The sequence below is a fragment of the Bombella apis genome, from assembly GCF_018221685.1.
Lineage (GTDB): Bacteria > Pseudomonadota > Alphaproteobacteria > Acetobacterales > Acetobacteraceae > Bombella > Bombella apis.
Genome location: NZ_JAGJTM010000001.1, coordinates 55,560 through 113,230, shown reverse-complemented (window position 1 = coordinate 113,230; position 57,671 = coordinate 55,560). Strand labels below are relative to the sequence as shown.

The following is a 57,671-nucleotide window of genomic DNA, read 5'->3' as shown; positions in this document are numbered from 1 at the left end:
GGTGTGAAGCGCTTCTTCAGCTGGGGGTTTGCCCATGGGGCAGAGATCAATGCCCGGCTGGGCTATGTGGGGCTGCCAACCTCGGTCAGTGATGCCGTTTTGCGTGGCTGGCCTTCGAGCGCAGCAGGGAAGTAAGCAGGGAGACCTGCCCTTCATGCCGCAGGCCATGCCAGCTGAGGAGCGTATCGGCCAGAAAGGCCAGCAGGGCTGCCACGGTGCAGCCCAGTGCAGTGCCGAAGAGGGCCAGCAGCCAGAGTGATGTCGTGGCATCTCCCAGTGAGCCGACAAAGAGGGCGATGGCCGCACCGCAGGTCATGGCCCCGCCCAGCCCGTTGAGGATAATGGCAAGGTCCAGCACGACAATGCGGCGTGTCAGGCGTTTCTGGCGGGTTTTCAGCCGTTGCGGCGTGTCGTAGCTGTACTGGTGGTCCTGTTCGGAAGGAGGGGCGGCCAGCAGACGGTTGACATTGTCCAGATGGTCCGAGACACGGGCCAGCCTTGTATTGAAGATGTTGATCAGCGTGCCGATGCCGGAGAGCATGAAGACGGGGGTCAGGGCCATCTGGATGATGTGGGCGGCGTCGTCGATATTGTTCATCTGGGTAAGAAAGGGCAGGGTGTTCAGCAGGGGCACGGTCATGACGGTTCTGGTGGTTGTACGCCGGGACAGTATGCCGGATGAAGTCCGCTCAGGCCATGGGCTTGTGCAGGACCCGTATCCGGAACACCGGGGCCATGGGGGTGGGGTGATAATGCACAAGGGGCGCTGGATGAGCAACAGAACTGTGAAGGTGGTGGCCGGGTATCCGTGCTGGCCCCGGCTGCGACCGCTGGTCCTGCTGGCCTGCCTGGCCGGGCTGGTGGCTCCGGCCATGGCAGAAGAGCTGGAGGGGGTGTCTCCGGCCTGTCCGCCTGCGGTCCGGCAGGTGGAGCTGGCCTGCCAGAGCTGGACGGAGATTGACGCCGGCCTTAAAGCCGGGACCAGAACGGTCATTATCCCGGTTGGTGGTACGGAGCAGAGCGGGCCTTACATGGCAGTGGGCAAGCATGATGTGCGGGCCCGTGTTCTGGCGGACAGGATTGCCCGCAGGGTAGGGCAAACCCTGGTGGCCCCCGTGCTGGCCTATGTGCCGGAAGGCTCGACCCGGCCCCGCACAGGCCACATGCGGTTTGCCGGGACACTCTCCATTCCACCAGCCGTTTTTGCCGGGCTGGTGGAAGGAGCGGCGGAAAGCCTGAGGGCGCAGGGCTTCACCACCATTGTGCTGCTGGGGGACCATGGTGGTTATCAGGCTCAGCTGGCTGCTCTGGCACAAAGGCTGAACAGGCGCTGGGCTGGTGAAGGGGCGGCAAGGGTGCTGTATGTCGGAGCTTATTATGATGTCGTGGCCGGACAGTACGCAGATTACCTGCGCCGACAGGGCCATGGTGTGGCTTTGGGGAAACATGCCGACATAAGCGATACATCCCTCATGTTGGCCGTGGATCCGTCCCTTGTGCGGGAGGGGCTTCTGAGGCAGGCTGGAAAACCGGATTCTGCCGATGGTGTCTATGGTGGTGACCCGCGGCAGGCAACGGCTGAACTTGGCCGGGTCGGCACAGCCATGCAGGTGCAGGCCGCCGTTGAGGCCATTTCGTCTTTCAACAGGAGACACCCATGAGGCTCAAAATTTCGTTTCTGGCAATGGGGGCATTACTGGCTGCGGGGGCAGCGCAGGCCCAGCAGACAGCCAACCATCCTGACCCGCAGGATGAACCGATTGCTGCCGATTCGCCAAAGCCTTTTCCGGATGGTGATCCATCCGCCACGGCAAAGGCACCACCTGCACCATCTGGTGCCGTGACGGAGCAGGCGCTGGTCGTACAGACCATTCCGGGCATGCCGCCCGTGCCGGACATTCACAACATTTACAGTGAAGCCAGCGGCCCGGACAAACTGTCCCCCGTCGTGGCGCATGATCTGGAGCGGATCTATGTGCCCAACCTGCGTGGCAACAGTGTCTCCGTGATCGACCCGAAGACCTACAAGGTCGTGGATACGTTCCCGGTGGGGCGGTCCCCCCAGCACGTCGTCCCCTCATGGGACCTGCGGACCCTGTGGGTGACCAACAACAGCGAGGGCCACACGGATGGCTCCCTGACACCGATCGACCCGCTGACAGGCAAGCCCGGCAAGGCCATTGCCGTGGATGACCCCTACAATATGTATTTCACACCGGACGGGCAGAATGCCATCGTTGTGGCAGAAGCCCATCGCCGTCTGGATTTCCGTGATCCGCACAGCATGGTGCTGAAAGGGTCTGTCGAGGCTCCGCTCTGTGAGGGCATCAATCATGCTGCCTTCTCGGCAGATGGGCGTTATGCGATCTTCACCTGCGAATTCGGGCGCTATCTGGCCAAGGTGGATACGGTCAACCGTACCCTTCTGGGGATGCTGAAACTCTCCAAGGGGGGGATGCCGCAGGATGTTCTCGCCGCACCGGATGGGCATAAATTCTATGTGGCCGACATGCATGCTGATGGCGTGTTCATCATTGATGGCGACAGCTTCAGGGAGACGGGTTTCATTCCCACGGGGCTGGGAACGCATGGGCTGTATCCGAGCCGTGATGCAAAGCTGCTTTATGTTGCCAACCGTGGGTCCCACATGGTGCATGGGCCACGCCACAGCAAGGGCAGTGTGTCCGTCGTGGATATGGCAACGGACAAGGTGTTGAAGACCTGGCCCATTCCCGGTGGTGGCAGCCCGGACATGGGCAATGTCAGTGCGGATGGCAGAACACTCTGGCTCTCCGGCCGTTTTGATGATGTCGTCTATGCCATTGATACGGAAAGCGGTGCCATGAAACAGATTCCTGTCGGGGCAGAACCGCATGGTCTGACAGTCTGGCCCCAGCCGGGTCGCTACAGCATTGGCCATACGGGCATCATGCGCTGAGAAACCAGACAGGGGTTACTCCCTCTCATGGGGCTTTTTCAGGAAAAGGAGGCTTTGGCCTCCTTTTTTTGTGTCTGGCTGCGGAGGGGGAGGAGAAAATGGTTTCCGTAAATTTAATATATTGTTAAAATAAGAAGGGACGCATTGCGTCCAGTCATTATGGGATGCTCATCCCGACAGATGGTCTGCATGATTGTGTTTTCCTGACGGAAACGAAAGGAAGTGCCGTGCGTTTTCTCCTGCTGGTTCCCCTGCTGGTAACGCTGGCCTATTATGCGTTTCTCTCGCCAGTTCTTTACAGAACACAGACCGTCCTTGTCGTGGAGAAGCCCGATAGCAGGGGGAGTGGCGGGGGAGTTTTTACAGGCCCGGATGGCCGGAATGAGGGGAATTATCTCTTCCAGGCTTTCGTGCTGTCCTATGAGGAATTCAGGGCCCTCAGGGCGAACGTGAATCTTGCAGAGGCGTATGATTTCACAGATCCCGTCCAGAGTTTCGGGGGCGTTCTGTCGCTGTTTTCGCACGATGATCATGCTCTCTACCGCTATTATGACCGTTACATCGTGGATATTGATGTCGGGAAGAAGAATGGCCTCGTACAATTTACCCTCCGGGCCCCTTCTGCGGCTCTCGCCGAACGTCTGACAGGGCAGATACTTGGCGATGCCCGGGCCCGGCTGGCTCACCTGAATGTCGAGCAGGATGATCTGTTGCTGCATGAGCATGAGGCCTCCATCAACAGGATCAGGCAGGTCATGGCTCATGATGAGCAGGTGATTGCCGACAATATCCTGTCTTCCGGCATTTATGAGGGCAGCGGCTTTTACGATACGGTGTTGAAGACGCAGTTCCGGCTGATGGCGGACCAGGCAGCCCTGAAGGGCAGGCAGGCGGCCCTTCAGGAGGATGTGGACCATGCCGCACAAGCCATGCACAGGGAGGTGATGGCCTATGAGGGCGAGCAGGAGGTTCTGCGCCAACGGAGCGTGACACCACGGCATGTCATCCTGGAAAATGATCGTCTGATTCGTGAGGTCAGGTCCCTTTCCAGTATCCTGGATGCCGAAATGGCCGCCTGTGAGACTGTCAGGACAAATGCCATCATGGGGCATTACTTCCTGAAAACCGTCAGCGGGCCTGTTGTGGAGGACACGCCTCTCAGACCGGCCTTCTGGTGGAGTAGCGCCATTGCGCTGGTCGCAGGGCTGGTCCTGTATGTTGCTCTGGCTTGATGATGAGGGGCCCGTTTTTCTGTTCTCTGGCGTTCATGGCCCTGCTGGTGCCGGTTCTGGCAGGGTGTGACCTGCCCAGTGGCGGCCCAGGCGTGAAGGAGCTGACAGCCCAGCCCCAGAGGCAGGACAGCAGGCGGCTTTTTTCTGGCCTTGTGATGCAGGACATTACCCTGAGAGAGGCCACGATCATGGCCGGGCAGATGCGGGAGGCAGAAAAGCTGCGGGTCCGGCAGGCCATATGGGCCATTGATGCAGGGCACAGCACCCGGGATCCAGTCATCCATGTGGGGGATGATCTCAGCGTGTCCATTCTTTCTTTTGCTGGAGGGGGAGACACGCCAGCCATCATGAAGCTGGGGCATTTCCCCGTATTGCGGGATGGCATGGTCACCCTGCCTTATGTGGGGGCTGTCCGGGTGGTGTCCCTGACCTATGCCAGCATCCAGCAGAAGCTGTCCCGCCTTTATGCGGCACAGCGTGTGTTCAGCCATCCGTCAGTCATCGTGCAGGAGGAAGCACCGGATGGCCGGTGGGAAGCTGATTCCGTACTTGTACTGGGTGAAGTGAAGACACCCGGGGAGGTGCGGTGGCAGCCTGGTGGGCTGATGTTGGCCCATGTTCTGGCGGAAGCCATGGGGGGAGGGCCGCCTGCGCCCGCCGGAGGGCCCAGTGATGGGCAGCCTGTGTCTGTTCGGCCTGAAACTGTGGTGTCTGTTGTCAGACATGGGCAGGTGGTTGGAGCCCTGCCGCTGGATGATGGGCTGGTGAATGACATTCATCTGGCCCCACATGACCGGGTGATCGTGAAGAAGGAGGCCTCCATCAGGATTCCGGTTCTGGGTGGGGGAGCATCACGGCCGGGTATCTATTCTTTCGGAACATGTCCGACACTGGCGGACATTCTGGCCATATCAGGCGGCCTGCAACGGGACGCCGCCTCCAGCCGGGCCATCTTCGTGCTGCGACGGGATCATGACACGCCTCATCTGTTGAAAATCCGTTTTGACCGGACCTACGGCCTGTTTGTCGCACAGAGTTTCCTGCTGGAGGATGGTGATGTCGTCTATGTCGCCGAGTCATCATGGGTGCCTTATTTCAAGGTTTTTTCCCTCATGCTTCAGGCGGGGGTTCTGGCCTCCATTGCCCGATGAACGGGCAGGAGGAAGAAGGGGCGATACCGTTTGATTTTTCTCCCTACAGGGACATTCTGGGAGGCGTGGATGGGGAGATCACGTCATTCGAGACCCTCAACCGGTTTCTGGAGCGGGAGGAAACTGATGGCGGTGCATCGGGCGATGGATTCAGACGGCTGCCTCTCCAGATCATGCGGTTTGATACGGACTGGAAGAAGATCATCCGCCATCTGGTCTGGCAGGCATGTCCCAAAGGGGGGCAGAGACAGCCGGGTTGGGTAAGAATCATGGCCCGACGGCGGCGGAAAATGCTGCTTGTCTCCCTGCTGGTGGCCGGTTTCATGTTCAGCCTGGCCAGTGGGACCCTGTTTCCCGATCTGGACGACCATGAAATCCTGCCATGCCTTTATGCGGCCCTGTATCTGCTGTTCACCTTTCTTGCGACATATGCCTTCGTGAAGATGGTTGTCGGTTACCGGCTGGCCCGCCGGGGTGCGGCGGGGAATCCTTGCCATCCGGCACACAGGGCCAGGGAGCCGGGGCCGGAAGAGCGCTGTGCCATTCTGTACCCCGTCCATCATGAGGAGATGCACCGGGTCGGGGCTGGCATGGCATCCCTGATCGAGACACTCAGCCAGGATGTGCCAGAGAAGCTCCATCATTATGACCTGTATCTGCTGTCGGACAGTACGGACGTACGACATGTCCTGACCGAACAGGCCACCCTCTATCATTTGAGGCAGCGTTATCCGGGTGTGACAGTCCGGTACCGGCGCAGGGCACATAACGCCAATGCCAAACTGGGTAACGTCACGGACTTTCTTCGCCGGTGGGGACGGGATTATGCCTGTTTCTACGTGATGGATGCTGATTCCATCGTGTCGGGGGCCTGTGTCCATCAGTGTCTGGAAATGATGGCAGGCAACCCGCATGTCGGCATCATCCAGACCAGCCCGCTGCCTGTCCTGCGGCAATCCTTTTTCGGGCGGCTCATGCAGTTCAGCAGCCACCTCCAGGGAGCTGTCTTTCCCCAGGCGGTGGAGGCTCTTTCCATGGGGCATGGCAGCTATATCGGGCACAATGCCATCATACGGACGGATGCCTTCATCAAGCATTGCCTGTTGCCGGATTTTCCGGGGGAAAGGCCATGGGGCGGCAGGCCGCTCTCACATGATACTGCCGAGGCCGCCATGATGGGGCGGGCAGGCCATGAAGTCTGGTTTCTTGCGGATGTCAGGGGCAGTTATGAGGAGCTCCCGGCCAATCTTTCGGGCTTTCTGGCCCGTGAGAACAGATGGATGCAGGGCAATTTCCAGAATGTCCGCTTTCTGTCGGCAGACAGGGTTCAGGGGGTGCACAGGGAAACCCTGCTGATGGGGGCACTGGCCTATTTCATGGCGCCGCTCAGTGTTCTGTTCATGGTGTCATCCGTTTATACACTGGCCCATCTGGAGGCGGGCATGGGGGCAGAGGGAACGGGGGAGCTGGAGAGTGTGAGGCTGGCCTTTGCCGGACTGTTCGTGCTGGCCATGATCTTCCTGCTGTCGCCAAGGCTGATTGCCCTGGCCGTTGCCATGCGGCGTCCTGTGGCCAGGCAGTATGGTGGTCGTGGCAGATTATTGCTCAGTTTCCTGCTGGAGATGCTGTTTGCCTTTCTGCTCAATCCGGTTCTCATGTGCTTCATCGTGAAGTTCCTGCTGGCCTGTTTCAGGCGGTCATCCGTCCGCTGGGCAGGGCAGCAGAGAGATGATGCCCCACTGACATTCCGGAGTTGCCTGCAGGATTACGGATGGTGTTCTGCCCTTGGTCTGGCGGGGGCCTTGGGGCTGGTGCAGGTGCTGGAGAAGCAGTTTGCTTACGGCGCTACCCTGCTGGATCATCTTTCAGAGGGAGTTCTGTCAGGGGAGGCGCTACTGGTCTGGTTTCTGCCGGTGATTGCCGGTCTCGTTCTGGCGCCTTTCACAGCATACCTGACCAGCCGGACATCAGCACTGGTCAATCGTTGCAGGTGGTTCCTCATCCCGGAAGAAGAGTCGGAACCCGCTGTCATCCGCTGCCTGAAGGCAGCTCTCGTGTGGCTTGGGAGCTGCTTTCCACCAGCGGATGGTGCCATCCTTCGCCATGCCTTGGAGAGTCCCCTGTTCTATGTGTCCCATTATCGGCAGATCCGTCATCGGCGGGCCGTGGCGGAAAGGCTTCTGCCAGCCATCAGGGCCGGGCATGAGCTGGACAGGCGCAGCCTGCTGCTTGCCCTGAATGAACGGGCGTGTTTCGTGGCGCTGGTGAAAGCCCATTTCCAGGCCCAGGGCTATTATGGCCTGTAGTCTTTCAGGGAGTGGCCGGTTTCTGCAGGGATGCGGGCGTCACGGTGCTGATGTTGTTCAGAATGGACGGGAAGAGCAGGTTTCCAATCATGGTGAGCGGGATTGAGACCAGAAACCACAGGATGGTGATTGTGACCGTGCGGGCGACGCTACTTTTCAGGGAGCGGACGACCGTGCCCATTTCTTCGTCCCAGAAAGTCGTTCCGGTGCGTCTGTAGCGTATGTAATGCATGAGGCCTGCCAGCGGTGACAGGACATCCATGCCCCCCATATAGGCGGCAACATAGATGAGATAGTTGCGTTTCAGGCAGGTGGAAAGATCGAGGGGGCGGCCATTGGTACGGTAGGGTTTGATGCCGAGGAGGTGCTTGCCCAGCGTATTGCCGAACCAGGCGCAGACAAGGGCATCCAGCACCATGGAGAGGGGAAAGATGAGCAGCAGGCTGGCGATGAGGGTATCCCAGCGTGGCATCATGGGGCTGAAGGATGCACTGCCGATTGTCTGCAATGTGGGAAATATGTCTTCCAGCTGGTGGATGGAACCATAGACTGGCAGCATGAGAAGGCTTCCGTAGATGTCCAGATCAATGCTGCGGGCTATCAGGCGGTTCCACGGGCCTGCTTTGGGATGGTCGGATGGGGCGGGATGTGTGGTCATGGCTTATCATGGTCTGTGAAAGAGTGAACTGGGGACGGTAGGCAGCAATTATGTCTTTAAGACGGATATGGGCCAATGCTATGGGCCAGTGCTGCCTGCCCGGGGTACGGGGACAGGTTCCGGGGCTGTCTGGTAATCATGAAAGGGAGGGTAAGCGGATGGCGCGGCATATTGGCAGGATGATGATGGCTGTGTTTGCCATGGTGAGCGGGATGGTCTTTCTGGCCTCTCCTGTTCGGGCGGCGGAGAGCACACCGGTCGTGACCAGCCATACAACGGCTACTCTTGTCAGTGCGGTGGATGCTGTTGGGCAGGAGGAGAGTCAGGCTGACGGGGGCACGCTGCGGGTCGGGCTGAGGCTCCAGCTGAAGCCCGGTTGGCACACATACTGGCAGAATCCCGGTGATGCCGGTGAGGCGCCGCATGTCCATGTCATGGTGAGTGGCAGCCGGTCCGGCGGGACGGACACGGTCGCATGGCCCGTGCCGGAGCGCATTCCAGAGGGCGGGTTGATGGCCTATGCTTACCAGGGGGATGTGCTGCTGCCTGTGCGGGTTCCCCTCCAGGTGCGGGGGGCAGGTGCGGTGCAGGTCACGGCCCGTGCAGACTGGCTGGTCTGTGCGGATGTCTGCGTGCCCGAAAAAGGCGTCTTTTCCCTTGCATTGCCTGCTGTTGCCTCGGATGTCGTGCCGGATGCTGCCGAGGCAGCCCTGTTCCGTCGGGCCGATGCGGCCATGCCCCAGCCTTCCCCCTTTGAGGCCCGTCTTGGCCCCGATGGTCTGCTGACCCTGCATGGAGCTGGCCTTTCGCCCGATACGGTGCGGCAGGCCTGGTTTCTGCCACAGGAGGGCGGCGTGATCGCCCAGAATGCGCCGCAGCCCCTGTCTGTCCAGACCGGGCAGCTGGCTTTGACACTGAAGCCGGATTCCTACGCCCATCCGCCTTTCTGGCAGAAACCGCTGGCTGGTGTTGTCGTGCTGGTGGATGCTGCTGGCAGCCGGTCGGCCCTTCAGGTAACGGCGGTTCCAGTGTCTGGCGCCAGTCCGGCTGTTCCCGTCGTGGCTGCCACCGGGAACAGGGAACGGCCCGTCTGGAGCAGCCTGCTCTCGGCTTTTCTGGGGGGTGTCATTCTCAATCTCATGCCTTGCGTGTTTCCCGTGCTGGCCATGAAGATCCTCTCCTTTGCCCATATGGGGGGAGCTGGCTGGCGGACACGCTGGCGGAGTGCAGCCTTTTACACTCTGGGCATCATGGGCTGCTTTGCCCTTCTTGGTGCCCTGATGATGGCCCTGCGTTATGGAGGCTCTTCCGTGGGGTGGGGGTTCCAGTTCCAGTCTTCCGCTTTTGTTGTGGGGGTTGGCTGGCTGCTGTTTGTCATGGCGCTCAATCTGCTGGGTGTGTTCCAGATAACGGGGGGGCGCTTGGCCGGGCGGGCCGGGCAGATGGCCGCAGGGCATGGTCCGGCCAGTGATCTTCTGGCGGGCCTGTTGGCGGTGATCGTGGCCACGCCCTGTACGGCACCTTTCATGGGGGTCGCCATTGCTGTAGCACTGGGTGGGCCGATCTGGTCTGGCCTGCTGATCTTTCTCTCCATGGGGCTGGGGCTGGCAGCACCTTATGGCGTGTTGGCACTTGTGCCGGGACTGGCCCAGCGTCTGCCACGTCCCGGTGGCTGGATGGAACGTCTGAAACAGCTGCTGGCTTTTCCTTTGCTGGCCAGTTGCGTGTGGCTGCTCTGGGTGGCGGTGCTTCAGCGTGGGGGAGATGCAGTACTGCTGATGGCCGGAGGGGCCGTGCTTCTGGGGCTGGGGAGCTGGCTGTACGGGCTGGCGCAGCAGCGGGCCATGCTGGGGCAGGCACCCCGTTTCGTGCTGGGCTGCCGCCTGCTTGCCTTGCTGTGCCTGCTGGTCTGTCTTGCCGGGCTGGGGCGCAGTGTGGTGATGGATGATGAGTCTGGCTCTCCCGTCGCAGCCACCGGAAAGACCGGAGCAGCGATACAGGGACAGGATGGCCCTGCCATTGAACCGTTTTCGGCAGAGCGTCTGGCTGCTCTGAGGGCCGCAGGACAGCCAGTTTTTGTGGACATGACAGCCTCCTGGTGTGTGACCTGCATGGTCAATGAGCACGTGGCGCTGGATGTTCCGTCTGTCCGGCAGGCATTCCGGCAGCATGGCGTGACCATCCTGCGGGGCGACTGGACCCGCCGGGACGAGCGGATCACGGCGTTTCTTAGGGCCCATGATCGTGATGGGGTACCGCTATACCTGTATTATCCTTCTGGGGGAGCGGAGCAGGTGTTGCCACAGATTCTTACACCCGGCCTTGTATTGGATGTGCTTTCACCTGCCGGGAAGCGTGGAAAGGAGGAATGATTCCAGAGGTATGATATTTACTTTTTATTAGTAAATTGTAAATATTCCAGTCATTCTCTACCCGTAGTGGGCAGGGTGCAGTGGTGGGCTGGGAGATTGACTGGTGGCGGGGCGAATCATTTTTCTGAACTGCTTCCCACGGGATCTCGTTTCTGGCGGCATCAAGACAGTCTACCGCCACGCTTTCCTGCTCCGTCAGGCGGGATTTCAGGCGCAGGTCCTGCAGTCCGAAGGCTTGCCGTCATGGTTGGGGCAGGAGATGCTGCCGCTGGTCTGCAGGGATGTGAAGGACCTTGCAGAAGAGGATATGGTCGTTTTTCCCGAAGTGCTGGATGGATGGTATGCGGACATGATCCGCCAGCCCATGGCCGGGAAGAAGATCATCTTCTGTCAGAATCCCTATTATTTCTTCACATACAGGCCATCAGTTGAAAAATTGAGGGACTGGGGCGTGACGCAGGTTCTGGCTCCGGGGATGGAGGCAGCGCATCTGATCCAGCGGGTGCTGGGACTGGAGGCTGTTCCTGTCACATCGCCCGTGGTGGATGGAGCTGTGTTCAGGCCACGGCAGAAAAAACTCCAGATCCTTTGTGCTGAGTGGAAATGGCCCCATCAGGGAGGGATACCAGCCTATGTCTGCCTGTTCCGTGACATGCTGTCGTTGAAGTATCCCCAGTTTTCCAACGATCCGTGGATCCCTCTGAAAAAGAGGGGTGAGGCGGAGGTGGCGGCCCTCATGGGTGAGTCCGCTGTCTGTCTTGCTCTGGGACGGATGGAGGCTCTTGGCATCACGGCGTTGGAGGCCATGGCGGCAGGCTGCCTTGTCGTGGGGTATCATGGTGGTGGTGGGCGTGAGTACGCCACGCCGCAGAACGGGTTCTGGCATTCCCCGGAGGATATGGAAGGCATCGTGGACTCCCTGGCCATGGCGCTGGAGGGATATGTTTCCGGCAGTTCCGCTCTGCTGAAGATGGTGGAACAGGGGCGGTGTACGGCCCGGGCCTATGCGCCAGAGAGGGTCAGTGCGCAGATACGGCAGGTCTATGGATGTCTCTGCGGATGAGACTGCTGCCGGGGGCAGGAAAAAGCTGTACGGCAGGGATGTTTTCGTCACTCGTTAACGATATAAAAGACATTCATTAATCAATGGCGTCTTCTGGTTGTCAGAGAGACATGGATGGCGGCGGGTTTTCCGACAGGCCGCATGGGAGGGTGAGACGATGCTGGACCGCTTTGTAGCTTACAATGCCCGGATGACAGGAGACGAGGTGGCGTTTGGCAGCCTGTCCCGGAAGCGGTCCTATGCCCTGCTGGAGGCAACGGTCAGCCGTCTGGCCCATGCGCTGGAGGGGCTGCGCTCCCTCAATCTTCATCGTGTGGCCGTGCAGTGCCCCGATACATGGCGGCACTGGGCACTGACCCTGGCGCTTGGCCGGCTGGGGCTTGTATCTGCTTCCCTGTCCAATGGGGATGTTTCGGAGGAGGAGCTGGCCACCCTGCGCCCGGACCTCATCATCCTCCACGGTCCGGGCGGCCTGCTTCCCGGTGAGGGGCGTCTGGCTCTCGGTGAGGACTGGTTCAGCCGTGCCCTCGCCAATGTGGAGGATGATGATGCGTCCTGTTACTACCCGCCTGTCCCTGTGGAGCGGTCGGCCCCATGCCGTGCTGCCCTGGCCAGCGGGACAGGCCGGGAGCCACATCTGCTGGAGCTGAGCTTCGGTGAGGTGGAGGAGCAGCTGCACCGGATCATCTATCATGACATGGTGGAGTATTTTACCCGCATGGGCAGGGGCCAGAGCCGTATGGTGGGCAAGCCACAGCTGCTCTGCACGGTTGGCCCGCAATCCTTGAGCGGGTTTCTCATGATGGGGGCCGCCCTTGCAGGTGGCACCACGCTGCGGAGCAGCGATGCCCAGAATATCGGGACGGAAGTCATGCAGGCGCCTGCCCTCATGATCGTCATGACGCCGGTTCATCTCAGGCATCTTCTGCGTGCCCTGCCACCACAGGGGCGTCCCATGAGCCATATCTATCTCAGCATCGTGGGGGGCAGGCTGTCCGACAGTCTTCTGAAGGAGGCCACAGAACGTTTCACGCCGCATGTTCAGGTCGTGTACGGGACGGATGAAAGCGGCCTGGTGGCGGCCATGCCTGCCGATCAGCGCAGGAGTGAGGATGATGTCGGTGCTCCCCTGCCGTGGGTGGATGTCGAGATCGTGGATGCCGGGGGCAACAGGGTACCGGCAGGAGAGGTGGGTGAGATCCGCATCCGTGGCGGTGGTGTTGTCCGGGGCTATGTGGATGACAACCCGGCGGCGGAACAGCGCTTCCGGGATGGCTGGTTTTACCCGGGAGACCGGGGCTTCATGTCAGCCAGAGGTGGGTTGCATCTGCGGGGGCGAATGGATGCGCTGGTAAATGCCGGTGGCGCCAAGTTCGACCTGGAGGTGGTGGAAGACATCCTGCGCTCCGAAACACGGATCAGGGACGTGGGTGTTTTCATGATGACGGACGGGCAGGGGCAGGAACGGTTTTATGCGGCCATCGTGTCTCATGAGTCGTTTGATGAGCAGGCCCTGTCTGCCCGCCTGCGGAAGCGTTACCCTGCACTGCCGCCGGTCGTCATGATCTGGGTGCCGGAAATCCCACGCACACAGGAGGGCCACGTGGACAGACGCAGGCTGGAAGCGACGCTGAAGGACTATATCCAGCGTGGGCTGCATAGAGGGCAGGCCTGACCTTTTCATGATGCAGGATAGCTGCTGGACCAACCGGGAACAGGAAACAGATCATTCATGAGCCAGACATACACTTCCGATGAAATCGCCATCATTGGTGTTGGCTGTATTCTGCCAGCCGGGCTGGGGGACAGGGATGCCCTCTGGCAGTTTCTGCTGGAGCGTCGGGATGGCTGCGTGCCTGTTCCTGATGACCGCTGGGGGCGCAGACGGTTCTATGACCCGGTTGACCAGACCCCGGGCAAGACGACCATGCAGTATGGTCATTTCGTAAGGCCGGAAGACCATCAGTTCGAGCCCCTGTTTTTTGGCATTTCTCCCCGTGAGGGGATGGTGATGGACATCCAGCAGCGTGTTCTGCTCGATGTGAGCTGGCGTGCCATGGAGAATGCCGGTGTGATTCCCCGTACGCTCGAGGGCAGCAGGACGGGTGTTTTCATGGGCAGCTTCACACAGGACCAGCTCGTCCAGTGTGGCAGCCCTTTCATGCAGTCGCAGATTCGTGACCAGTTTGCGGCGGTGTCTTCCTGCATGACCATGTATGCGGCCCGTCTTGCCCATGTGTTCGGGTTGCAGGGGCCAGCCATTGCCATGGATACAGCCTGTTCATCCTCGCTGGTGGCCATGCATCAGGCCTGCAACAGTCTGCGTCTTGGTGAGTGTGACGTGGCTCTGGCAGGTGGCGTGAACTTCATGGTGATCCCGCAGACGGCCATGCTCATGACCAAGGGCCATTTTCTGGCCAAGGATGGCCTGTCAAAATCTTTTGCGGCAGATGCGGATGGCTATGGGCGTGGTGAGGGCTGCGTGGTCCTCATGCTCAAGCGCCTGAAGGATGCCATGCGGGATGGGGATGACATACGGGGTGTCGTGTGCAGCTCCGGTGTGAACCAGGATGGCCGGACTCCGGTTCTGACCATGCCGGATGCCGGGGCGCAGGAAGCGTTGATCCGGGATGTGCTGCGTCGGGCGAATGTGGCAGCGCGGGATGTGGCCTATGTCGAGGCACATGGCACGGGGACGCCTGTTGGCGATCCGATCGAGGCCAAGGCCATTGCACGGGCCATCGGGCAGTACCAGCCGGAGGGAAGCAGCATTCTCGTTGGCTCGGTAAAGGCCAATCTGGGGCATATGGAAGCGGCAGCTGGTGCTGTGGCTGTTCTCAAGACCATGCTGTGTCTGGAACATGGCATGGTGCCCGGACAGGCGAACCTGAAGGAGCTGAACCCTGCCATTCCGTTCGAGGAGTATCGCGTACAGGTGGCGCAGGGAGAGGCCACGGCTCTGCCTGAGCGGGAAAAGCTGTATGCGGTTGTCAATTCCTTCGGTTATGGCGGGACGAATGCCGTGGCCCTGCTGCGCCGCCCGACCGAGGCGGAGCGGAAGGTGGCCCAGCGTCGGGCCGTGCGGGATCATCGGCTGAAAGGCGTTCGTCCGGCGGGTTTCATGCAGCGTGTGCCGCTGCTGCTCAGTACGTTTGCGGAGCCCTCGCTGGGCTATATGGCCAAAGCGTATGCCGAACGGCTGGAAGGTGGGCAGGCCGGGCATGGCCTGTGGGAGGCTCTCTGCTTCTCGGCAGCCCGGTACAGGGCACGGTTCCGGCAGCGGGCGGTGATCCTCCCGGCCCGGGGAGAGGATGAGATCCCCCAGGCCCGTGAGGCCTTGCAGGCTTTGGCCGAAGGGCGGACCCATCCGGCCCTGTTCACGGGCAAGGCTGTTGTGGATGAGGCTGTAAAGCCGGTTTTCCTTTTTTCTGGTATGGGGCCGCAATGGTGGGGGATGGGCCGCTATCTCCTGCGCAAGGGGCCGCCGGAGGTCCGTGCGCTGGCCCGGCGCTGTGATGAACTGTTCATGAAGATGGCAGGGTGGTCCCTGCGGGCTGAACTGCTGAAGCCGGAACAGAAATCCCGTATTCAGGAGACGGAAGTTGCCCAGCCTGCCATTTTCCTTGTGCAGATATGTCTGGCAGCTTTCTTTGCCCGGCATGGCGTAACGCCGGGCGCCATTGTCGGCCATAGCGTGGGAGAGGTGGCAGCGGCGCATGTCAGTGGGGCACTGACGCTGGAAGACGCCGTGACAGTCATTTATCACCGCAGCCGCCTTCAGGCGACGTTGGCAGGCCGGGGCACCATGCTGGCTGTCGGCATGGGCCGCAGCCTGCTGGAAGAACGGCTGGAGGCCTTCGGTGGCAGGCTCTCTGTGGCTGCCATTAATAGCAGTGAGTCCTGCACGGTGGCTGGCCTCCGTGATGACCTTGCCGTGCTGGAGGCAGACTGCCAGAGGGAAGGCGTGCTTGCCCGGTTCCTGAAGGTGGATGTGCCCTATCACAGTCCTGACATGGCTGCGATCGAGGCAGAGATGTTGTCCTCACTGGCCCATCTCCAGCCCGGTGCTCCAGCGATTCCGCTCTATTCCACCGTTACGGGCAGGTTGTGGGACGATGGGGCGCTGCATGATGGTGCCTACTGGTACGCCAATGCCCGGGAGCCGGTCCTGTTCCATGAGGCCATACGGGCTCTGCTGCATGATGGTCACGTCATTTTCCTTGAGCTTGCGGCCCACCCGGTGCTGGGGGCATCCGTGACAGGCTGTGCTGGGGAGGGACGTCACGAGGTGGCTGTCATTCCGACATTGCGGCGCATGCAGGATGATGCAGAAGGGCTGTTGCGGGCCCTTGTCCGCCTGACACTCAGCGGGGCAGAGCCGGACTGGCGACATGTCCTGCGGCCGGAGCGGATGGAGCTGCCCTTCTACCGGTGGGAAGAAGGGGGAAAAATGTGGCTGGAGACCGAGGCCTCCCGCCGTGACCGCCTGGATACGCAGGTCCACCCCGTTCTCGGCGCGCCCAGTCTGCTGGAAAGCCGTGCCTGGAGGGCTGATATCGGCGTGGCCTCCATGGAATGGCTGATGGACCACAAGGTCCACGGTATGGCGCTCTTCCCGGCGGCTGCTTATGTCGAGGCTGCTCTTGCGGCTCATGCCCAGCTGGAGGCCAAAGCTCCGGCCGTGATCGAGGACATCACGATCAGCACACCGCTGGTCGTGCAGGAGGGGCAGGCGCCGGTTGTCATGTGGCGGTTTGACATGGCGACCCGCCGTCTCGTTTTTGACAGCGAGACCGTGGCCTGGAATGGGGACTGGCAGACACATGGGCAGGCCACCATCCTTCAGGCGGCTCCATGGGGTGCAGCATCGGAAAAGAACAGGAATTTTGATTTCGCAGCCCTGTGTGCGGGAACGGCCCATTTTGAAGGGAAAGAGGTTTACGAGGCTTTTGCCGCCATGGGGCTGGATTATGGACCAACCTTCCAGACCCTGCGGCACCTGTATCGTGGTGAAGGGTATTCCGTGGCGGAGATTGCCCTTGAGGATGGGCAGGCCGCCACGCTGGAGGAGTATCATCTGCACCCGGCACTGCTGGATGGTGCCATGCATGCTCTCATCGGGGCTTTCCCGTTTGAGGAGCAGAAGGACGTGTACGTTCCGGCGTCCATCGAGCGTATCAGCTATATGGGGCAGAAGGTCTCCCGGGCCCATGTGATGGTGACGCCAACCCTGCGGACCTGCCGCAAGATCGTGGCCGATCTGCGGCTTTTCACACCGGAGGGTGAGCTGCTCTGCGAGGTGATGGGCCTGTGCTGTCGCCGTGTGGCCCGTGGCGGGCATGAGGCGTCATCTGCGGCACGGCTGGTCTATGCGCCAAACTGGATGAGTGCGGAGCGACAGGTGTTGCTGAGCGAACCGCTGGCCATCACTCTGCTGGGTGAAGGTGATGGGCTGGTAGCCGGATTGGCAGACCTGCTGGAGGATAATGGTGCCGAGCTGACCGTCAGTTCCCGTCTGGATGGGGCTGATCTGGCGGAGCAGCTGGATCAGGAACCGTTCCTCGCCAGACAGCGGGCGTTGGTGCTGTTCCCGCATGGCGGGGATGATTACCAGCAGTGCCTTGATGATATGGCCGCCTGCGTGGCGCTGTTCCAGCGTGTGCCGACACGGGCACGCAAGCGGCGCCTGCCGGTCATCATCGTGACCCGTGGCGCTTATGGCAGGGATGGGCAGGCGCAGGCGCTCCAGCGGGCCTTCCATGGTCTGTTTCGTGGTGCTGCTGCTGAGCGTGTTCTGGACCTCGCCGTACGGTGTGTTGATGTTCCTGCCGAGGGCACAGAGGCCTTTCTGGAGGATATTGCGGCCGAACTCGTTCTTGAGGACACATCGGAGGATACGGTCTGGCTGCGTCAGGCTGATGGCGGGGCTGGCCATGGGGCGGCTCCAGCCGGGGAGATGGTGGAACGCATGGTCCAGCGGCTGGTATCTCCGCCACTGGAGCCCGATCCCCAGCCTGTTCTGCTGGAGCAGATCATGGGGGGACAGGATGATGGTACCGTCGGTGTCCGCCTCGAGGCCAGCCGGTCTGGGACACTGGATGGTGTCACATGGCAGGCTTTTGCCGTGCCGGAGCCGGGTCCGGGCGAAGTCAGGCTCCGTACCCGCATGGCCAGCCTCAACTTCAAGGATGTGCTGAAAGCCATGTCTCTCCTGCCAGAGAGCGTGACGGAAGGGACCTTCAGCGGCGATGCTCTCGGGCTGGAATGTGTGGTTGAGGTCGAGGCGGTTGGAGATGGGGTTGAGGACATGAAGCCGGGCGACATGCTCGCACTTGTCTATCCCGACAGTTTTGCATCCCGCCGCATCGTGAAGGCCAGTGAACTGGCCTATTGTGCCCTGCCCCTGTCGGAAGAGGCCCTGCCGTTCTCGCTGGAGCAGATTGCCGGTCTGCCGCTGGTGTTCGTGACAGCCTATTATACGCTGGTCCACCTGGCCCAGCTCCAGGAAGGGGAGAGTGTTCTCATCCATGCCGGGGCTGGTGGCGTGGGGCAGGCCGCCATCCAGATTGCCCAGCTGAAAAAGGCGGTGATCTATAGCACGGCAGGCAGCCAGGAGAAGCGGGATTATCTGCGTCAGCAGGGCTGTGCGGGTGTCTGGGACTCCCGGACGCTGGAATTCGTGGATGGCATCCGTGAGGCCACCAATGGCCGGGGTGTCGACGTGGTGCTGAATTCCCTGCCCGGTGAGGCGATGATCCACAGCCTGCGGCTCGTGGCGCCGATGGGGCGTTTTCTGGAGATCGGCAAGCGGGACATCGTGGAGCATCGGGTGTTGGAGCTGATGCCTTTCAATGAAAATCTGGCCTATTTCTCCTTCGACATGGATCGGATGATGCCGCACAGGAAACTGTATGGCGTCATGGACGAAATCCTGCTGCTGGCCCGTCAGGGGAAATTCTCCTTCCCGCAGACACGCATCTTCCCGGCCGCAGAAGCGTCCGAGGCCTTCCGCTATCTCATGTCATCCCGGCACATAGGCAAGATCATGCTCTCCTATGAGGACATGAGCGGCCTCAAGGCCCGCCCGCTGCCGCGGGTTCAGCCGGGATTCAGCCGCAGGGGGGCGTATCTGATCACTGGTGGCATGGGCGGATTTGGCCTCAAGACAGCAGAATATCTTCTGTCCCAGGGGGCAGGGGTGCTGCATCTGGCAGGGCGGTCCCTGCCGAAAGACCCGGAGCGTAAACAGGCCATCGCAATGCTGAAGAAGCTGGCCGAAAGTGTTGGCAGTGCGGTGGTGACCCATCGTCTGGATGTGACGGATCAGGAGGCTGTGCGTCGTCTGGTCAAGAAGCTGGCCCGGGATGATGTGCCGCTGCGGGGTGTCTTCCATGCCGCCGGTGTGGTGGATGACCAGCTTCTCAGCAGGATGGATGCGGCGAATGTCGCCCATGTCATGGCACCCAAGGTATTGGGGGCCCAGGCGCTGGATGATGCCACCCGTGGGCTGGAGCTGGATCATTTCGTGCTGTACTCCTCCTTTACGGCAGAGATCGGCAATCTGGGGCAGAGCAGCTACATGGCGGCCAACAGCTACCTCAATGCCCTGGCTGAAAACCGGCGCCAGCAGGGGTTGCCCGCCATGGCGGTGGGCTGGGGAGCCATTGGGGATGTGGGGATGTTGACCGAGAGTGATGCTGCCGGTCGCATGTTTGATGTCGCTGGCATCAGAACCATGATGGCGGCGGACTCTCTGGCGTATCTGCCGGTGCTCTATGGCGTGGACCGCAGTGACGTGTCTCTGGTGGACCTCAACTGGGCGCAGGTGTTCGGGGCGCTGGCCTGGCTGAAAACTTCGGCACGCTTTACGCTGTTGCAGCAGGAAAGCCTCAAGGGAGGCATGTCGGGCTCGGTCCAGCTGCTGATGAGCATGCCGGAAAATGAGCGTCTGGATTATGTCCTGTTCCGTCTGAAACAGCAGCTTGGCTCCGTGTTGCAGGTTGAGCCGGAGACGATCGAGGACAGTGCCCGCCTTTCCGAGCTGGGGATTGACTCCCTCGCCGGCGTGGAACTTCAGACAGCCATCCGGTCGGAGTTTGGGGTGGATGTGTCCCTCGTGCTGCTGGCCCGTAACGAAACCATTCTCGAAATGGCCCGCAGCCTGCTGCGTCAGGCGGTAGTGATGGCCCAGCAGGGGGGCACGGTTGCTCTGGAAGGGGCACAGGCCGTCGGAGGGGAAGCATGATCCCCTGGACATGCCATATTGTCCGCCAGTCCGGTTATGTGGTCGAGTATTACGACAATGGGTTCAGCATACTGGACAGGTACGAAAGCAGACTGGATGAGATGCTGAGCTTCCGGGCGGAGGAGCGGCCTGATGAGCTTCAGTGCGTTGCACTGGACCAGACGCTGGAGGTTGCTGCGTCCCTGACATTCCGGCAGGCGCATGAGTGGGCATGCCGGGTGGCGGGACTGGTGAGCCGTTTCGTGCCGGAGCGGGGGCTGGTCCTGCTCTGTTTTGAGAATGAGGCGGCAGTTGTGGCGGGGTTTTTTGGCTGTGTTTATGCCAATACCGTGCCTGTGCTGGGTGTGTATCCCAGCATGGTGGGCAGTGTGGACCGCCTGTTTGACATTCTGGAGGATTCCGGTGCGGTCGCCGTTCTGGGGCCACGGGAGACCCTGATGGGGTTTCGGCGGCAGGCGGCAGGCCGTGCCCGCAAGGTGAAGTGGATTCCCGTTGAAGGAGCTGAAAGTGCCGAGCCGCTCCAGCGCCGCCATGCGGCAGGCCTGGATGATACGGCGCTTGTGCAATATACGTCCGGCTCCATAGGGCGGCCTCGTGGTGTGAAGGTCACGCACCGCAATCTGGGGACGAACCTGCACCTTCTGGCCATCCGCAGTGACTTCTGGCTCAGTCGGCGTGGGCTGGTCTGGCTGCCTCTGTCGCACGATATGGGATTGGTAAGTCTCATGTTCGGTGTGGCGATGGGAGGCACGACGTGGCTGATGAAACCGGAGCATTTCATCACCCGTCCGGAGCGCTGGGTGCAGGCGATTGACCGGTACCGTCTCAATTTCTCCATCGGTCCCAACTTTGCCTATGAGCTTCTGGCCCGGCATGTCCCGGATTCCGCCTTGGAAGGGCTGGACCTTTCCTGCTGGACACAGTCCGTCATCGGTGCGGAGATGATCGAACGGGGAACGGTGGAGCGGTTCTTCAGCCGGTATGGGCCGCTCGGGGTGAAGCCGTCCATTCTGCGGCCGGGTTATGGCATGGCTGAGACAACCCTCATGATCACCGGTGACAGCCGGGACGGTGAGGGCGTGTCTTTTGCCACGTTTTCCCGTGCCGGGCTGGCAGAAGGGCGGGTCGGCCCGCCCCGTGATGAGCATGACGAGCGTGTTCTCGCAGATTGTGGCCGTGTGATTGAGGAACACGCCGTTCTTGTCGTGGACCCGGAGACGGGAGACAGCCTGCCGGATGGTCAGGTGGGCGAGCTATGGCTGAGTGGCCCCTGCGTGACACCGGGGTATCTGAACCGGGAGCAGGAAAACAGGGAACGTTTCGTCACGGGGGCGGATGGTCGCATCTGGTTCCGCAGCCGGGATTCAGGCTTTCTCGTGAAGGGGCATCTGTTCGTGACAGGTCGCATGGAGAACAGCCTCCCTATTGGTGACCACCGCTATGACCCGGATGATCTGGCACAGGCTGTCCGGCAGGCCTGTCCTGTCTTTACCAGCCGGAGTGTGGCGGTTTTCCGGCATGAGGGCGTGTTGTGCGTCATGGGGGAGCTGTCCCTGGCACAGGCAAGGCAGGTGGCAGGGTACGAGAGGCTTCTGGCCGACATGGCCCAGGCCATAGGGCGGGTCTGCCCGGTCCGGCAGCTGCGCTGTGTTCTGGTGCGGCAGGGCGGCGTGTTTCGCACGCCAAGTGGCAAGATACGTCTTGCGGCTACAGCCGGGGCTTTTGCAGCGGGGCGCCTGCCCATCGTGGCAGAGCAGCTTTTTGGTCAGGAGGCACTGGAGAGGGTCGAGATTCTGGCCTGGGGAAAGATGCCGCTGTGATTGGTTATGATGGTGACGGGTGGAGAGGCGCCCGGGGGAGAAGGAAAGGCATGTATGCGAGTGTGTGGCCATGAGTGATAATGACAGGGTCGTTCTGACACAGGTTGGCCCCGAGGGCATCCGGTATGATTTCATGGATGGCTGTCGTGTCTGGGTGCCGGAGGGGGCCCGCTGGACGGTTAGCCTGCGTGATGTGGATACGGATACTGTCCTGTTCTTTCAGGAGATCAACGGGTCCGGCATGGTGCAGAGCCTCAAGCGTTACTATGTCCGGTTCGAGATCACCGTCTGCAAGGATGGCAGCGAGGTCTTTACCCATGTCTGCGACCTGAAGGACCGTGAAGTGCTCATCGTGATGCAGCTGGGCGGGCTGGGAGACCATATTGCCTGGGTAGGACAGGCCGCCGCCTTTGTGGAGGAGCATGGCTGCCGGGCAAGCTTTCTTGTGAACGGGGCTCTGATTTCCCTTTTTGAGGATGCTTATCCCCATATCCGCTTCATTGATGAAGAGGACGTGGGCGACAGGCAATATTACGCACGGTATAGGGTTCTGGTTTTCTTCGGGGACAGGGAATTCACCTGTCAGCCCAACGATTATCGGCAGACGGGTCTTTCCCATATGGGGGCTTACATTCTGGGACTGCCACCGCAGGACAGGAAACCACGTATTGTGGTGGATCCGGGCGGGCGCCCGATGGAGGAGCCCTATGTCTGCATCGGGGCGCAGGCCTCGGGTCTGAGCAAATACTGGAATAATCCCCGTGGCTGGTATGATCTGATCCGCTTTCTCAAGGAGAAGGGATACAAGGTGGTCTGCATTGACAAAGACCGTGTGGCAGGCCCTGTCACGGCGGTGCGGACCATTCCTCATGGTGCTCAGGACGAAACAGGTCCCCGCCCGCTGACAGAACGGGCCCGCTGGCTGAAACATGCCGAGTTTTTTGTGGGGACATCCTCCGGTCTGTCATGGCTGGCCTGGGCAGCCGGAGCCCGGGTGGTCATGATCAGTGGTTATACAGAGCCATATAACGAGTTTTATACGCCATACCGTGTCATCAACAGGCATGTCTGCAATGGTTGTGCCAATGATGTGAACATTGACCTGCAAGCGGAGGATCCTTTCTTCTGTCCTCATCATAAAGGCACGGAGAGGATGTTTGAGTGTTCACGCGGGATTTCCTTTACGCAGGTCAAAAAGGCCATTGAGCGGATTCCGGGTTTTGGAGAGCTGTCAGAATGACTGAAAAGAAAACGGAACGTGTTCTTCAGGATATCGTCGCTCTCAAGGCCCCTTCCTCGGCATCACGTCTGCCCTTTACGGAGGAGACGGCAGGTTCTGGCCTGGAGGAGCAGGGGGAACAACAGTCTGTTGTCTCCTCTCTTTCCGCTGCGGAGCTGCCATCTGTCCTATCCGGGGCAGGTGATGCGGGATCGTTGAAGGAAAAGGACGATGGCATCGAGAGGCTGCCCCATCTGCCTTTTCCTGCGCCTGCCATGGAGCCGACGCAGGGAGGTGACCACGGCCTTCGGTATGATTTCAACTTCGGCGTCCGGGTGAAAGTGCCGGAGGGTGAGCAGTGGCGGCTGCGTTTCTGGGACATGGATACGGATACCTGCCTGTATGACGGCAAGGTTGGTGGGGAATATGTTTCTTCCCGCAAAAAGTATTTCATGAACGTGCTGATCGAACTGTTCGATGGTGAAACGCTTGTCTGGACGCACGAATATGATGCACGGGGCAAGAAGGTCGCTGTCCTCATGCCGACAGGCACTCTGGGGGATCCGCTGGGCTGGGTCCCTTATGCCGACCGGTTCGGGCGTGATCATGACTGTGAAATGACCATCGTGACCAGTGAGGTGATCATCGACCTCATGGGGCCGGCCTATCCGCATGTCCGCTTCCTGAAGGAAGAGGAATTTGCGGATGTGAAGGACGAATTCTACGCCACCTATTACATCGGGCTGTTCTTTCATGATGTGGAACAGGCCTGGCAGCCGCGGGACTTCCGTGCCGTTGGCCTGCACAGGACAGCGGGGTGGATTCTTGGCGTGGATCCAACAGAGATTCGCCCGAAGGTGGTCATCGAGAAGGCTGATACCCGCCCGATCGAGGAGCCTTATGTCGTGGTGGCCGTGCAGGCTTCCTGTGCCTGCAAGATGTGGCAGAATCCATTCGGGTGGCTGGATACGGTCCAGTATCTGAAGAGGATGGGGTATCGGGTCATCTGTATCGACAAGGACCCGGTGGTCGGGCACAATATTACCTGGAACCACATACCCAATGGCGTGGAGGATGAAACAGGGGAGCGCCCGCTGGCAGAACGGGCCCGCTGGCTGAAACATGCCGAGTTTTTTGTCGGTCTGTCCTCCGGCCTGTCATGGCTGGCCTGGGCTACCGGTACGCCTGTCATCATGATCAGTGGTTTTACGGACCCGATCAACGAGTTCCATACGCCGTACCGGGTGTTCAGCAACCATGGCTGCAACAGTTGCTGGCACGATATCCGGACGCCCTTCCAGCATGATGATCATCTGTTCTGCCCCCGGCACAAAGGGACGGACAAGGCGTTTGAATGTACACGCAACATCAGCACATCGTATGTACTGTCCGTCATCAAGAAGCTGTGCAGGGATCATGGCTATGTGCCACCGGCTGTGGCCGCCGGGGAACCCTGGCCTGATGATGCAGAACGGATCGCCATGGTGAAGGGAAATCTGCATTACGAGCACAGGCATGAGGTGTACTGGGAGCTTTGAGCCTTCCAGTGGCGGGCCGGCAGCATCTCCTGTCTGCCGGAGGGTGCCATCTGCTGGTCAGCCTGCTAGAAGGGCGGTCAGGTTCCTTCTTTGCGAGAATGGTTGACTGATGACAGATACATCCCTGCCGGTCTGCGTGGCCGCCCTCTATCATTTCACGGCGTTTGAGGATCACAAGTCCCTGCGCCAGCCCCTTCTGGAGCTGTGCCAGAAGGAGGGCGTGAAAGGCAGCCTGCTGCTGGCCCGTGAGGGCATCAATGGCACGATCGCCGGGCCTGATGCAGGCATCGATGCCGTATTGGCCTACATCGACAGCCTGCCGGGCTGTGCCGGGTTCGATTACAAGAAGTCCCGGGCGAAGACGATGCCCTTCCTGCGGATGAAAGTGCGGCTGAAGAAAGAGATCGTCACGATGGGGCAGCCGGACATTGACCCCCATGTCTGCGTTGGCCGTTATGTCGAGCCGAAGGACTGGAATGCCTTGATCTCTGACCCTGATACGGTCGTGATGGACACACGCAACGACTATGAGGTGGCCATCGGCACCTTCCGGGGTGCCGTGGACCCGAACCTGAAGACATTCCGTGCCTTCCCGGAGTGGTTCCGCAACTGGCGGAAAGAGGTGGAGGCACAGGGCCGCACACCGAAGATCGCCATGTTCTGCACGGGGGGCATACGGTGCGAAAAATCTACCGCCTTTGCCCGGCAGGAAGGGGTGGAGGATGTGTACCATCTGAAAGGCGGCATCCTGAAATATCTGGAAGAGATTCCAGAGGAAGAAAGCCTGTGGGATGGCGAATGTTTCGTGTTCGACCAGCGTGTGTCGGTCGGGCATGGGCTGAAACTGGGCAGGTATGACCTCTGCCATGCCTGCCGTGCGCCCATCAGTGCGGAAGACAAGGAGTCGCCCCAGTATGAGGAAGGCGTGAGCTGCCCGCATTGTTACGGGCAGAGAACGGATGTCCAGCGGCAGCGTTATCGTGAACGCCAGCGTCAGGCGCAGCTGGCGGCAGAACGGGGACAGGCCCATCTGGGGGATGAGGCGCAGGGCTGACCGGCTTTTCAGCCCCGGTCTGCCGTGGAAAAGGCGTCCCCCGAAATGGGGTGACGCCTCCATCTTGTTCAGAAATGTTCCCGCAGGGTCAGGTTGACGGACCGGCCCATGCCCAGAACAGCCCCGGGAGGGCTGCCCGCCGTGCTGACGGCCCGGCCCCCCAGCGGCAGGGCGTAACGCTGGTTCAGCAGGTTGTCGAGGCTCACATCCAGCTGAAGATAGCGGGACCAGTGATACCCGGCTCCGAGATTGAACAGCGCATAGCCGGGTGTCCGGGGCTCGTTGCGGACCCAGTCCACCGTATGTTTGGCTTTGACAAGCACGACTTCCGCCATGCCGTGCCACGGGCCGAAATGCTCATGCAGGCGGATGGTCCCGTTAAGCGGCATCTGCTGGTACAGTCCCGAATGGGTCTTGAAGTCCTGCCCCCGCACCCAGTTCAGAGTGGCGGAGAGTTCCCCCGTGCCCCAGTGTGTATTGTCCCACAGGGTCGTCCGGCCAGAGGCGTTGATGCCGTAGCTCTGGGCATTGTGGTTGGCGAACTGGAGCAGGTTGAAACCCCGTGACAGGGCACCGATGCGCACGACGTTCATGTAATTGTGCGTGTAGGTGTAGAAAGGCTGGATCATGGCCTCCCACTGGTGGTCATCCGCATCGTGGAAGCGGAATGTCACGCTGGTGGTGTTGGCGACTTCAGGTTTCAGGTTCAGGTTGCCGACATAGCCGTTGCCATCACCAAACCAGTTGATCATCCGGGCCGTCATGCTGTCCCGGCTCCAGCCATAGCGTTCATACAGGTTGGGGGAGCGTGTCTTGCGGGCATAGCCGCCCTCAATGTTCAGATAGGCACTGGCCTTGTAGCGCACCAAGGCTGTGACATCGAAATTGTCATCCGTGCGGCCCCGGCGGGCACTGTTGAAGGCACGTGCGGCCGCCTGATTGGTGCTGCCCATGTTCATGCCGGACATGCCCATGCCGGACATGCCCATATCCGACATGTGGCCCATGCTCATCATGTTCATGCCAGACATTCCTCCCATGCCCATGTCATTCATGGAGGAGAGGCCCTGATAGGGAGAGACCGGGCCGGTATTCATCATGATGACGTCGCTGCGCATGCCGAGTTCGGTGGAGAGGCGGGGCGTCCATTGGGCATTCCACTGGATGAAATGGCCAAGATGGTCCCGATGGGCACCGTTCAGGCTGTGGAACGTGCCCGGCCCCATCATCATGCTGCCCATGACGGGCGGCCACCAGTCATTGAGGCCATCATGACTGAAGGCACTGCCGATCTTGAGCTGATGGCGTCGCCCAAGCGGCATGGTGGCGACCAGACTGTAGCCTGCTGTCCGGCCATCGCTGTTCATGGGCATGCCGGTCGTGGCGCTGTGGCCGCCCTTGTCGGCCAGCATGTTCATGGCATGGGTCACACGCTGCCAGTAGCCCCGGGCCTCCAGCGTCCCCCAGCCGAAGGTGCCCACATATTTGCCGTTCACGAAGGTGGAGCGGTTGTTGGTCTCGTCCATGTACTGGTTGGGGAAACCCTCGTAGGGCGTGTCCTGCTGTCCGAATGTCAGGCTGAAGAGATGGTTCTTCAGTTTCAGGCCCGCCGTCACATCATGATTGAAGCTGAGATAGCTGCTGGAGAGAACCCGTCCGCCACGCCCTCCGGCGGTGTAATCGCTGGCATGGGTGTAGGAGCCGCTGTAGCGCAGGCTGAGCATGTCATTGGCAACCGTGATGGAACCACCGGCACCGGAGCCGCCGCCATTGCTGCGCCAGTCTTCTCTTCCATCGCCTGTCACGAGGATGTTGCCTTCCCGGGCGAACTGCGGGTCTTTCCGTTCCACGGAGATGGTGCCCCCCGTGCTGTCTCCGCCGAGGCTGACAGGCGTGATCCCGGCAATGGCCACGCTGTGGGACACTTCATCTAGGCTGATCTGCGAGAGGGCAGGATTCATGTGGTTGGGGCAGTCCGCCATCAGGGGCATTCCGTCCACGAATGTGGCGACCCGGTCATCCGCCATGCCGTTGAGAACGGGCAGGCTGGCGATGCCACCTGTTCTGTAGCTGCTGTAACCCGGTACGTCCCGGAACAGGGCCGCCGTGTCGGCTGCCTGCGTGAAGGGGCGCCGGATGGCTGTGACGCTGATCTCTTCAGCCGGTCGGTTGCTGGAGGAGGCTGGGGCCTGGCCGGGCTTCAGGGAGGTGGGGACCTGCCGGATGGGCGACATCTGCGGCCTGTCCGGGGGGCTGGTCGTGGCCCCAGGGCCGGGGAGGGAGGAGCCGGAGGCTGGCAGGGTCTGGGCGGTGGCCTGTCCGGCTGGCAGGATCACACCTCCCAGAAACAGGGTGGTCAGGGCCGGACGCACGATACGTCCACCCGTGCAACGGGGAAAAATAGACAAGAGTCATCCATTCTGAAGAAAACATGCGGAAAGGCCGACACGCAGCCTTCTTCAGGCCGGGCCGGTCAGGCGGATGCGTGGCTCAGGATGGTGACGGGTGGCCCACGGCCCGGTGGCCGCTGGCGGGTCGGTTCTGGCGGTGCCTGTGCGGGAGGAACCGCCTGCCATATCTGGCGGGCCAGCCGGGTGCAGCTCAGCAGGACGGCAAGGACGGTCAGTGCGAGCAGGACATGGTCCAGCAGGGGGCAGAGGGGACAGTCCGGCCCGTGATGGTGGTGCCCGCCAGAATGATGATGGTCCATCAGCAGGGGAGCTGATGGTGCTGTCGGGCTGTGGGGATGGCAGTGCGCCTGTGGCTCCACACCCTGCCCCATGGTGGCATGATCCATGCCCGGCATGATGGCGGCAGGGATGGCTTCTGGCCGGGGGGCGATGTCGATGCCTGTCAGCCGCAGGATGGCGGCCCGGGGGCTTTCATCGGGCAGGCTGGCGGCCGTGAGAAGGGTCTGTGCCCCGAATCCCAGCAGCATGACCAGTACCATGAGGAGGCGCAGCGGCGTCCAGCGGAACAGGGCAGAGGTCATCAGGCCGTGGGTGGAGAGAGCCTTCATGGGTCAGTGCCGGACTCCACCGGAGAGACAGGCCAGCAGCGTGCCCAGCATGATCAGCCCCACGCCCAGATAGGCCGTCAGGGACAGGGGCTGACGGAAGATGGTCACGCCGATGAGGACGATGCAGACGATCCCCACCCCGCACCAGACGGCATAGGCGATGCCAAGAGGGACGCATTTGAGGGCCTGTGCCAGACAGAAGAAGGCCGCTCCATAGAGCAGGAGCGAGCCGATGGTGGGCAGGGGCCTGCGGAACCCGTTGGAGATGTTGAGCAGGCTGGTTGCCAGAACCTCCAGCAGGATGGCCCCGAACAGGAAGAGCCAGGCAAGAAAAGGCGTCATGGCGACATCCTATATCAGGATTTCTTTTTTCTGCCACCTTCCCTGCCGGTACCCTGCTGCGGCGTGGCTGGTGCCGGGCCTGTTTTCCCGGCGGCCAGCATGGGGGCGAGGAACTGCCCGGTATGGCTTTTCTTGCAGGCGGCAATGTCTTCTGGCGTGCCGGTGGCGACAACCTGCCCACCGCCTGCACCGCCTTCCGGCCCGATATCGATCACCCAGTCCGCCGTCTTGATGAGATCAAGGTTGTGCTCGATGACCAGCACCGTATTGCCCTGTTCCACAAGGGCATGAAGGACATTCAGCAGCTTGTGGACGTCTTCGGTATGCAGGCCGGTGGTGGGTTCATCCAGCACGTAGAGGGTCCGGCCCGTGGCACGGCGGGCAAGTTCCTTGGCGAGCTTCACACGCTGGGCCTCACCACCGGAGAGGGTGGTGGCCTGCTGGCCGAGGGCTACATAGCCCAGCCCTACCTGCTGGAGGATGGAGAGACGGTCCGCAATGCGGGGCACGGCACTGAAGAACGGCACGGCCTCGTCCACTGTCATGGCCAGAACGTCGGCAATGGATTTGCCCTTGAACTTGATCTCCAGCGTTTCCCGGTTGTAGCGGGCCCCTTTGCAGGTATCGCAGGTGACGAACACATCCGGCAGGAAGTGCATCTCGATCTTCAGCACGCCGTCACCCTGGCAGGCCTCGCAGCGCCCTCCCTTGACGTTGAAGGAGAAACGTCCCGGCTTGTAGCCCCGTGCCTTGGCCTCCGGCAGTTCGGCGAACCAGTCCCGGATGGGGGCGAAGAGGTCCGTATAGGTGGCGGGGTTGGAGCGTGGCGTCCGCCCGATGGGGGACTGGTCGATCTCGATGATCTTGTCGAGCTGCTCGGTGCCTTCCAGCCGCCCGTAAGGGAGGGGGACGGCAGCGGACTTCATGATCTGCCGGGCCAGCCCCTTGTAGAAGGTGTCGGTGATGAGTGTGGACTTGCCGCTGCCGGAAACTCCCGTCACGGCGATGAAGGTGCCGAGTGGGAACTTCACGCTGACATTCTTGAGGTTGTTTCCCTTTGCCCCGTGGATGCTCACCCAGCGTCTGCTCTTGCGGCGGGTGGCGGGGACGGGGATGCCCCGGCGGCCAGCCAGCCATGCGCCCGTCAGACTGTCGGGATTCTGGGCGACCTCTTCCGGCGTGCCGCAGGCGATGACGTGCCCGCCCTGTGTTCCGGCTCCCGGCCCCATGTCGATGAGGTAGTCCGCCTGCCGGATGGCATCCTCGTCATGTTCCACGACAAGGACGGTATTGCCGAGATTCCTCAGCCGCTCCAGCATGGTGAGCAGGCGGGCATTGTCCCGCTGGTGCAGCCCGATGGAGGGCTCATCCAGCACGTAGAGGACGCCCGTCAGGCCGGAGCCGATCTGCGAAGCCAGCCGGATGCGCTGGCTCTCCCCGCCGGAGAGCGTGCCGGAACTGCGGGAGAGGGTGAGATAGTCCAGCCCCACACGGTCGAGGAAATGCAGCCGCTCGGTGATTTCCTTGAGGATGCGCCGGGCGATCTCGGCCCGCTGGGGTGTCAGGCTGGCCTCCACGGTGCTGAACCAGGCAAGGGCCTCGCTGATGGTCAGATCCGAGGCCTCGGCAATGTTGCTGTCATTGACCTTCACGCAGAGGGCTTCCGGCCGCAGGCGGGCACCGTGACAGGCCGGGCAGGGCATGGCGGACTGGTACCGGCCCAGGGCCTCCCGGACATGGACGCTGCTGCTCTGCGCCAGACGGCGTTGCAGATGGCTGATGATGCCTTCGAAAGGCCGGTGGATGGTGTGTGTCTTCCCCTTGCCATCCTGATAGGGGATGCTGACGGCTTCCGGCCCGCCATGCAGGAGGAACTGGCGTGAACTGTCCTTCAGCCTGTTCCATGGGGTGTCCAGCGTCTCATCGCAATGGCGGGCCAGGGCGGCGAGGGTCTGGTCAAAGAGCGGGTCCTGCTCATTCCGCCACGGGGCAATGGCGCCTTCCCGCAGGGTCAGGCTGTCATCGGGGATGATGAGGTTGGGGTCGAAATGCGTTTCCGTACCCAGCCCGTCACAGGTCGGGCAGGCTCCCATCGGGGCGTTGAAGGAGAAGAGGCGGGGTTCCACACTTTCCAGCATGAATCCGGATTCCGGGCAGGAATAGCGTGAGGAGAAGGAAGCCTTCAGCGGCTCACGGTCTTCCCCGCTGCGGAGGACTTCCTCGACAGAGGCCAGGCCGTCCGAGAGGTCCAGGGCGGTTTCAAAACTGTCGGCCAGCCGGGTTTCCACACCGTCCTTCAGCACCACACGGTCCACCACGACATCCACGTTGTGGCGTGTCTTGCGGTTCAGCTTCGGGGCATCGCCGATCTCGTAGAGCGTGCCATCAATGCGTACACGGGCGAAGCCACGGCGGGTCAGCTCGGCCAGTTCCTTCGCACAGTCGCCCTTGCGGTCCCGCACGACCGGGGCCAGCAGCATGAGCCGTGTGCCGGCGGGCATGGCCATCACACGGTCCACCATCTGGCTGATGCTCTGGGCCTCGATGGGCAGGCCGGTAGCCGGGGAGTAGGGAACACCCGCCCGTGCCCAGAGCAGGCGCATGTAGTCGTGAATTTCGGTGATCGTGCCGACCGTCGAGCGTGGATTGCGGGAGGTTGTTTTCTGCTCAATGGAAATGGCCGGGGAGAGGCCCTCGATGGAATCAACATCCGGCTTGCCCATCAGTTCCAGAAACTGGCGGGCATAGGCGGAGAGGCTCTCCACATAGCGACGTTGCCCTTCGGCATAGATGGTGTCGAAGGCGAGGGAGGACTTGCCGGAGCCGGAAAGGCCCGTCAGCACGGTCAGCCTGTCCCGGGGGATGGTGACGTTGACGTTCCGCAGGTTGTGCGTACGGGCACCACGGACGATGATGTGGCTTGTGCTGGCAGGGCGGGCTGTGTCTGTCACGCTATGTCCTCATTACGGCCTTTGTGGCAGGTATGGATGCACGGGCGGTCCATCTGTGCAATATAGGCAATATGGGTACACGGTGCCAGAATCGAACCGTGGCAATGAAAAGTTCTTGAGAGAAGTGGAAAAAACGCATGGCAGGTAGCGTAAACAAGGTCATTCTGGTGGGAAATCTTGGGCGTGACCCGGAGGTCCGGAACACCCAGTCCGGCAGCAAGATCGTCAATCTGGCTATCGCTACCAGCGATACGTGGAACGACCGCAATACAGGAGAGCGGCGTGACCGTACGGAATGGCACCGTGTCGTCATTTTCAACGAGCGTGTCGGTGATGTGGCGGAACGTTATCTGCGCAAGGGTCGCAAGGTTTATATCGAAGGCGAGCTGCGTACCCGCAAGTGGACGGACCAGCAGGGCGTGGAGAAATACACGACCGAGGTTGTGATCGATCGCTTCCGTGGCAATCTTGTCCTGCTGGACAGCCAGCGTGGCGGTGGTGACGGCGGCGGCTATGGTGATGATGGTTATGACGGTGGTTATGGTGATGGCGGCAGCAACTGGGCTGGTGGCGGGTCCGCTCCGGCGGGCCGTGGCGGTGCCGGTGGTCGTGGTCAGCAGGGTGGCAACTTCGGTGGCGGTGCTGGCTGGGACAGTTCTTCCGGGCAGGGTGATCAGGCACTGGATGACGAGATTCCGTTCTGACCCTGTCCTTTCATGAGGCACGGTCCGGTGGGTGCCATCGGGTCGTGCAGGACAGGCCAGGCAGCAGGCAGGGAACGGGTGGGACATGGGCGGAACGGGGAGCAGGCGTGCCGTAAGGTGGCGGGTGCAGGCTGGTGCCGTGCTGGTTGCGGCGGGAGGCCTGTTGGCTGGGTGTGCGGCAACGCCCCCGCAGCATCCCAATAATATCTGCGACATTTTTCAGGAAAAACGCAGCTGGTATCACACAGCCATGCGGCAGGAGGCCAAATGGCACATTCCTGCTTCCGTTCCCATGGCCATCATGAATCAGGAATCAAGTTTCCGGGCCAATGCACGGACCAGACGGACCTACATACTCTGGATCATCCCGTGGGGGCATATCAGTACGGCTTACGGCTATGCCCAGGCCAAGAACGAGATATGGCGTGATTACCAGCGGCAGACTGGCGCCGGTGGCAGCCGGACAGATTATGCCGATGCTCTCAATTTCATGAACTGGTATATCACCAACAGCCGGAAGGTGGATGGCATCCCCGTCACGGACGCCACGAGGCAGTATCTGGCTTATCATGAGGGATGGACGGGGTATCGTCGCCGGACTTACGCCAGCAAGGGCTGGCTGGTGACGGTGGCCCGCAAGGTGGGCCACCGTGCCCGGCAGTATCAGCAGCAGTATGATGCCTGTCGGGACAGGCTCAAGGGCGGCTGGTGGGAAAATTTCTGGGACTGGCTGTTTTGATCAGCCGCCCTTCTGCGGGCTTGTCAGGCCGTTGGCCAGGGCCGCTGCCGCACCGGGGCTGTGAGGAGCCTTTTTTGGTGCACCATCCCGGTCATCATGCCGTGTGTGCGGGATGACGTTACCATCCATGAGCACGTAACGGAACTGGCCATCCTTGATCTCTGCCAGGAAGATGTCCTCCAGTTTTTCGATGTTCCGCTTTTTCATGTCTTCCATAAGGGCTTCTTCGGAGAGGCCAACATCTTCAAGGTCATCAGCACGGACAACCCCGTCATAATAGACGATCAGTGCAGGGAGTTTTTTCTTGTCCGTGATGGCAGTAATGGCGCCGCTCGGCTCGATCTGGGCAAAGTAAACATCATCAAAGGAATAAATACCCTGGATGTTGAGCTGGGAGGCAATGTTGAGCATGTCGATCTTGTTGTTCTTGTCACGGATGTTCTCCATGAGGAAGCGGCCATCCTTGATGATCGGAATCTGCCTGCCGATGGTCACGTTTCTGAACATGTTGATTTTTCTGCAGAAGCGTGTCAGGGTGAGTAGGATACCAACCCCGATGAGCAGGGCGATGACATATTCATGGAAGGATATGTTGGTCGTATAAAGGACGCCGCCAACGAGTCCGCCGAGGATGAAGTTGCCGACGAGGTCGATGGCGTTCATCTGGGAGACCTGGCTGCGGCCAGAGATGTTGAGATAAGCAATGATGATGGCGAAGCCGGTGACCAGCTTCAGGAACATCCAGATGTTGAGAGCCAGATTCGGAAAGAGTTGGTGAAGCATCGGGGAGAACCTTGCTATGGGGAAGAGGGGGCAGCGGGTGTCCCCCTGCTGCCGTGTAAGGGAGATGCACCTTTGTATGCAAGGCTATAAGGGGCATTAATATCTTTTCAAGATGTTGCGATCTTTTTCCTGCCTGTTACCCTTGAGGAAACAGAACAGACATCGAATTTTTCGGAGACCGAATCAGGTCAGGCAAACAAGGAGTATTCATGAGCAAGCACACGAATTTTCCGATCCCCGATCAGGCCCCTGCTGCGGTGCTGCCCACGGGGCGCCTTGATATGATCCTTTTTGACTGTGACGGCGTGCTGGTAGGGGGGGAGCATCTCTCCACAGCGCTCATGTCCGAAGATGCCCGCAGCCATGGCTGGGACATCAGCGATGAAGAAGGCAACAAGCTCTTCGGTGGTGGTGAGCTGGCCAAGATTGGTGAGATGATCGCCGAGAAGACAGGTGACAAGCTCCCGGACAACTGGGACATGATCATGCAGGACCGCATTGTGGAGATGATGCGGAAGAAGGCGAAGGAAGTGCCCGGTGCCACGAAGATGCTGCGTGATGTCGTCAACGAGATTCGCCTGCCGATCCGTGTTGGCTCCAACTCTTCCGAGGCAGAGATGGAGGCCAAATTTTCCAGCACAGGGTTGGACAAGATTCTGAAGGAAGAGCGCATCCATTCCGGCCGTGACCTGAACATGCCCAAGCCTCGCCCGGATATCTACCTGCACGGGGCGAAGCAGGAAGGGGTTGATCCGGCGCATTGCCTGGTGCTGGAAGATTCGGATGCCGGGGTCGAGGCTGCCCGCCGTGCCGGTATGGCCTGCGTGCTGCTGCGTGACCTTGACAAGCCTGCCCCGTCCTGGCCGGGCCTGCTGCGTATTGCCCATCTTGATGAGTTCGTGCCGCTGCTCAAGAAAATCATCGCTGCACAGGAAGAGCATCGCAAGGGCTGAGACATCCTTGCCTGCTGGAGGCCGGAGCCACGCTCCCGCCCGTTTTGTTCATGATCCTGCTGGAGACCTGTTATGCTGACATATGACAGCCTGAAATCCCTGCCGCAGAAGGTGGCTGGTCCTGCTTATGACGTCCGCAAGGTGACGTCAGGCATTGTGCATTTCGGGGTGGGCAATTTCTTCCGAGCCCATCTGGGATACTATGTGGACCGTGTTCTGGCCCTGCCGGACCAGCAGCATTGGGGCATCACAGGTGTCGGGCTGCGCTCCGGTGGGAACTCCGACAGGAAGGCCGAAGAGTTTCGGGCACAGGAGGGGCTGTACTCTCTGACGGAGATTGCCGCTGATGGCAAGGCGGAGATCCGTGTCATGGGATGTTTGAGGGATTATCTTCAGGCGCCTGATGAGCCGGAGACGGTTCTCGCCCTTCTGGCGGACAAGGCCACGAAGATCGTCTCCATGACCATCACGGAAGGCGGCTACAATATTGACGAGACAACAGGGGAGTTCCGTACGTCTCTGCCTGCCGTGCAGGAGGACCTTGCCAACCCGAAAAAGCCCAGCACCATCTTCGGTTTCGTGGTGGAAGGGCTGCGCCGCCGCCGTGAGGCGGGTCACGGTGGTCTGACTGTCATGTCCTGCGACAATCTGCGGCATAATGGCGATGTGTCCCGCAAGGCGTTTGTCGGGTATGCCCGGGCTGTGGATGCGGACCTTGCCGAGTGGATCGATCAGAACGTGACCTTCCCCAATGCGATGGTGGACCGCATCACGCCGTCTGTCTCTGATGAGGGTAAATCCAAGCTGAATGAGCGCAGCGGATTGGAAGATCTCCAGCCGCTTCTGTCCGAGGATTTCATCCAGTGGGTGATTGAGGATAAATTTGCGGCAGGTCGTCCCGCCTTTGATAAGGTCGGGGTGGAGTTTACCGATCAGGTCAGTGCCTATGAACATGCCAAGATCCGTATGCTCAATTCCAGCCATCTCATTCTCAGTGCTGCGGGCATGTTGCTGAATCTGGAACTTGTGGACCAGGTTCTGGGTGAACCACGTGTGCATAAGTTTGTGGATTCTGTTCTGGAAAAGGATGTGATCCCCACACTGAAGGCTCCGCCGGGTGTGGACCTGCATAAATATAAGGCGACACTTCTGACCCGCTTCTCCAACGCTGCCATGGCAGACCAGGTAGCCCGTATTGCCTCGGATGCAACATCCAAGGCGCAGGTGTTCTGGACGGAAACAGTGCGTGCCGTGCTGGAGGGTGGCCGGGAGCGGACCCGTATCGTGTACTGCATGGCCCTCCTGCTGGAGCTGCTGCGGGGCAGGAATGAAAAAGGCGAGAAAATTGCGCTTCAGGAGCCGTTCCTGACGGCAGAACAGTTGAACATTGCTGCTTCTGATGATTTTGAGGCTTCCATCGGTCTGCCTGCTTTCGACAGCTGGCGTGATCTTCTGACTCCAGAGATTAAGCAGGAGATTGTGCGTGATCGGGAGCTGATCCGTCAGAAGGGTGTTCTGGCCAGCCTGCCCGTGTGATGAGGCGATGAGCCGTTGAAAATTGATTGTGTGTAGAGAAAGGGAGGCTCCGGCCTCCCTTTTTCATGTTTGCTGTCAATCTTGTGGATAAAATTTTCTGGAGTGGTTTTTGGCTGTTCAGCGTCTCAACTTTCTTCTGTAAGGGCCGGAGAGGACTTGCCTCGGCGAGGTCATTAAAATTATATTTAATTCGGTAAGTTCTTTGACAATTAAAAAAGACTTATAATACAAATTGTTACATGAAGTCTGTTCCCCGCCTACGCGGGGATGAACCGTCGTTGCGGCACTGAAGAATCAGGTTACCCTACTGTTCCCCGCCTACGCGGGGATGAACCGGCATCCCACGTTGCCCTGTTGGCATGAGGCGGCTGTTCCCCGCCTACGCGGGGATGAACCGCTAGCCGACCTTGCCCCTGATCCAAAAGAAAGCTGTTCCCCGCCTACGCGGGGATGAACCGTAGGTTTTGCCATCCGGGGCCAGGGTCGGGACCTGTTCCCCGCCTACGCGGGGATGAACCGTACATCCCCACAGTGGACTCTCATTACGGCAACTGTTCCCCGCCTACGCGGGGATGAACCGAGCCAGAACCCACTTCGCTTCGGTTTCACCTTCTGTTCCCCGCCTACGCGGGGATGAACCGCTGTTATCACCACCGTGGACGTGGACCTCCAGCTGTTCCCCGCCTACGCGGGGATGAACCGCATGCAGGTACTGGGAGACGCTGGAAGTGGGGCTGTTCCCCGCCTACGCGGGGATGAACCGCTGACTTTCCCATCGTCAGACCATTCCGGCTGCTGTTCCCCGCCTACGCGGGGATGAACCGGCGATAGCACGACAGTGACCCCGGAGGGCTACCTGTTCCCCGCCTACGCGGGGATGAACCGGACACGCCTGATCAGATCTGCGATAGACCGCCCTGTTCCCCGCCTACGCGGGGATGAACCGATCATCGGCTTCATCGGGTTCTGTGTGTTGAACTGTTCCCCGCCTACGCGGGGATGAACCGTCGCCATTCAGAACACTGGCTGCCGGGGAGTTCTGTTCCCCGCCTACGCGGGGATGAACCGAGCGGGCCGCCAGAGACCGGGAGAACCAGCGGCTGTTCCCCGCCTACGCGGGGATGAACCGTACGACTTCATATTTTAATTTTTCCATTGACTCTGTTCCCCGCCTACGCGGGGATGAACCGTTTGCATATATCATGCACATATGAGCAAAATCCTGTTCCCCGCCTACGCGGGGATGAACCGGCGAGCGAGGCCGAGCCATCAGGGAAAATCGGCTGTTCCCCGCCTACGCGGGGATGAACCGCCGCCCATGCTCTCCCGCTCGTATTCCTCGTCCTGTTCCCCGCCTACGCGGGGATGAACCGCGGGGCGGTGGCGTGACCTCGCACTGGCGACTCTGTTCCCCGCCTACGCGGGGATGAACCGGGGGTCAAATTTCGGCTCCCGGGCGTCAAAAACTGTTCCCCGCCTACGCGGGGATGAACCGACAGGTCCTTACAAATAACCTTGTTCACGATACTGTTCCCCGCCTACGCGGGGATGAACCGAAACAGCCCCCAGCCCCGCCTCCACCTCAAAACTGTTCCCCGCCTACGCGGGGATGAACCGGGGGCAGAGTTGGGTCTGGCCCCCATGCAGAGCTGTTCCCCGCCTACGCGGGGATGAACCGAGGCTGACCGCATTGCCTGCTCCCGTGCCGAACTGTTCCCCGCCTACGCGGGGATGAACCGTTGTGCAGGGACGGCTCGAGGTCTGAAAAGACCTGTTCCCCGCCTACGCGGGGATGAACCGCGGCGATCAGGTACCGGGATCGTGACGAAAGACTGTTCCCCGCCTACGCGGGGATGAACCGGTGCGTAGTGTCTGACTGTTTCACGATAGATGCTGTTCCCCGCCTACGCGGGGACAAACTCGGTGCCAGACCGCCATCACTGGCCTGTACCGAACTGTTCGCCGGTGGGTCATGGGGTGGTTGGTGGCATATGTGGTCGCCAGAGCCATTCCAGAGCTTCGGGAAGGGTCTGTTCGATGGTGGGGCCATCCACATGCCGGGCATTGCGGGCAAAGACAAATTGGTAATCATAGCCCTTGTCGGCCAGCACGCGGGCCATGTTTTCCCCAGCCAGCACCCAGTCATGCATGCCATCAGGCATGGACGGAACGGGGTAGAACAGGTCCTGGTCGCCTACTTCGTACCAGATGTGCAGCGGGGCCAGTGGTGCCGCCGGGATGAGCGCCGCACCGGGATGGGGTGGTACGGCTTCCGGTGTTCCGGCCCATGGGGAGTGAAGCTGCCATCCCCCGCCGGGCAGGGCGGGGTCGTGCGGCCATTGCTGGTTGACCAGCGAAGGAGAGTAGGCCAGCACCCGGTGATAGAGGTTGGGCCGGAACCAGGCCATGGCAAAGGCCGCTGCCCCACTGGAGCTGAACCCCATGGTGGCCCGTTCCTCCGGGTTGCGGGAGAGAGTGAGGCTGGCCTTCTTCTCCACAAGAGGGAGGACATGCGCCTCTACCCAGTCGGCATAAGCGCCGGACATGGTGTCATATTCCCGTCCCCGTTCACTGCCCTGGGCGTCGCCCCCCCCGGCTCCAACGCCAATGACAATCATGGGAGGGATACGTTTTTCTTTCAGCAGCCCGTCCACCATGGCGAAAAGATCCCGTCCCGGATAGAGGCCATTATTGCTGCCATCACCAAAGATGAGAAAGGGAAGGGGGCGGTCGGTCGGCGTGTTGGGGGGGATATAGATATCCACCGTGCGGGTCCAAGGGGCCGGGTGAGCTCCGGGAACGGTCAGATTGGATGGATCGCCCGGCACGCTTGTGGAGACATGCACCATGCCTGCTTCCCCTGTGCTGGTGGTGCAGGGGACCGGGTCATCCCGTACAGTGCCGGGATTGTAGCCACTGGTCGGGGATGAGGCCAGCGTGAAGCTGATGATCCGCCCCTCCGGGAGCTGTATGTTCTGCCACTGTGCAGGGAGTGTGTGGGAGGTGCCAAGAATGTAGTTGCCTGTTTTATCCACAGGCGGCAGGGCGTTGTCGGGCAGGTCAATGGCTTCAGGATAAAGTGGATCATGTGGATCATGTATCGGCATGGCGCCAGAGCCACTCAGGCCGGATGTGTCGATGAAGAAAGGTTTGTGTGGTGCGGTTGTATTGGCCTGTGGGGGCTGGAGGGCTTTCAGGGGAACGCAGTCAGCAGAGGCGGCCTGTGCCAGGGTGGGGGCTGAAATACCCAGTATCAGACTCATGAGCCCGGTGCAGAGGCTGTACCGGCAAAAATGGATTTTGGTGCTCCATCGGAGCGGTGAAGGGCTTGGGGCAGAAAAACGCATGGCAAACATCACGGAAGAAGAAATATGGGACACATCGTGTCAGACGCTACCATAGTTTGCCTCATCTCCAAGCCCTGCTGTCCCGGACATGATGGGCCTTGACCTAGGGATCAGAGGCCCATCCTGCTGGATCAGCCCGGCTGGTGGGTGTCGATCAGCGTGGCAAGTTTTTTCGCATCCTGCGGGGACACGCCCTGGAGCGGACGGGGGAGCGCACCGGGTCCAGCCAGCCCCATGATCGTTGCCGCAGAGGCGATCACACGCAGGGAGCCACCATAACGGGCACTCATCTCCCAGAAGGGGGCGAAGATGGCCTCGATGCGGGTTACATCTTCTCTCTGGCCAGTCAGGGCCGCATCCGTCAGCCGGCGGGCCAGACGGGGGAACAGGCCGCCCCATTCGGAGTACCAGATGCGGGCGCCCTGCATCAGGGCACCGGCGGCGGTCGGATCACCGCTGATGCCGGGGGAGGTGCTGTCAGGCAGGGCAGGCAGCAGGCGTTTCATCCGGGCGGCAGCCTCTTCTGCCGTGGGGGAGCCGCTGGGGAGCTTGATGGAACGGACCTGCGGCAGCTGGCAGATGCGCTGCATCAGGGTATCGGAGAAATGGAACTGTGTCGTGCCGGGGGTGTCATAGACGACCAGCGGCACGGACACATGGCGGCTCACCGTTTCATACAGGGTGAAGACCTCTTCGTCCCGCAGGGGGAAGTAACTCATCGGGGGCAGCAGCAGGGCTTTGACACCGGCTTTCTGGGCATCTTCGGCCAGCAGCAGCGTGTCCCGCAGGTTGATGGCCCCGATGCTGACAAGAACCGGCGTCGTGCCAGCGTGGCTGACAGCCAGTCGGGCGATCTTTTCCCGTTCGTTCCGGGTCAGGAAGGCATAGCTGCCGGTGGAACCGAGGGCACCGATGGAATCGACTTTTGCCTCGACCAGCCGGGCGATCAGTGCGGCGAAGCGGGCCTCATCGGGTGCGTCCTGGTGCATGGGGGTGATGGGGAAGGCACTCAGCCCCGTGAAGGAAAATGTCATGGTCTGTCCTTTCCGTGTACGGTCCCGGCCATGATGGCGGGAAAAAGGCTGCGCCGTATAGAAGGAATGTGACAGGCCGTGGTTTCAGCGGGGCAGGGGACCTGCCCGGTACCGGCCCGGTGTCGTGCCGAATGTCCGGCGGAAGAGGCGCCCCATGTGGCTCTGGTCGGCAAAGCCTGCCTCCATGGCGGCCTGAAGGCTGCCGACACCGGCCCGCAGCTGCGTTTTCACATGGTTGAGCTGCTGGAGCAGGCGGAATGTCTGTGGTGATAAGCCGTAATGACGTTGGAAACGGCGGGAATAGGCCTCCCGGCTCATGTTGGCCTGTTGGGCAAGACTCTGGATGGACGTCGTGAGCGACATGTCCTGCATGGGCAGGGGAAGGCGCGGTGGGGCGGCCAGATGGACATGGGACGGACGGTCACCAAGGCAGTGCTGGATGAGGGCGGCGCAGTCTGCCTGGTCCAGAGGGAGACCGGGCGTGAGATAGAGGTTCAGGCAGAGTGTCTGCCCGACACGGGCTGGATCGGCATCCTGCGAAACGTGGGGCGTACCCGCAGGAATGAGCAGGGCCTGCCCCGCCGTGAGGTGGACGGGCTGGCCAGCGATGAGAAAATGGCGACAGCCGGAGAGGATGAAGGCCAGCTGGTCTTCCTGATGGAAATGCAGTGGCAAGGCGAGCGTGGTGCCCCGGGCCATGCTCATTTCTTTCACGTCAGGATGGCCTGCCCGCCAGTAGTGCCACGGGGGGCCGGGAGGCATCAGGGAGGAGGAAAGAGGGAGCATGATGTGGTGCCGGGGCGTCGTCTGGTCCTTGGTAGGGGGGTCAGGATAACCTGCCTTCCGGGGGAGCGTCCATCTGATCTGGAGGGCACCAAAAATAGAATGACCGGTCTATTCTTTGTGGACAGAACAGGTCTTTCCTGATAGGATTACAGCATGACAGTTGCAGAAAAGCATGAGCAGGCCCGTCGGCGTATTCTGGAATCTGCCCGCCCTCTCATTGGGCTGCGGGGGTTTTCTGCCGTGGGGCTGAGCCAGATTCTGGAGGCAGCTGGTATCCCCAAAGGCTCGTTCTACCATTATTTCGAGTCGAAAGAGCATTTCGGGGCTGCCCTTCTGGAGCTTTACAACGAGCAGTATCTGGTCAAGCTGGAAGCTCTCATTGCGCAGACGGGCAGGACCGGGTTTGAGAAACTGTCTCTGTATTGCCAGTGCTGGGTGGATGCCCAGCAGGATGGCTGCCTCAATGAGAAATGTCTTGTCGTCAAGCTGGCGGCGGAGGTGTCCGATCTTTCGGAGAGGATGCGGCTGATCCTTGCCGAAGGCACGACCCGGATCGTGGACTGTCTGGCCCGTATCGTCGAGGAGGGGCAGAAGGATGGCTCCATCACGAAGGCGCTGCCCGCCCGGTATCTGGCGTCTGCCGTGTATCAGACGTGGCTCGGAGCCACTCTGCTGGTCAAGGTCACGCACCAGCAGGCTCCGTTCGAGGAGGCTTTCGAGGCGACCCGTCATCTTGTGACAGTCTGAATCATCCCGGTTTCCTGTCTTTTTTCGAAGCAGGAAAGTTTTTTTTCGGGAAGGGTCTTTCATTTTCGAGATGACCGGTCTATTTATTGAGTGTTCCCGATGAAGGCTCAGGGCCGATTCCTTAAAGGCTTTGGGACCAGGGAGAGAATGGTATCTCACATGGCTGTTAAAGATGACCGGTCTATTATGTGATCTGGCCTGAAAGAGCGGCAAGGAGGACAGCATGGATAATTTTGAATTCTATAACCCGACAAAAATCCTTTTTGGCAAAGGGATGATTGCCAGGCTGGATGAGCAGATCGACCAGCAGGCCCGGGTTCTTGTCCTCTATGGTGGTGCCAGCGCCGAGAAGAGCGGTACGCTGGGTGAAGTCCGCAAGGCATTGGGGCAGCGGACATTCTGCGAATTTGGCGGGATTGAAGCCAACCCGACTTACGAGACGCTCATGAAGGCTGTCGAGGTCGCCCGCAAGGAGAAGGTGAATTTCCTTCTGGCTGTTGGTGGCGGTTCCGTCATGGATGGCACGAAATTCGTTGCTGCTGCCGTGCCGTATCAGGGCGAACCGTGGGAAATCCTGCTGAAGCAGGGTGAGACGGTCCAGCAGGCCCTGCCGCTGGGAACGGTCGTGACACTGCCCGCTACCGGGTCGGAGATGAACAGCATTGCCGTGATCTCCCGCAAGGAGACGGGCGACAAGCTGGCTTTCTCGAACCCGCACGTCTTCCCGGTCTTTTCCATTCTGGACCCGACCCGCACTTTCAGCCTGCCGCCCCGGCAGGTGGCCAATGGTGTGGCGGATTCCTTCGTCCACGTGATGGAAGCGTACATGACCCTGCCGCAGGATGCGATGGTGCAGGACCGCTACGCTGAGGGCCTGCTGCTGAGCCTGCATGAGATTGGCCAGCGCATCACCAGTGCTCCTGCTGATGACTACGACCTGCGTGCCAACCTGATGTGGGTGGCAACACAGGCCCTGAATGGTCTCATCGGGGCTGGCGTGAAGCAGGACTGGGCCACCCATGCCATCGGCCATGAGCTGACGGCGAAATACGGGATCGACCATGCCCGCACGCTGGCCATCGTCTTCCCGGCCATGCTGAAGGAGCGTCGGGAGCAGAAGCGTGCCAAGCTGCTGCAATATGCCACCCGTGTTCTGGGGCTGACGGAAGGCACGGAAGATGAGCGCATCGATGCCGCTATTGCCCGTATCGAAGCCTTCTTTGAAGGGCTGGAGATTCCGGTCCGTCTTTCTGCCTACGACATTGACCGTGCTGGTATTGATCCCATCATTGCCCAGCTGGAAGAGCATGGCATGACAACTCTTGGTGAACATCAGGACATTACGTCAGAAATCAGCCGCAAAGTTCTGGAAAGAAGTTTGTAAGGTTCCAATATCTGGTTGGGGGGCGGCAATGGTCCGTGTTGTTGCTCCCCAGCCGACCTTTGGGCAGTGATTCAACACTGTCCATATCACACCCAGGTTCCGCTGCAGGGACCCGGGAAGAACGAGGTGTATCATGGCATTTGCCACTGTTAATCCTTATACGAATGAAGTTGTCAAAGAGTTTCCGGAAGCAACGGAACAGGACGTTCAGGCCGCCCTGGCCCGGGGACATGAGGCTTACGAAGCATGGCGGGAAACCAGCTTTGAAGAGCGCGCCAAGCTCATGAAGAACATCGGTGCCCTGCTGCGCCGTGATGCGGAGAAGCTGGCCCGTCTGGCTGCGCTGGAGATGGGCAAGGTTCTGGCCGAAGGGAAGGCCGAGGCCATCCTGTCTGCCCAGATCTGCGAATATTATGCCGAGAACCTGGCAGAGCTGCTGAAGCCGGAAGACCTGAAGCTCTCCGACCCCAAGATGGGGCGTGCCAAGCTGGTGTATGAGCCGCAGGGCATCGTGCTGGCCATCGAACCCTGGAACTTCCCGTATTATCAGGTGCTGCGCATTGTGGCGCCACAGCTTTCTGCTGGTAATGCGGTCCTTCTGAAACATGCAGGCAACCTGCCGCAGTGTGCTGCTGCCTGCCAGGAGCTGGTTGAAGAAGCGGGCGCACCGAAGGGGCTGTTCCAGAATATCTACATGCCGCACAAATTCACGGAGATGGTGCTGGATGATCCCCGTACCTGTGGTGTGGCGTTGACAGGGTCCGAGCGGGCCGGGTCCATCGTGGCTGGTGCTGCTGGCAAGGCTCTCAAGAAGGCGACCATGGAGCTGGGGGGCAGCGATGCCTTCATCGTTCTGGATGATGCCGACCTTGAGAAGACCGTCAAATGGGCCGTGTTCGGCCGCCACTGGAATGCCGGTCAGGTCTGTGTCTCTGCCAAGCGCATCATTGTGGTGGACAGCCTTTATGACCGCTTTGTGGAACTGTACAAGAAGGGCATTGCCGAGCTGAGGGCCGGGGATCCTTTGGACCCGAACACCAATTTCGCTCCTCTTGCTTCCCAGCAGGCTGCGGATGATCTGCGTGAAATGGTGGAGAAAGCCGTCAAGCAGGGAGCGAAGGCTGAGACCATTCCTGTAGCCGTGCCTAACCAGGGGGCGTTTTTCCAGCCGGTTGTTCTGACGGAACTGGATGAGAACAATGAGGCCCGTCATTGGGAGTTCTTTGGCCCGGTTTCCCAGCTTTATCGTGCCAAGGATGAGAACGATGCCGTTCGCATCGCCAATGACTCTCCGTATGGTCTGGGTGGCGCCATCTTCTCCAGGGATGAAGCCCGGGCAGTTCGTGTGGCGTCCAAGATCCGTACCGGCATGGTGTTCATCAACCACCCGACCACGACCAAAGCGGAACTGCCTTTCGGCGGTATTGCCCGCTCCGGTTATGGGCGTGAACTTATGAGCCTTGGGATCAAGGAATTCGTGAATCACAAGCTCGTCAATGTCATGGACATTGACTCTCCGTTCTGAAGAACGGGCTGGCCCGTATCTTTGGTCATGAAAAAGGCGGCTCCATCATGGAGCCGCCTTTTTTCGTGTCTGGAGGTTTTTATCGCCCCAGCATGGAGCCCATGACACCGTCCCGCCGGATGATGCCGTGCAGCAGGGCCGCTCCGATATGGGCGAGAATGAGCAGGATCAGCCCATAGGCCAGAAGACTGTGCAGGCAGCGCAGGACACCCCACAGATGGGGATGGAAGCCCATGAGCGGCGGGATGTGGCAGCCCCCCCACAGGGTGATCGGGTATCCGCCAGCCGAGAGCATGGCCCAGCCGACCAGCGGCAGGGCGATCATGAAGCCATAAAGCAGGATATGGGAGAAATGGGCGGCCAGCTTCATGGGGCCGGGCATGTCCATTGGCAGGGCAGGTGTGTGGTTGGCAAACCGGTTGACAAGCCGGATGACCACCAGCAGCAGGAGCAGGAACCCCACCGTGCGATGCAGCGTGAAGAGACCGGCATAGTGGATGGTGGAGTCATGCGCCATGACCAGCCCGACAAAGAGCATGACGATGATGAGGACCGCCATCACCCAGTGCAGCAGGATGGAGAGGCGGGGGAAGGGCGTAGCATGGCCTGTATTCTGTGGAAAAGACATGGGTTACTGGCCCTTCTCGTCTTGTGTGAGGGTCGGACTGGCAACATCGCCCGGCGTGACCATGCTGGGTGCTTTGTGCTCGGCAGACCGGGTTGCATAGGACCTCATGTAGACTGACGAGCGCAGGGCCAGCAGCGGGTCGTCCGAGGCGCTGATTCCGTCAGGCAGGATGGTGGGGTCGAACACCATGGGGCCACAGGGGCTTTCATCCTCGCTGTAGGCCTTCGTGAAGGTCACCGTGCCGACCGTTACCTTCTGGTCCGCATTGTCCCATGGCTGGCTGGAGTCGTTGACCGGGTCTCCTTTACGGGCCACCGTGGCAACGATGTCCCAGCGGAGGGGCCGTTGATCCAGCGTCTGGACCAGCCGTTTGAAGAGATAGTTGCCATCATTGGCGCCACTGCCGTCAGCCGGGCTGAAGGGTTCCTGCGCCACGGCAGCCCAGCGGACGGCTGTCTTTTTTCCAGCTTCATCTGTCAGGATGAAGCTGTCGAGGCTGTTGTATGTGTCGTTGGTCAGGTCGGATGTCTGCTTGTGGGCTTTTGCCTGTGCAAAAGCCGTTTTCAGCCAGGGGCGCTGGGCTGCATAGGCCTGAACGGCCACAGGGTCGGGCCTGTGGGTGGCAGGGTCCAGCTTTGCGGCTCCGAAGAAAGCGTAAGCATCGGCAATATCCCGCATGGACTGGAGAGGGGCATCCACCAGCGCCAGCCGCCAGTCATCACCGGATGGGGAGCGTATCTGCATGGAAAGGCTGCGGGCCACGGCGGGATTGTCCGGCAGATACGGCAGTGGCGGAGCCAGTGAGAAACGCCCCATGACAGGCAGATGTTCGCCCCTGAAGATGCCGGAACGGGACAGGGCCCGTCCCTCTGGAGAGGGATCAAACCAGCCGGTGGTGCACATGCCTTTGGCATGGGCACGGCGGAAGCCATCACCCGGAGCCCCAGCATTATGGAAGCGCTGCATGAAGTGGGAAGGAGATATGGCGGCCGGACTGAAAATGTCGGCCGTCCAGGCCAGCAGGCCACCCAGACAGAGTGGCGGCAGAATGACAGCCGCCCAGCGGGCCGGACTGCCCTTGCGGGGGGAATGCGCCATTGGATGCTCTCCTCAACAGGTGACGAAACTAATTCGTAGGCTGTATCAGATGTTACCAGTGACGGGAAGAAAAGTGGACGGGCCGCACCAGGGGTCTCCACCCGCCGGATGGGGCGGGTGGAGCTGCCGTCCCTCTCAGGGCATCGCCCCGATGGGAAGCGGCTTGAGGTGGGCATTGGTGCCACGGCCTACGGCATCCGGGGCATCATGGGTCAGGTCCTCATGGGCCTCGGGATGTTCGGAGGCATTGACGTCACCAACCTGCTTGGGGTGGTGCAGCCCCTCATACTGGAAGGCACCGACCGACAGCGTCTCGGCCATCGTGGGAAGGTTCTTGGAGTCCCACCCGCCGCCAAGGCTGCGGATCAGCGAAACATCAGCCTGATACAGCCTTGTGGCCACCTCCACCTGCGTGATGCGGCTGCGGAGGGTGTTTTCCTGGCTGAAAATGGCATCCAGATAGGTGCCCACACCGCCCTGATAGAGCGTCATGGTCATGTTCTGGGTTTCCAGATTGGCATTGACGGCCTTTTCCAGAGCCTGGTTTTCCAGATTCAGGCGGTTGGTGCGGGAGAGACCATCCTCCACTTCCCGGAAGGCGGAGAGGACGGTCGTGCGGTACTGGTCCCGTGTCTCCCGGTAGGCGGACCATGACCGCTGGAGTTCCGCCCGATGCACGCCGCCATCAAAGAGTGGAATGTTCATGCGGGCACCGTAGGTCCAGAGCGAGTTGGCCAGATTGGCCAGCTTGAAGCCGTTGGCCTCGAACCCGGCATCCGCATTGAGAGAGAAATGCGGGTAGAAGGCGGCACGGGCAATGCCGATGGCCCGGTTGGCCTGGGCCATCTCACGCTCCGCACTGGCAATGTCGGGCCGCCGCTGGAGCAGGCCCGAGGGCACGCCCGCCGGAATGTTGGGCTGGTGGAAGTCCAGCGCCTTGACGGGGTCGATGTGGAAGCTGGAGGGCGCACTGTTGGTCAGCACGGCGATGGCATGTTCCGTCACCTCACGGGCGGCCTGGATGTCATACAGGGCGGCCTGCGTGGTGTAGAGCTGGGCTTCTGCCCGGGCGAGGTCCAGCCGGGGGGCCGCCTTGTATTTCAGCTGGGTGCGGGTGACATCCAGTGCCCGGTTATAATAGGCGATGGACTGCTGGTAGATGGCGATCTGCGCATCATAACCACGCAGCTGGATGTAGTCGGTGGCCAGCTCGGCCTCCAGGCTCAGCCGTGCCATGGCGAAGCGGGCGGCCTCCTGCTGGGCGGCCTGCCGGTTCATGCGGACACGGTTGCGGATGGCGGACCAGATGTCCGGCTCCCACGAGGCCAGACCGGCATATTCTTCCTGCGTCTGGGTCAGCGTGGCCCCGTTGCGGAAGAGCCTGTCTGCCGACTGCTTGTTGTCTGACCCGCCTGCATCAAGGCTAAGATGCGGGAGCAGGTCCGCCCGGGCTTTGGCCACGAGGGAGCGGGCCTGAAGGAAACGCTCGGCGGCGGCCTGGAGGTCACCATTCTCGGCAATGGCCCGGTCTTCCAGCTCGTTCAGCAGCGGATCATGAAAGAGCGTCCACCAGTCACTGGGGAGGGTGGCATCGGCGGGCTGCGCCACGGCGAAGGGGGCCTGTCCCTGCCAGCTGTCCGGCACGACAAAATGCGGCGGTTCGTAGCGTGGGGCGAGGTCGCAGGCACCGAGGCCCGTCAGGGCCAGCAGGCTGCCACCGAGGGCAGCCCGGCGGGCAAGACGGCCCAGCCTGCGGCGGGTCTTCTTCATGGAGGAAGAACGGTCAGAGATCATGGTGGTCATCAGTCATCATCTCCGGATTCTTCCCAGCCGCTCTGGTTATAGCCCCGGGCCGGTGTCACGATGTGGACGGGGTCGCCTTCCAGAAGGTCGGCGGGCGGGTTGTTGATGATGCGGTCATCCGCCGTGATGCCTGCCTGAACCTCGGTGGAGCTGTCCGCCATCTTGCCGACACGGATGTTCTTGAAGTGGACGGTGTTCTTCTGGTCCACGGTTGCCACCTGCATTCCTTTTTCCTGAAAGACGAGGGACCCCGTGGGAATCTTCAGCAGGTGGGAGGCATTATTGTTGGCTTTCAGCGAGACAGAGGCGAAGGTCCCCGGCCAGAGGGCGTGGTCGGCATTGTCCAGCGTGAATTCGGAGACGGCCGTTCTCGTGTTGGGGTCATAGCCGAGGGATGCCGTCAGGAACTTGGCCGTGAAGATGCGGTCCGGATACTGCGGCACGTGGACCTCCGCCGTCAGCCCGTCCGTCAGCATGTAGGAGAAGATTTCCGGCACGGAGATGAAGAGACGCAGGCGGTGCGTGTCCGCCACGGTGAAGAGTTCGGAGGCCCCACCAGCGGCGTTGAGCTGCCCGCCCCCGCTGTTGACATAGTCACCCACATTGATGGAGCGGGCCGTCACGACACCATCGAACGGAGCCACGATCTGCTTGAACTTCTCCAGGGCGGCGAAGTGGTCCACATTGCGCTGGGCTGCTTCCATCTTGGCGTAGGCGGCCTGTTCATCCGCCGTGGCGACGGAGACGGACTGCCCGGAAACGGCCTGGGAGTGCCCCATGGCCCGCCAGCGGTTGGCCGTCACGGAGGCCAGATTGTACTTGGCCTTCTGGGCATCAAGGTCTGCCAGGGCCTGGGCGTACTGGGCATCCAGTGCCGGGGCGTTGATTTCGGCCAGCACATCACCCTGATGGACGACGGCACCGTAATCCTTGTACCACATCTTCACGTAACCGGAGACCTGCGCATAGATCGGCGCCTGATACCAGGCATCAATCGTGCCGGGGAGCGTGAGGCTCACCTTGCTGTCCGCCTTGTGGGGCAGGATGATGGCCACGTTGGGCACGGCACTCTGCTCCGCCACGTCATGCAGGTGGGCGTTGTGGGCCATGCGGCCGAGCAGCAGCACGATGATGTAGAGGCCCAGCGCCAGGGCGATCAGGCCGAGCAGTAATTTGTGTTTGCGGGACATGCTGGCCATCAGACGGTCTCCTTATGACGCGCAGTACGGTTGTGGATGATTGCATAGACACAGGGAACGAAGAGCAGCGTGGACAGCGTGGCGACAATCAGCCCGCCAATCACGGCCCGGCCCAGTGGGGCATTGGTGGAGTTGGAGGTGGCCATGGGGATCATCCCCACTACCATGGCAAGGGCGGTCATCAGCACGGGGCGGATGCGCTCCCGCCCGGCTTCCGTTGCTGCCCGGAGGGCATCACCATGCAGCTCGATCCGCTCCCTGGCGAAGGACACCACGAGGATGGAGTTGGCCGTGGCCGTCCCCATGCACATGATGGCCCCTGTCAGGGCCGGGACGGACAGGCGTGTCCCGGTCAGGAACAGGGCCCAGGCGATCCCGGCCAGTGCGCCGGGCAGGGCGGTGATGATGATGAACGGGTCCATCCAGGACTGGAAGTTGACGACGATCAGCAGGTAGATCAGCACGATGGAAACCATCAGCCCGATGATGAGCTGGCCATAGGCTCCGTACATGGTCACGGCGGCCCCATGAATCTCCGTTGCGGCCGTCTTGGGCAGCAGGGATTTCGTGTCGCTGATGACTTTCTTGACGTCCGTCAGCACGGCCCCGAGGTCCCGTCCTTCGGTGGAGACGTAGATGTCCACCTCCGGCATGGAGTTGAAGTGGGACACCTCACCCGGCGTGCCGGTCGGCACGACGGTGCTGATGCTGCCCAGAAGCTGGTCGCCCGTACCGGTCGGGTTGCCGTCGCCCTTGTCCACCGGAATGGTCAGCAGGTCGCTCAGATGCGTCAGCTGGTCCTGCGAGACGTAGGTGTTCAGCGGGAATGTGACGTCGTTGCTGGGGTCGAGCCAGAACTGCGGGTCCACCGTGCTGGAACCGGAGAGCGTCATCAGCTGGTTGTTGGCGAGGTCGGCCTCGGTCAGGCCGGTGGCCTGGCTGAAGGTCCGGTTGCCACGGATCATCAGTGTCGGTGTCTTCATCGTCTGCTGGATGACGACATCGGCAGCCCCCGGGATGTGCCGCAGGCGGGTCATGATCTTGCGGGCATAGTCATAATTGTCGGCAATGTCCGGCCCGTTGATCTGGATGTCGATCGGTGCGGGAGAGCCGAAATTGAGGATCTTCGCCGTCAGGTCCGCCGGCTGGAAGGTGAAGACCGTCCCGGGGAAGCGGGCGGAGAGGTCCTTGCGCAGCAGGGCACGATAATCCCACACGGGGGAGGCCTCGTTTTTCAGGGCGATGGTCAGGTCGCAGTCCTGCGTCCCGATGGTCGGTGTCGGGATGAAGGCCTGGTTGTGCGCCCCTTCCGGCAGGCCGCAGTTGCTGACGATCTCTTCCACCTGGCCGGGCAGGTCCTGCTCGATGCGGTCGGAGACCAGAGCGGCAATGCGGCCCGCAACCTCGATACGGGTACCCAGCGGGGCCCGCATGTGCATCTGGAGGGCGTTGGACTTCGTCTCCGGGAAGAAGTCCCGCCCGGCCGTGAAGTAAAGCCCCAATGACAGGACGGAAAGGCCGAGGAAGATGCCGACAAACAGTTTGCGCTGCTCCACACAGCGGACCAGAATGGCGTAATAGCCGTCCCGGAAGCTGTTGAACTTTTCCTCAAAGCCCCGCTGGAAGCGGATGAAGAAGCCCATGACACCGCTGCGTGGTGGCAGGGGAGCGGAATGGTTGTGGCTGTCCGTCCCGTCGCCACGGTTGGCCGGGTGACCGGCCGCCACGGCAGCAGCGTTGGCATCGGCAGTATGCTGCTCCCTGTCCGGGATGTCATGGCCGTGACCATGATTGGCCAGCAGATATTTTGCCATGGTCGGGACCAGCGTCCGGGAGAGGACAAAGGAGGCGATCATGGCGAAGATGATGGCTTCCGCCATCGGTCGGAAGAGGTAACCGGCCACGCCGTCCAGCTCGAACAGGGGCAGCCACACGATGCAGATGCAGGTGGTGGAGACGAAGGTCGCCGTCACGATCTGGTTGGCGGCATCGATGATGGCAGGTTCAAGCTCCTTGCCCATCTCGAGATGGGTGTCGATGTTCTCGATCATCACCGTGGCGTCGTCCACGAGGATGCCGACCGCCAGGGCCAGCCCGCCCAGTGTCATCACGTTGATGGATTCCCCGGCCCAGCTCAGCCCGATGACCGAGCAGAGAATGGCCAGTGGGATGGAGGTGGCGATGATGACGGTGGACCGCCACGAGCCGAGGAAGAGCAGCACCACGATGCCGGTCAGGAAGGCAGCGGTGACCATCTCCCGCACCACGTCCTTGATGGCGTCCTTCACGAAGATGGAGGCGTCGGTCAGGATGCTGACCTTCACGTCATCCGGTAGCACGGCCCGCAGGCGGGGGAGGGCCTTCTTTACGCCATCCACCACGTCCAGCGTGGAGGCTTCGCCGCTCTTCATGACGACGACCTCGACGCCCTGACGTCCCTTCACGAGCACGAGGTTTGTCTGCGGATGGCCGCCACGATAGACGTCCGCCACGTCGTGAACGTAGATCACTGCATTGCCCACCCGTTTGACCGGAATGTTGCCGATGGCCTTCATGCTCTTGGGGGTGGCGTTGGTCTGCACCATCCAGTCCACGGCGTCGATCTTCTGGTCACCGGCGGGCAGGACGATGTTCTGGTCATGCATGGCGTTCTGCACGTCCATGGCCGAGAGATGGTGCGCCCGCAGCTGGTCCTGGTTCAGCGTGACCATCACGAAGCTGTCCATCCCGCCATAGGGATGCGGCACCACGGCCCCCTCGACGGTGACCAGAAGCGGACGGACACGGATCATCGCCAGCTTGTAGAGGTCGGACGGCGTCTGCTTGTCCGAGGTGATCTGTAGCGAGATGACTGGAACGGAAGACGCATCCAGCCGCATGATCATCGGGGCCGGGATGTTCACCGGCAGCTGCTTGATGACGGTCTGGGAAATGGCGGTGACTTCCGCCTCTGCCTCGCCAATCTCAGACCCGGGCTGGAAGAAGATCGTCACGATCCCACGCCCGTAATAGGAGTTGGACTCCATGTGCTCGATGCCCTCCACGGTGGAGGTCACCATCAGCTCGTAATTGTAGATGATGCGGCCTGCAAATTCCTCAGGCAGCATCCCGCCATAGGTCCAGACGGCAGAGACCACCGGGATCTTGATATTCGGAAAGACGTCAGTCGGTGTTTTGAAGACTGACATCACCCCGAACATCACGATCAGGATGGACAGTACCACAAAGGTCAGAGGCCGCTTCAGGGCGGTGATGACAATGGCATTCATGGGTCGGACTGTTCCAGTTTTATTCCAGAGGCAGAAGGAAGCCGGGACAATCTAGGCAAAAAGGACGACAGGGCGAATTAAATACTGTTTTAGTCTGAGTTATGACATCTCCGTAAGGTACGGCACCTTCTTCTGTAGGGCAGGCAGAAAGGCCCCTGCTTCTGTTCTACAGTCCTCATCCTGTCACGAGATGACGGGAGCATAGGTTACAGGAATGTCACGGAATGCAACGCTCCGTCTGTATGGGTACGGAGGGAAAAAACCGCCAAGGGTATTTCTTCCTTCCGTGCCGATGGTGTCAGTTTTTGGGAAGCTGGTCCGGTGTTTCTGCCTGCGGGATGGAGTGGCGGATGTGTTTCACGGTACTTTCCTTCACGGGGCTGCTGTTATTGCCCCAGCTCTGCCGGATGAAGCTGACAACATCAGCTACTTCCCTGTCAGAGAGCGTGTCCGCAAAGCCCGGCATGGTGAAGGCGGAGGCCGCCGTAGGCAGGGCGTGCATACTGTCGCCGGCCAGAATGATATGGATGAGTGATGTGGCATCATCCGTCATCACGATGGGGTTGCCAGCCAGTGGGGGGAAGACCGTTCCATACCCGGCACCATCGGTGCGGTGGCAGGCGGCGCAGCGGTCCATGTAGGTCTGTGCCCCGGGCTGGGAGAGGTCGGCACGGCGGAGCATGTCGGTCGTCGTGGGGTCATAGACCCAGGGTGTTTCCTTCCGTGCCGGGGCCAGCTGCATGAGGTAACGGGCAATGGCGTGCAGGTCCGCCTCCTTGAAGGCATGGGCACTATGGACGATGACAGGCGTCATCCCGCCAAAGCTGGCACCAGTCCGGGACCGCCCCGTGCGGAGGAAATCCACGATGTCCTGTTCGCTCCAGCGGCCCAGTCCTGTCCGGTTTTCCTGCCGGAGGGAGGGGACGACCCATTGTTCCACCACGCCCCCGCCAGAGAGGAAGAGCGGCCCGTCCTTGGCTGTCTGGGCTTTTTCATTGAGGGTGATGCTGCGGGGGCTGTGGCAGGCCCCGCAATGGCCGGGTCCTTCCACCAGATAGGCTCCACGGGCAAGTATGGGGTCGGAGAACTGGTTGTTGGTGCGCAGCTGGGCAGACTGGATGGAGGGTGAGAACAGCCAGCGCCAGATATGCAGGGGCCAGCGCATGGAAAGTGGCCAGATCAGCCCATTGGCGGGCGGGTCAACAGGCTGCGGTGTCACCCCCCTCTGGAAATAGACATAGAGGGCATGGATGTCCGCCTTGTTCAGCCGTGCGTAGGAGGGATATGGCATGGCCGGATAGAGGGCGCTGCCATCCTTGCGGATGCCGAGCTGGACGGCCCGGGCGAATTCGGCTTCGGTATAGTGGCCGATGCCGTGGACGGGGTCTGGCGAGATGTTGGTGGAGTAGATGGTGCCTATGGGCAGCTTGAAGGGCATCCCCCCGCTGTAGGGTGGCCGCCCCGGCTGGGTGTGGCAGGCGGCACAGTCGCCCAGAACGGCCTGATAATGGCCCTCTTCAATCAGTCCGGCAGGCAGGGGAGCATCATCAGCCTGTGCAGGACGGGTGGGCAGGGTGGCAGCCACGATGCCCAGCAGACCCAGCCCCATCGTCAGCAGGGGGCGAAGGGGGGATGTGCGTTTCGTGCCGGTGGAACGGAGGAACAGGGACATCAGGCGTGTACCATCGGGCCGGGATTGCGGAGATAGGTCTGGCGGATATGGTAAGCGGACCAGTAGGCCAGTGCTGCCACCAGGCCTGTCGGGTTGTATCCCATTCCTTGCGGGAAGGCGCTGGAGCCGATGACGAAGAGATTCGGGACGTCCCAGCTCTGGAGATACCGGTTCAGGGCGCTGGTCTTCGGGTTGCTGCCCAGAATGACACCACCGCTGAGATGTGTTGTCTGATAGATGCGGCTGTCGAAAAGCTGGCCCGGCAGGAGGCTGTTCAGGCTGGTCCGTGTGGCCCCCATGGCCTGGGCAATGTCGCCGATCTGCCTGACGACATACTGGTTCATGCGGATGTCGTTGTCCTTCCATGTGAAGGTCATCCGCAGCATGGGTTGGCCATAGGCATTGCGCCATGTGGGGTCCAGGTCGAGATAGACATCCCGGTAGGCCATGTTGCTGCCATGGGCATCAATGCTGAAGGAATGCCTGTACTGGTCGATCATGGCGGCCTTGTAGGCACCTCCCCAGCGGGGTGATCCTTTTCCGCCACTGCCCTGTGCGGCAGCAATGGGCTTGAGGCCCGCCTGATTGACCCAGACAGGAGACCCGCCAATGAAACCGGCCCGCCCCCGGTCGAAACCGGGCTGGTTGAAGTCATCAATGGCCACGCCAGCGCCGCCGGCGCCGACAAACTGGTTTGTGCAGCGGTTTTCCGGCAGCCAGACACGGGAGGAGGTGATGGTCTGGTAGGTGAAATTGCGGCCGATGGTCCCGCTCTGGCTGACCGGGTCATAGGGTTTGCCAATGCCGGATGTCAGCATGAGGTGGACATTGTGCAGCTGGAAGGCGCTGAGGATGACCAGATCCGCCTCAATGACCTGTTCGGAGTCGGTTTTGAGGTCGATGTACCGCACACCGGTGGCTCTCTTGCGGGTGTCATCCAGCAGGATTTCCAGCACCTGTGCCTGTGTGATGAGCCGGAAGCGTTTGTCCTGCCGCAGAGCGGGCAGGATGTTCACGTTCGGGGAGGCTTTGGAATAGAGATAGCAGGCATAGCCACTGCAATAACCGCAGAAGTTGCAGGGGCCCATCTGGCAGCCATAAGGGTTGGTATAGGGCTGGGAGGCATTGGCGGCAGGCATGCTGTAAGGGTGGAAGCCTGCCTCCCGGGCTGCCTGGCGGAAGACGCTGGCAGAGAAGGTGTCTGCCATGGGCGGCAGGGGAAAATGGCTGGAGCGGTCCAGGGCAAAGACGTTGCCACGGCCTGTTTTCTGCCCCTGCACGGAGGATGCCTCCCCCGAAGTTCCAAAGACCTTCTCTGCCTTGTCGAAAAACGGTTCCAGTTCTCCGTAGCTGATTCCGTAATCCTGGAGGTGCATGTCTTTTGGGATGAATTTCTGCCCGTAGCGCTCAATGGTGGCGCTGCGCAGGCGGAGGTCATCCTCCGTGACGCGGAAGTGGCAGCCTGACCAGTGCAGTCCGGCACCACCAACGCCTTCGCCGGGGAGGAAGGCGGCCAGCTGGCGGTAGGGCAGGGCAGTCTGGTCCGGGCGGTTGCGGATGGTCAGGGAGGTGCGGGCCAGTTTCTGGAAGAGGCGCTTGCGCACGGCGCCCCGCAGTTCGTCAATGGAGCCGGGATAGGTCCCTTCCACGGCTGTGCTGTGGTCGTGCCCACGTTCCAGCATGGTGACGTTCAGTCCGGCCTCTGTCAGTTCCTTGGCCATGATGCTGCCGGCCCAGCCAGCGCCGATGACAACGACATCCGGCTTCGCGGGAGGGAATGTCTGGTCTGTCATGGTTCATCCCTCCTCATTCTGGAAAGAGGCGCTGTATGGGTCCGGTTTTGGAGGCATGCCGACCGGGCCCAGGGGATAGCGGGCCCCGTTCTGGTTGATCCAGTCCATGAAGTCCGCCCTGGCACCGGGAAAATCCATCATTTTCCAGCCAGCCATGTTGTGGTTGCCGCCATAGGCAGGGTCGGAGAAGGCTCCTTCCAGTGTATTGGTCCGCAGCTGCTCGAAGAAGGCGGCACCGGGAATGTCATTGAGGTGGAGCCTGTTATCTTCCAGCGCATGCAGCACCTCATCCTGCCATTGTGGCGAGAGGGCTGCAAAAACGGCATCATGCAGCATGAGGCAATGGGTGTTTATGGGCGTGATGGCCCCACGATAGAGGTCCTGTGGGCTGTAGGGCAGCTGGTAGCCCAGCTCTGGCGGCCCATTCACGAAGGGGGCCTTCATGTACCAGAGGTCACCCCGGCCGTAAGGGGTGGTCATCTGCCTGTCGATGAAGCGGGGTACGCCGAGGGCCTGGGCTCCCGGCCCGTTTTCATCCTGCGGAAAGATGCGCTCGCACGCATGGCAGAGAAAGAGATATTCCTCCACACTGAAAAAGACGGGCCTGTAATGGGCGGGGTCATCATCCGGGGGGGCGGGCTGTTGTTTCCCATCCTTTTCGTCTGCCCGGGCGGCATGGCTGAGCAGGGGAATGCTGGAGAGGGAGGCTGCCCCTCCCATGAAGCCACGCCGGGACAGCGGGGCAGGAGCATCGTGGGAGGGA

The 57,671-nt window shown here is 61.0% G+C and carries 39 protein-coding genes and 1 CRISPR repeat array (2 of these 40 cut by a window edge); of the genes, 21 read left to right on the top strand and 18 right to left on the bottom strand.

Translation table 11 applies throughout. The features are described from left to right. Positions 1-135 carry the final stretch of a phosphate ABC transporter substrate-binding protein PstS gene (pstS, locus tag J8Z04_RS00485; protein WP_408610232.1) on the top strand. 924 nt of this gene lie to the left of the window's left edge, so the window shows 135 of its 1,059 coding nt (coding positions 925-1,059); its start codon lies beyond the left edge, outside the window; it ends in the stop codon at positions 133-135. Here pstS and J8Z04_RS00480 read toward each other — a convergent pair. Continuing rightward, positions 86-640, bottom strand: a complete 555-nt coding sequence (locus J8Z04_RS00480; protein WP_227431483.1) for a DUF2721 domain-containing protein — start codon at positions 638-640, stop codon at positions 86-88. The two genes, pstS and J8Z04_RS00480, sit on opposite strands and share 50 nt — an antisense overlap. 232 nt (positions 641-872) lie before the next feature. Here J8Z04_RS00480 and J8Z04_RS00475 point away from each other — a divergent pair, with 232 nt between their 5' ends. The 5 genes from J8Z04_RS00475 (at position 873) to mdoH (ending at position 7,627) form a co-directional block, all read left to right on the top strand. Beyond that, the gene (locus tag J8Z04_RS00475) at positions 873-1,661 is read left to right on the top strand and encodes a creatininase family protein (RefSeq protein ID WP_192848752.1); all 789 of its coding nucleotides are present in this window, start codon (positions 873-875) and stop codon (positions 1,659-1,661) included. Further along, positions 1,658-2,938, top strand: a complete 1,281-nt coding sequence (locus tag J8Z04_RS00470) for a YncE family protein (protein WP_227449731.1) — start codon at positions 1,658-1,660, stop codon at positions 2,936-2,938. The genes J8Z04_RS00475 and J8Z04_RS00470 overlap by 4 nt, the downstream gene beginning before the upstream one ends. 227 nt (positions 2,939-3,165) lie before the next feature. Beyond that, positions 3,166-4,170: a hypothetical protein gene (locus tag J8Z04_RS00465; protein ID WP_192848706.1), complete on the top strand. Its 1,005-nt coding sequence runs from the start codon at positions 3,166-3,168 to the stop codon at positions 4,168-4,170. A 35-nt stretch (positions 4,171-4,205) separates the two neighbouring features. Then, positions 4,206-5,321, top strand: a complete 1,116-nt coding sequence (locus tag J8Z04_RS00460) for a polysaccharide biosynthesis/export family protein (protein WP_192848707.1) — start codon at positions 4,206-4,208, stop codon at positions 5,319-5,321. Continuing rightward, positions 5,318-7,627, top strand: a complete 2,310-nt coding sequence (gene mdoH, locus J8Z04_RS00455; protein ID WP_192848708.1) for a glucans biosynthesis glucosyltransferase MdoH — start codon at positions 5,318-5,320, stop codon at positions 7,625-7,627. Before J8Z04_RS00460 ends, mdoH begins: the two co-directional genes overlap by 4 nt. Positions 7,628-7,631: 4 nt before the next feature. Here mdoH and J8Z04_RS00450 read toward each other — a convergent pair whose 3' ends face one another. Next, a complete protein-coding gene (locus J8Z04_RS00450) occupies positions 7,632-8,285 on the bottom strand; it encodes an RDD family protein (RefSeq protein ID WP_192848709.1) in 654 nt (217 codons plus the stop codon). Between the two features lie 158 nt (positions 8,286-8,443). Between J8Z04_RS00450 and J8Z04_RS00445 the strand changes: the two genes are divergently transcribed. From J8Z04_RS00445 to trhO, 8 genes are all read left to right on the top strand, one after another. Then, on the top strand, positions 8,444-10,657 hold the full coding sequence (locus J8Z04_RS00445) for a protein-disulfide reductase DsbD family protein (RefSeq protein WP_232086415.1): 2,214 nt from the start codon (positions 8,444-8,446) through the stop codon (positions 10,655-10,657). A gap of 103 nt (positions 10,658-10,760) precedes the next feature. Continuing rightward, positions 10,761-11,720 (top strand): glycosyltransferase, encoded by a 960-nt coding sequence (locus J8Z04_RS09445; protein WP_192848710.1) that lies wholly within the window; start codon positions 10,761-10,763, stop codon positions 11,718-11,720. Between the two features lie 97 nt (positions 11,721-11,817). After that, positions 11,818-13,395: a class I adenylate-forming enzyme family protein gene (locus J8Z04_RS00435; RefSeq protein ID WP_192848711.1), complete on the top strand. Its 1,578-nt coding sequence runs from the start codon at positions 11,818-11,820 to the stop codon at positions 13,393-13,395. Between the two features lie 57 nt (positions 13,396-13,452). After that, on the top strand, positions 13,453-19,965 hold the full coding sequence (locus tag J8Z04_RS00430; protein WP_192848712.1) for a type I polyketide synthase: 6,513 nt from the start codon (positions 13,453-13,455) through the stop codon (positions 19,963-19,965). Continuing rightward, positions 19,962-21,785, top strand: a complete 1,824-nt coding sequence (locus J8Z04_RS00425) for an AMP-binding protein (protein ID WP_192848713.1) — start codon at positions 19,962-19,964, stop codon at positions 21,783-21,785. Before J8Z04_RS00430 ends, J8Z04_RS00425 begins: the two co-directional genes overlap by 4 nt. Before the next feature lie 70 nt (positions 21,786-21,855). Next, positions 21,856-23,025: an autotransporter strand-loop-strand O-heptosyltransferase gene (locus J8Z04_RS00420; protein ID WP_043558991.1), complete on the top strand. Its 1,170-nt coding sequence runs from the start codon at positions 21,856-21,858 to the stop codon at positions 23,023-23,025. Then, positions 23,022-24,542, top strand: coding sequence for an autotransporter strand-loop-strand O-heptosyltransferase (locus tag J8Z04_RS00415; protein WP_192848714.1), 1,521 nt, complete (start codon positions 23,022-23,024; stop codon positions 24,540-24,542). Before J8Z04_RS00420 ends, J8Z04_RS00415 begins: the two co-directional genes overlap by 4 nt. A gap of 109 nt (positions 24,543-24,651) precedes the next feature. Further along, positions 24,652-25,596 (top strand): oxygen-dependent tRNA uridine(34) hydroxylase TrhO, encoded by a 945-nt coding sequence (trhO, locus tag J8Z04_RS00410; protein ID WP_192848715.1) that lies wholly within the window; start codon positions 24,652-24,654, stop codon positions 25,594-25,596. Between the two features lie 68 nt (positions 25,597-25,664). Here trhO and J8Z04_RS00405 read toward each other — a convergent pair whose 3' ends face one another. The 4 genes from J8Z04_RS00405 to uvrA form a co-directional block, all read right to left on the bottom strand. Further along, positions 25,665-27,830 carry a TonB-dependent receptor gene (locus J8Z04_RS00405; RefSeq protein ID WP_192848754.1) on the bottom strand — a complete coding sequence of 722 codons (2,166 nt, stop codon included), beginning with the start codon at positions 27,828-27,830 and terminating at the stop codon, positions 25,665-25,667. Positions 27,831-28,069: 239 nt separating this feature from the next. Next, complete coding sequence (locus tag J8Z04_RS00400; RefSeq protein ID WP_232086417.1) at positions 28,070-28,615, bottom strand: DUF2946 family protein; 546 nt, start codon at positions 28,613-28,615, stop codon at positions 28,070-28,072. A 3-nt stretch (positions 28,616-28,618) separates the two neighbouring features. Continuing rightward, entirely contained in the window at positions 28,619-28,957 is a 339-nt protein-coding gene (locus J8Z04_RS00395; RefSeq protein ID WP_043558985.1) for a DMT family transporter, read from the bottom strand. Positions 28,958-28,971: 14 nt separating this feature from the next. Continuing rightward, the gene (gene uvrA, locus J8Z04_RS00390) at positions 28,972-31,908 is read right to left on the bottom strand and encodes an excinuclease ABC subunit UvrA (protein WP_192848716.1); all 2,937 of its coding nucleotides are present in this window, start codon (positions 31,906-31,908) and stop codon (positions 28,972-28,974) included. 137 nt (positions 31,909-32,045) lie between these two features. Between uvrA and ssb the strand changes: the two genes are divergently transcribed. Together ssb and J8Z04_RS00380 are read left to right on the top strand one after the other, a co-directional pair. After that, a complete protein-coding gene (gene ssb, locus J8Z04_RS00385; protein WP_043558983.1) occupies positions 32,046-32,612 on the top strand; it encodes a single-stranded DNA-binding protein in 567 nt (188 codons plus the stop codon). Positions 32,613-32,697: 85 nt separating this feature from the next. Next, the gene (locus J8Z04_RS00380) at positions 32,698-33,351 is read left to right on the top strand and encodes a transglycosylase SLT domain-containing protein (protein ID WP_219811875.1); all 654 of its coding nucleotides are present in this window, start codon (positions 32,698-32,700) and stop codon (positions 33,349-33,351) included. Here J8Z04_RS00380 and J8Z04_RS00375 read toward each other — a convergent pair whose 3' ends face one another. Beyond that, the gene (locus J8Z04_RS00375; protein ID WP_081562378.1) at positions 33,352-34,134 is read right to left on the bottom strand and encodes a DUF421 domain-containing protein; all 783 of its coding nucleotides are present in this window, start codon (positions 34,132-34,134) and stop codon (positions 33,352-33,354) included. It lies immediately after the preceding gene. 281 nt (positions 34,135-34,415) lie between these two features. Here J8Z04_RS00375 and J8Z04_RS00370 point away from each other — a divergent pair, with 281 nt between their 5' ends. After that, the gene (locus tag J8Z04_RS00370; protein WP_052348991.1) at positions 34,416-35,087 is read left to right on the top strand and encodes an HAD family hydrolase; all 672 of its coding nucleotides are present in this window, start codon (positions 34,416-34,418) and stop codon (positions 35,085-35,087) included. A gap of 72 nt (positions 35,088-35,159) precedes the next feature. Then, a complete protein-coding gene (locus tag J8Z04_RS00365) occupies positions 35,160-36,623 on the top strand; it encodes a mannitol dehydrogenase family protein (protein WP_192848717.1) in 1,464 nt (487 codons plus the stop codon). Positions 36,624-36,869: 246 nt separating this feature from the next. Further along, positions 36,870-38,545: a CRISPR direct-repeat array (repeat unit 29 nt; unit sequence CTGTTCCCCGCCTACGCGGGGATGAACCG). A 48-nt stretch (positions 38,546-38,593) separates the two neighbouring features. Here J8Z04_RS00365 and J8Z04_RS00360 read toward each other — a convergent pair. The 3 genes from J8Z04_RS00360 to J8Z04_RS00350 all read right to left on the bottom strand — a co-directional run bounded on the left by J8Z04_RS00360 (position 38,594) and on the right by J8Z04_RS00350 (position 41,790). Then, on the bottom strand, positions 38,594-39,886 hold the full coding sequence (locus J8Z04_RS00360) for an alpha/beta hydrolase (RefSeq protein WP_192848718.1): 1,293 nt from the start codon (positions 39,884-39,886) through the stop codon (positions 38,594-38,596). Between the two features lie 215 nt (positions 39,887-40,101). Beyond that, positions 40,102-41,004, bottom strand: coding sequence for a dihydrodipicolinate synthase family protein (locus tag J8Z04_RS00355; protein WP_192848719.1), 903 nt, complete (start codon positions 41,002-41,004; stop codon positions 40,102-40,104). Positions 41,005-41,088: 84 nt separating this feature from the next. Then, positions 41,089-41,790, bottom strand: a complete 702-nt coding sequence (locus tag J8Z04_RS00350) for a helix-turn-helix domain-containing protein (protein WP_052348964.1) — start codon at positions 41,788-41,790, stop codon at positions 41,089-41,091. Between the two features lie 153 nt (positions 41,791-41,943). Here J8Z04_RS00350 and J8Z04_RS00345 point away from each other — a divergent pair, with 153 nt between their 5' ends. From J8Z04_RS00345 to J8Z04_RS00335, 3 genes are all read left to right on the top strand, one after another. Next, positions 41,944-42,537 carry a TetR/AcrR family transcriptional regulator gene (locus J8Z04_RS00345; RefSeq protein WP_086431560.1) on the top strand — a complete coding sequence of 198 codons (594 nt, stop codon included), beginning with the start codon at positions 41,944-41,946 and terminating at the stop codon, positions 42,535-42,537. A 223-nt stretch (positions 42,538-42,760) separates the two neighbouring features. After that, positions 42,761-43,921 (top strand): iron-containing alcohol dehydrogenase, encoded by a 1,161-nt coding sequence (locus J8Z04_RS00340; RefSeq protein WP_043558968.1) that lies wholly within the window; start codon positions 42,761-42,763, stop codon positions 43,919-43,921. A gap of 133 nt (positions 43,922-44,054) precedes the next feature. Further along, positions 44,055-45,446 (top strand): NAD-dependent succinate-semialdehyde dehydrogenase, encoded by a 1,392-nt coding sequence (locus J8Z04_RS00335; RefSeq protein ID WP_081562921.1) that lies wholly within the window; start codon positions 44,055-44,057, stop codon positions 45,444-45,446. A 79-nt stretch (positions 45,447-45,525) separates the two neighbouring features. Here J8Z04_RS00335 and J8Z04_RS00330 read toward each other — a convergent pair whose 3' ends face one another. From J8Z04_RS00330 to J8Z04_RS00295, 8 genes are all read right to left on the bottom strand, one after another. Then, positions 45,526-46,074 carry a cytochrome b gene (locus J8Z04_RS00330; protein WP_192848720.1) on the bottom strand — a complete coding sequence of 183 codons (549 nt, stop codon included), beginning with the start codon at positions 46,072-46,074 and terminating at the stop codon, positions 45,526-45,528. A 3-nt stretch (positions 46,075-46,077) separates the two neighbouring features. Continuing rightward, positions 46,078-47,172 carry a catalase gene (locus tag J8Z04_RS00325; protein WP_192848721.1) on the bottom strand — a complete coding sequence of 365 codons (1,095 nt, stop codon included), beginning with the start codon at positions 47,170-47,172 and terminating at the stop codon, positions 46,078-46,080. 135 nt (positions 47,173-47,307) lie between these two features. Beyond that, positions 47,308-48,966 carry an efflux transporter outer membrane subunit gene (locus tag J8Z04_RS00320; protein WP_408610235.1) on the bottom strand — a complete coding sequence of 553 codons (1,659 nt, stop codon included), beginning with the start codon at positions 48,964-48,966 and terminating at the stop codon, positions 47,308-47,310. A gap of 8 nt (positions 48,967-48,974) precedes the next feature. Further along, a complete protein-coding gene (locus tag J8Z04_RS00315) occupies positions 48,975-50,174 on the bottom strand; it encodes an efflux RND transporter periplasmic adaptor subunit (protein ID WP_192848722.1) in 1,200 nt (399 codons plus the stop codon). After that, positions 50,174-53,443, bottom strand: a complete 3,270-nt coding sequence (locus J8Z04_RS00310; RefSeq protein WP_081562917.1) for an efflux RND transporter permease subunit — start codon at positions 53,441-53,443, stop codon at positions 50,174-50,176. Before J8Z04_RS00310 ends, J8Z04_RS00315 begins: the two co-directional genes overlap by 1 nt. A 298-nt stretch (positions 53,444-53,741) precedes the next feature. After that, positions 53,742-55,052 (bottom strand): c-type cytochrome, encoded by a 1,311-nt coding sequence (locus tag J8Z04_RS00305; protein ID WP_192848757.1) that lies wholly within the window; start codon positions 55,050-55,052, stop codon positions 53,742-53,744. Between the two features lie 62 nt (positions 55,053-55,114). After that, a complete protein-coding gene (locus J8Z04_RS00300) occupies positions 55,115-56,908 on the bottom strand; it encodes a GMC family oxidoreductase (protein ID WP_192848723.1) in 1,794 nt (597 codons plus the stop codon). A gap of 3 nt (positions 56,909-56,911) precedes the next feature. Further along, positions 56,912-57,671: the 3' portion of a gluconate 2-dehydrogenase subunit 3 family protein gene (locus tag J8Z04_RS00295; RefSeq protein WP_192848724.1), read on the bottom strand. It continues 20 nt past the right edge of the window; the window shows 760 of its 780 coding nt (coding positions 21-780); its start codon lies off the right edge, out of view; it ends in the stop codon at positions 56,912-56,914.

Bases quoted from the DNA above. Each gene is read 5' to 3' on its own strand.
- J8Z04_RS00330 (WP_192848720.1), bottom strand. From the start codon at position 46,074: ATGTCTTTTCCACAGAATACAGGCCATGCTACGCCCTTCCCCCGCCTC.
- J8Z04_RS00480 (WP_227431483.1), bottom strand. From the start codon at position 640: ATGACCGTGCCCCTGCTGAACACCCTGCCCTTTCTTACCCAGATGAAC.
- J8Z04_RS00315 (WP_192848722.1), bottom strand. From the start codon at position 50,174: ATGGCCAGCATGTCCCGCAAACACAAATTACTGCTCGGCCTGATCGCC.
- J8Z04_RS00430 (WP_192848712.1), top strand. From the start codon at position 13,453: ATGAGCCAGACATACACTTCCGATGAAATCGCCATCATTGGTGTTGGC.
- J8Z04_RS00335 (WP_081562921.1), top strand. From the start codon at position 44,055: ATGGCATTTGCCACTGTTAATCCTTATACGAATGAAGTTGTCAAAGAG.
- J8Z04_RS00415 (WP_192848714.1), top strand. From the start codon at position 23,022: ATGACTGAAAAGAAAACGGAACGTGTTCTTCAGGATATCGTCGCTCTC.
- J8Z04_RS00350 (WP_052348964.1), bottom strand. From the start codon at position 41,790: ATGCTCCCTCTTTCCTCCTCCCTGATGCCTCCCGGCCCCCCGTGGCAC.
- J8Z04_RS00375 (WP_081562378.1), bottom strand. From the start codon at position 34,134: ATGCTTCACCAACTCTTTCCGAATCTGGCTCTCAACATCTGGATGTTC.
- J8Z04_RS00445 (WP_232086415.1), top strand. From the start codon at position 8,444: ATGGCGCGGCATATTGGCAGGATGATGATGGCTGTGTTTGCCATGGTG.
- J8Z04_RS00360 (WP_192848718.1), bottom strand. From the start codon at position 39,886: ATGAGTCTGATACTGGGTATTTCAGCCCCCACCCTGGCACAGGCCGCC.
- J8Z04_RS00370 (WP_052348991.1), top strand. From the start codon at position 34,416: ATGATCCTTTTTGACTGTGACGGCGTGCTGGTAGGGGGGGAGCATCTC.
- J8Z04_RS00470 (WP_227449731.1), top strand. From the start codon at position 1,658: ATGAGGCTCAAAATTTCGTTTCTGGCAATGGGGGCATTACTGGCTGCG.
- J8Z04_RS00380 (WP_219811875.1), top strand. From the start codon at position 32,698: ATGGGCGGAACGGGGAGCAGGCGTGCCGTAAGGTGGCGGGTGCAGGCT.
- J8Z04_RS00400 (WP_232086417.1), bottom strand. From the start codon at position 28,615: ATGAAGGCTCTCTCCACCCACGGCCTGATGACCTCTGCCCTGTTCCGC.
- J8Z04_RS00420 (WP_043558991.1), top strand. From the start codon at position 21,856: ATGAGTGATAATGACAGGGTCGTTCTGACACAGGTTGGCCCCGAGGGC.
- J8Z04_RS00395 (WP_043558985.1), bottom strand. From the start codon at position 28,957: ATGACGCCTTTTCTTGCCTGGCTCTTCCTGTTCGGGGCCATCCTGCTG.
- J8Z04_RS00310 (WP_081562917.1), bottom strand. From the start codon at position 53,443: ATGAATGCCATTGTCATCACCGCCCTGAAGCGGCCTCTGACCTTTGTG.
- J8Z04_RS00345 (WP_086431560.1), top strand. From the start codon at position 41,944: ATGACAGTTGCAGAAAAGCATGAGCAGGCCCGTCGGCGTATTCTGGAA.
- J8Z04_RS00425 (WP_192848713.1), top strand. From the start codon at position 19,962: ATGATCCCCTGGACATGCCATATTGTCCGCCAGTCCGGTTATGTGGTC.
- J8Z04_RS00405 (WP_192848754.1), bottom strand. From the start codon at position 27,830: ATGTCGCCCATCCGGCAGGTCCCCACCTCCCTGAAGCCCGGCCAGGCC.
- trhO (WP_192848715.1), top strand. From the start codon at position 24,652: ATGACAGATACATCCCTGCCGGTCTGCGTGGCCGCCCTCTATCATTTC.
- J8Z04_RS00450 (WP_192848709.1), bottom strand. From the start codon at position 8,285: ATGACCACACATCCCGCCCCATCCGACCATCCCAAAGCAGGCCCGTGG.
- ssb (WP_043558983.1), top strand. From the start codon at position 32,046: ATGGCAGGTAGCGTAAACAAGGTCATTCTGGTGGGAAATCTTGGGCGT.
- J8Z04_RS00305 (WP_192848757.1), bottom strand. From the start codon at position 55,052: ATGGGGCTGGGTCTGCTGGGCATCGTGGCTGCCACCCTGCCCACCCGT.
- J8Z04_RS00355 (WP_192848719.1), bottom strand. From the start codon at position 41,004: ATGACATTTTCCTTCACGGGGCTGAGTGCCTTCCCCATCACCCCCATG.
- J8Z04_RS00320 (WP_408610235.1), bottom strand. From the start codon at position 48,966: ATGATCTCTGACCGTTCTTCCTCCATGAAGAAGACCCGCCGCAGGCTG.
- J8Z04_RS00325 (WP_192848721.1), bottom strand. From the start codon at position 47,172: ATGGCGCATTCCCCCCGCAAGGGCAGTCCGGCCCGCTGGGCGGCTGTC.
- mdoH (WP_192848708.1), top strand. From the start codon at position 5,318: ATGAACGGGCAGGAGGAAGAAGGGGCGATACCGTTTGATTTTTCTCCC.
- J8Z04_RS00475 (WP_192848752.1), top strand. From the start codon at position 873: ATGGCAGAAGAGCTGGAGGGGGTGTCTCCGGCCTGTCCGCCTGCGGTC.
- J8Z04_RS00340 (WP_043558968.1), top strand. From the start codon at position 42,761: ATGGATAATTTTGAATTCTATAACCCGACAAAAATCCTTTTTGGCAAA.
- J8Z04_RS00460 (WP_192848707.1), top strand. From the start codon at position 4,206: ATGGCCCTGCTGGTGCCGGTTCTGGCAGGGTGTGACCTGCCCAGTGGC.
- J8Z04_RS00365 (WP_192848717.1), top strand. From the start codon at position 35,160: ATGCTGACATATGACAGCCTGAAATCCCTGCCGCAGAAGGTGGCTGGT.
- J8Z04_RS00300 (WP_192848723.1), bottom strand. From the start codon at position 56,908: ATGACAGACCAGACATTCCCTCCCGCGAAGCCGGATGTCGTTGTCATC.